Genomic DNA, 57,671 nt, shown 5'->3' with positions numbered 1-57,671 from the left:
TTTTTTAAGTCCATTCCCGCAAGTGCAAAGTACAGAACGACCTGATCGTGTTATGGGTGCTTTGATGGAAGGAAGGGTGGCGTTACTGTTGGACGGCTCACCTTTTGCCTTAATTGTTCCTGTTACCTTCCATATGCTGTTGCAGTCTCCTGAGGACTATTACGAAAGATGGATGGCTGCGACATTAATTCGTATATTACGTTATTTTTCAGCCTTTATTTCTTTATTTGTTCCTTCTTTATATATTGCTTTTATTTCCTTTCATCCAGGATTAATTCCAACCAAGCTCATTTTTTCCATTGCAGCCACCAGAGAGGGAGTTCCTTTTCCCCCCCTAATTGAGGCACTCATAATGGAAGTATCTATTGAAGTATTAAGAGAAGCCGGGCTTCGTTTACCAAAACCAATTGGACAATCGATAGGGATCGTGGGCGGTTTAGTCATTGGAGAAGCAGCAGTGCAAGCAGGAATAGTTAGTCCAATCATGGTCATCGTAGTTGCTGTCACGGCCATATCTTCATTCACGCTCCCGCAATATAATGTAGGGGTTGCATTAAGAATTCTTCGCTTTGCCTCAATGCTATTTGCTAGTGTGTTTGGATTATATGGAGTCGTTCTGTTCTTTCTATTGCTATGCAGCCATTTGGTCAGGCTTAAAAGTTTTGGCATTCCATATGTGAGCCCTGCTGTATCATTTCGATTGAGTGATTGGAAGGACTTCATGATACGGGTCCCCTTATTTCTGATGAAACGCCGTCCAAAACTGTTGCATCCAAAAGATTCAGTAAGAAAAAGGTAACGGTTCGAAAGGAGTTGACTAATTATGACTTCCAGTTCTTTAGATCGAATAACTTCTTATCAAGCAGTAATGTTTATCACAAATTTTATTTTCGGTGCAGGGATTTTAACGCTGCCCAGAACCACGACAGAGAAAATCAAAACTCCCGATTCTTGGATCGCAATCATTGTTAGTGGATTAATTATTACTCTTGTAGCAGTAATCATATTAAAACTATGCCAAAGATACCCGGACGAAACTTTTTATCAATTTAATCAAAAACTTCTTGGGAAATGGATAGGATCGCTGCTAAGTTTGACAGTTATCTGCTATTATATTGCTTTGTCCGCATATGAGGTTCGAACTATGGCTGAAACTACACGATTATTCTTACTTCAGGGAACTCCAACATGGGCTATTATGATGCCATTTTTGTGGATTGGTCTATACTTAGTTCAGGGCGGGGTAAATGCCATTGCTCGGTTATTAGAAATTATTTTTCCAATTTCGGTTCTTTTTTTCCTTTTAGTTATGTTTTTAGGCATCGAATTATTTGAGGTTGATAATTTACGCCCAGTGTTAGGATCAGGGGTTAAGCCCGTCTTAAAGGGGGTAACATCCTCCTCTCTTTCCTTTGCAGGCTTCGAAATTCTCCTCTTTATTTATATGTTTATGAAAGAAAAAAACAAGGTAACAAAAGTTCCATTACTTGGAGTTGGAATACCCTTTATCTTTTATACCATGACAGTGGTAATCGTAATAGGCTCCATTTCAGTAGACGTAGTGCTGTCACAAACATGGCCTGTACTTACATTTATTCGAAGCTTTGAAATCACAGGCCTTTTATTTGAACGGTTCGATTCTCTCATTCTTGTCATTTGGATTATGCAAATATTTGCAACGTATGTCATTGCTTTATTTATTGCTACTCTAGGATTAAATCAGATTTTTTCGAAAAGTACTCACGCATTTATTTATAGTTTAATACCTCTCATTTATTTAGTTTCTATGATTCCTAAAAATATAAATGAGGTATTTAAAATGGCGGATATGATTAGTAATTTCTCCCTTTATTTATTTTTTATTATGCCGCTGGTCCTTTTCATTATCTCAAAGGTGAAGGAAAGAAAATATGAAAAAATGTAAACCTTTACTAAGAAATTCTTTTGTCTCAATGCTTTTACTTTTTCTGCTGTCAGGTTGTTGGAGCAGCAAATCCATTGAAGATCTAAATATCACCGTTGGCTCAGCTATAGATAAATCCAAAGATGGAAAAATTCGGTCAACTCTTCAATATGTAATACCACAAGCAATCGGTAATTCAAGTAGTAAATCACCACAACAAAAATCTTATACTAATGTCTCTGCGACAGGAATTTCACTAGAGCCAATCGGTTGGGAAACGACCTTACGAAGAGAGGGTCCTATTTCAGGGGCACATCAAAAAGCAGTGATTATTGGGCAAGATCTTGCTCGTGATGAGCCAATTAGAGAATTAACAGATTTGTATTTTCGGGTTATTGATCTTAGAGGAAGTACCTTAATCTTTATTTCTAAAGGAGAAGCTGCACGAACTCTCGAATCAAAGGAAGCTGGTGTCATTCCTGCAAGACGCTTGGTAGAAATTGCAGAACAGGAACTTACAACAAGAGCTTTGAAGCCCCTTCCTTTAATAAAGATTTGGGGAAAATCGAACTCTCAGACCAGCTTCCTTTTACAGCTGATTGATTTAAAAAAGGGAGAAATTGAATTTAATGGAGCAGCCGTAATAAAAGGAAGAACAAACAAGATGATTGGGATTCTTAATAAGGAAGAGATTGAAGGCATAAATTGGATAACAGGAGAAGGTAAAAGCGGAGCGGTAAAAGCCTTCCAGAAAGCGTCGGATAAACCCACATATTATCAGATTGAGTCGATGAAAAGCAAAATAAAGCCGCATGTTACCGGTGATAGAATTTCGTTTAATGTAAAAATTGAGTCAGAGGGAAAAATCACTGAATATTGGAATCCTCACTTTAAACCTGCTTTTAAGAATAAAACTATTAAACACATAGAAAATGCGGCTGAGAAAGAAGTTATGCGCTTAGTAGTGAATACCACAAAAAAAATGCAAAAGGAATTCGGAGTTGATGTTGGAGGATTTGGCAACCAATTGCGAATTCAATATCCTAATGTTTGGAAAAATGTGAAGGACAATTGGGATGAAAAATTTAGTGAGATTCCCATTACATATGATGTATCGATTACGATAAAGGATTACGGAATGATTGGATCAAAGAAAAATAAATAACTTTTGCTAGTGCAAAAGACATTACTTGTTTTTCATCTGGCAGACCAATTTTTTTAAAACTCTTAAGCAAGACGTTTGTTGGCGATTAATGACGGAAAAATTAGATATACCACAATGTGAATTTAGAGGAGTAACATTACGAGGGTCTGAACATTAGGTTCTGGCAGTTGATGGGCATGTGGCGGTATCCCTAATAAGAAAATAGGGAGTCCCTAATAACTGGACTCCCTACTTTATTGTGAAACATTTATGTTCCTACATAGGACATACAGAATCATAAAATGTAATAGCTACTTACCTCTTATTTTTATTTAATATACACCGTTACTTGTTCCAATACGAGTAGCTCCTGCTTCTACCATTGCTTTCATAATTTCTGGAGTTCTTACACCACCAGAAGCTTTAACACCAATGTTTTCACCCACGTATTTTCTCATTAGAGCTACATCTTCCACTTTTGCACCACCCGTCGAGAAGCCTGTTGATGTTTTGATGAAATCAGCTCCCGAATCACGTACAATGATGCTTACTTTTTCAATTTCTTCTTTTGTTAATAAACATGTCTCAATAATAACTTTTACAAGTGCTTTTCCTTTTGCAGCCTTCACAACTGCTTCAATATCTCGTTGAACAACTTCGTAATGACCTGCTTTCAATTCTCCGATATTGATTACCATATCAATTTCATTTGCACCGTTATCAATTGCATCCTTTGCTTCGAATACTTTTGTATTCGTTGTATTTGCTCCTAACGGAAATCCAATTACAGTACATACTTTTACGTCAGAACCCTTCAGTACTTCAGCTGCTAGGGAAACCCAATAAGGATTTATGCATACAGATGCAAAGTCATGTTCTAACGCTTCGTGTAAAGTTTTTTCAACTGCTTCTTTTGTTGTATCTGCTTTTAAAATAGTGTGATCAATCAGTTTATTATAATTCAATGAATATCTCTCCTTAATTTATCGCCATCATTTTAATTTTGACTATATATATGCTTTTTCCGAATTCAGGCATTTTTACACTAAAATTATCTGCAATTATTGCTCCAATATCTGCAAATGTTTTACATATCGGAAGATCATTTGTATTTATTTACATCGTCTGTTTCTATATTTTACAAACAAGCCTCTAATGCAATTTTCATCATTTTATCGAATGATGTTTGCCTTGCTTCAGCACTAATTTGCTCATGGGTTACTAAAGAATCTGAGATAGTTAGGATACACGCTGCTTGTTTTCCTAATATTCTTGCATTATGGAATAATGCATAGCTTTCCATTTCTGTACAAATACAATTATGTTGATTATAAAAATCAACATGATTTGGAACATTAGATTCATGATAAAATACATCACTTGAATGTATTCTACCTCTAACAATAGGAATATGAATGCGATTTGCAGTATCTTCAATTTTCTTTGTTAATAACTCACTAGGAAGCTGAATATCACCATTTACTCCTGCTTGAACCTTTGCAAATGTTGATTCACTCCATGCACTATCTACAAGCACGATATCATGTATGTTCAGTTCTTCTGTATAAGCTCCTGCACTACCAATACGGATAATATTTTCTACATCATAAAATTTATATAATTCGTATGAATATATTCCGATACTTGGCATTCCCATACCAGATCCCATTACAGATATTTGTTTTCCTTTATAACTTCCTGTAAAGCCCAACATATTACGTACACCATTAAATTGCACTGGATTTTTTAAGTAGGTATCCGCAATATATTTCGCACGTAGTGGGTCTCCTGGCATTAAAACTGTGTTTGCAATTTCTCCGACTTTTGCAGTATTATGTGCTGTTGTCATATTATATCACTCCATTTTTCATTCTATTGTATTGACAAAAACAAATGCCACGTATATTGAAGTAGCCGTTTCATAAGTTTTGAATCCCAGCATGAAGCGTACTCTTTTCTTAATGAAACGATGATCTTGTTCAATGATATTATTGAGATATCCACTTGTCTTATTTGGATGCCTTCAGACATCTTTTGCTTGTCTTTTAGCTATTTGTATATATTTAGTTTTATTTTCGAGAACTGTTGAGGTATATAAAATTTATTATGCATTAATGGAAAATCTGAATTACTGTATAGACTTTCTAATAGTAAAAAGCACTCATCTTGGCCAATTAGTTTTTCTTTAGGATCAGCCAAATAAACGGTATTTGTATATTTTATTTCCAACTCTGCATGCTTGGCATTCATATACGCTTGGTTCTCTAGAAAATCGAGCAATTGTTTCTTATTATTTAAGTCCAAGGATAAACTTTCTACTGTTTGCATAGACATATAAGTAAAAGCATATGCTAGTAAATCGTTTTCCTTCCTATACAAACGTTCGACAGCGATTACTGCAGATGAATCTCTTTTTAAAATTTGTTTCGTGAAATCTGTTTCCACGTCCAGTCGATAATGTAAATCGATTCGGTCAAATGTACCTACATGGCACTTATGCATAGGGTTACTTAATATTTCTAATTGACGATCCTCTTGTTTATAAAACGAATCGATTACGAAATTTCCCTTTCCACGAATATTCCCCACTATACCATCTTCTTGCAAAAGTGCTAAAGCTTGTCTTAAAGTTGCGCGACTAATCCCTAGGCTCTTTGCTAAAACTGGCTCTGAAGGAAGCTGACTTCCTACAGCGTATTCTCCCTTCGTAATTTGAAGAAGGAGCTCGTCATATATATTTATAAAGAGTGGTCTTTTAAATTTATTTGTATTCATTTAGTATCCTTTTCCTAATAATTGTTTTTTTGTATAGTAACATATTATTTTAGGAATTTTAAGAAGGAGGTACCGTATTCAGGCATAGTCACATCAAAATTATCTGCTATGGTTGCACCAATATCAGCAAATGTATCATTTTCAGGTAATTTACCAGAGTCCTTTAATTGTTTCGAATAGACCAACACGGGAATAAATTCACGAGTATGGTCTATACCAGGAAATGTCGGATCAAGAATCCATGACTATCAAGTATATACATTCATATTTCTTCATGCTACTTCTTTCCTTATATTTATAGTAGTATCCAATTTGCGACCAACCAAAAGCCAAAATAAAAAGAGAGCTAATAGAGCAATTGCTGCAAAAATATTTAGGATACTACTATAATTCAATGCTGTCGGATCATCTGTCACAAAACTCAAAAAGCCGAATTGTAAATCTTTCTTATCAATTAAAATAGACGAATATGAGAAACCAGTTGTAAAACCAATACAAACGGCGACTAGATTATAGAATCCTATTGCTGTCCCTTTCTTTTCATCCGGTATATTTTTAATACTTGTTTCGATCATCGGTGCATATATCAATCCAAAGCTAGAAGATAATAAAATAAGAGATACGACAAACACTGCGATGGATTTATCTATAAAGAATACACCAAGTAGTAAACTGACAAGAATAAAAGAAACTCCCAGGTAAATACATTGTTTGCTGCTTAAAAATTTCCCTATTTTACCGGATAGTGCCCCAATGAGTGCTGCTGACAAAGATGCTGGTATGAACATCAATGAAATAGTATCCAATTTGATATGATATATATTTTTCATCAGAAACGACAATGTATTTAGCGCATAGGCAGATTGAAGAGAGTAAATCATAAATCCTATAAGTAACATAAATAAAAATTGTTTGTTTTTAAAGAATTCAATTGAAATGAACGCGTTTTTATTTTTACTTATATAGAATAAAAATGTAAGAATAGATACAATAAAGAGCGTAAAAAATCCCCAACTAAAATTTGACATATACAACATGATCGAAGCAGCAATTACCGCGACTAAAATTATTCCTAAAACATCTAGTTTACGTTGCTTTCTTTCTTCTTTTGGTAAATGTTTTAGAATGAATGGTACGAATGCTAAGCTTAGTAATGGAACTAAAAACAAGTTTTGCCATTGCAAATAAGTAGCAATGAATCCCCCTGTTAATGTACCGATAACTGTAGCCAATTGGAAACCACTTGTAGAATATCCTATATATTTCTTTTGCGATTCTGCACTTGCGTATTTAGCGATAAAAATTAGATATAGTGTTTCAGTTGCCGCGTAACCGGTAGCTTGGATCATTCTCGATAAAACGATTAACCAGTAATTATTGTGTGTGATATAACCAAGTAAAGATCCTACACACATTAAAATAATTCCTGTTACTAGTAGATTTCGAATACTAATCGAATCAGATAGAGCAGAATAAACAGTTGCAGCTATTCCCACTGCTAATCCTGCAAGCGTTACTTGCCAACTTATAGTACTTGCTGATACACCAAAATATTCTACTAAATCTGGAGAAATGATTTTAAAAGAGTTATCGACAACGAGTGAAAAAATCATTAAACTCAACATAATCGGAACTATTTTACTTAAGTTTACGTTCGATTTTTTATCAATTGAACTACTCATGGGTGATTACACCTCCACTATTATTAAAGGATTGATTTCCATTCATCATGCATTGACGACCACTTTTCAAGGTATCTCTTAATTCACTTCAGTAAATCCGTTGGACTTATTGACGAAAGGACAAGTCCCTTTTTTTCATATTCCTGTCTCTATCCTTTCACGCGGGTAAGTTACAGCTTTTCAGCAAACCAGTCCGTTGTTATCTTTAGCAGTTTCTCTGCAATGGATTGATCCGACGTTTTCTTTTTGCTCCTTTAGTTGAAAATTTTGCTGTTTTTTAAACCTGTCTATTTTTTAGACAAGTTTAAAATATCATATTTTTTTATTTTATGCAATCGCTTTAAATAATCAAAAGAGGGGTACCGCCATATGCCCACCAAGCTAAAGCGAAATTGTATCTATAAAACGAAAAAAACATTATTCTTTTTGTAGAATTAATTCTCAATACTTACAGAATAAAACTATTAAACACATAGAAAATGCGGCTGAGAAAGAAGTTATGCGCTTAGTAGTGAATACCACAAAAAAAATGCAAAAGGAATTCGGAGTTGATGTTGGAGGATTTGGCAACCAATTGCGAATTCAATATCCTAATGTTTGGAAAAATGTGAAGGACAATTGGGATGAAAAATTTAGTGAGATTCCCATTACATATGATGTATCGATTACGATAAAGGATTACGGAATGATTGGATCAAAGAAAAATAAATAACTTTTGCTAGTGCAAAAGACATTACTTGTTTTTCATCTATTGAATGAACTTAAAAATAAGGACCTGAACCTAATGTTCAGACCCTCGTAATGTTACTCCTCTAAATCCACATTGTGGTATATCTAATTTTTCCGTCATTGAACGACAACAAACGTCTTGCTTTAGAGTTTTTAAAATTGGTCTGCCCTATGGGGTTCCTTTTATGTAATGTGCTTGACTTCCTGCCATTTTATTAGTATTAGAACACATTAAATGTAAACTTGGAAAACAGTGATAAAAGGGGACTTTTTTAAAGGTATTTCTCCTTAATATATGTCCAAATGAATGGGCGGCATGATGTAATTTGCCCCTCCAACCCTTGATATATTAGGGTTTGAATGTAAGTGAAAGATTTATTAATTGAGGCTTCTCATAAGTTGAACGAACTTTTGAGAAGCCTCTTTTTTCATGTCTTTTAAAGGAGAAAGTGATCAATAATGTAAGCGTTATTGTTCGAATGTACTCGACTCTCTTAAGTAACCACCATTTTACAATGAGTACCCTCACATTACAGGTTTTATGGTACCTGCATCAGTAGAAAATGACCAAACTGATTCTGTCATCCTGACGTTTAGATAGGTTCAGATGAGTAGGTTGTTAATCAATGAAAGTCCCGTAATGATTATTCTTAGTTTGGCATCTAAGTCATAAATTTGTTCCACTATCGTTTCATCGATAGTAGAAATACAAGAGTTTTCCTCAACAAAAAATTTTTCCGGAAAACGGGGAAAAGCCTGGTTTAAAGGGGTTTCCTTTACTTTCAATCAAACGATTAGTTAGTATAAAATTTGTTTGTCCTTGTTAGAATATGTATTTCGTTAGTTTCTATTGTCAGTTTTTAAGTTGATTCCTAACAACACAACTTTTATACGACAATTAATTCTCTTGAAAACAGCACAAAGTTCGATTATTTAAAGGGTTTACCCTCATTTCAATCAAACGTTTGATTAGTTGAATTTGTTTTAACCAAACGATTGATTAGAAAAGCCTTAAATCCTGCCAAACTAGTGTTTATTCCTCCTTAGTAGAAAGAATATTGTCTAGAAGAAGATCTAGTAAAAATGGTGGAGAGCACATTTATCAAAATGCAACGTAAAACCCTAGTTTTAGCTGTGGGGATACTGCTGCAAATGCTTCTGGAATTAATAGATTTATAGTAATATTAAAAATAGATTAGTAAAATATTGACAAAGGTGGGGTACTAATGACTGAAAAAGTTACTGTATTAGGTGCAGGTACAATGGGGCATGGAATTGCTCAACTTTATGCACAGGCAGGATATGATGTTTTCTTATATGATATAAAAGCTGAATTTTTAACCAATGCGGTCACTAGAATTTCAACGAATTTAAATATGCTAATTCAAGAAGGAGTTATTGGTGAAAAGGATAAAGAAAGCGCGCTGTCCCATATTTTTACAACGACTAATTTAGAAGAGGCTGTTAAGGATACATCCTTTGTTACCGAAGCTGCTTCAGAGAATTTAGATATTAAATTTAGCTTGTTCAAACAATTGGAAGAATTAATCGAGGATGATACCGTTATTGCCTCTAATACTTCAACATTTTCACTAAGACAATTATCAGAAGGGATTCAAAAGAAAGACCGATTAATTATCACTCACTTCTTTAATCCAGCTCAGATTGTTCCGTTAGTGGAAGTGGTGAAGGGTCCTGATACTGCACATGAAATTATTGACCGAACCGTAGAAGTACTGGAGAGTATTGGGAAAAAACCAGTAGTTCTGAAAAAAGATATTCCTGGTTTTATTGCCAATCGCTTGCAAGCAGCACTAGTCCGTGAAGCTTTTTACTTACTAGATGAAGGGATTGCTACCCCAGAAGATATTGATTTGGCCATTACAGATGGTCCCGGTTTCAGATGGGCATTCATTGGTCCATTAGAAACCGCTGATTTTGGAGGACTTGATATTTGGAAGAGTGTAGTTGAGAATCTTGCCCCTGTATTATCAAAAGAGTTAAAGATTCCAGCATTTGTTGAGGAAAAAGTTCAAAGTGGAAATCTAGGAACCAAAACAGGTAGTGGTTTATTTACATATGCAGGTCATGAAGAAGTTCAGCAGAAAATTAAACAAAGAGATGAAAACTTTGTTAGATTAGCTAAAATAAAGAACACATAAATTTTTTGGCTGTGTTAAAGGGAAATGTTGATTTTATAGCCTGTTGATTGGAGCGGAAGGTGCGAAGACTCCTGCGGGAGTACGGGGCTGGGGAGACCCCACAGGCGCTTTAGCGCCGAGGAGGCTCCCCGGCACGCCCGCGGAAAGCGAAGCACCTGGAGCGGAAATCAACAGTCTTGTTTAACACAGCCAAATTTAAAAGAAGGCAAAGAATCAATGTGTACTGCACCCCAATAATTAGATTTCACTTTAACTTTTGGGGTGCAGTATAAAATGGGCGTTGCCTTTTATGTGTCTTGTTAGTTATAGCTTTCTATGAATTGCTATAAAGTCATTATTCCTTCTTTCGTCAATTGACTTGAATGTTGTTTTTTTATAATAATGACAAAGAAGCTTGCTAATAAACAGAAAACTCCAGCCAAAAAGAATGCCCAAGTGTAAGTGTTGAAAAATCTATAGATTAAACCTCCACCAAATGCAGCTACTGCAGCACCTGCCTGATGAGATGCAAAAATCCAACCATAAACGATCCCACTTTTTTTCGTGCCGAAGATTTGTCTTGAGATACTAATCGTTGGTGGAACCGTTGCAATCCAATCTAATCCATAAAACACAGTAAAGATCATTAGCATCGTAATGGAACCTTCATTTAATGCAAAAGGAAGGAATACAAGAGAAGCCCCTCTTAAACCGTAATACAAGAATAATAGCCATCGATTATCGAAACGATCGGACAGCCACCCGGATAGAGTGGTTCCTACTAGATTAAAGATTCCCATAAACGAAAGAAACGAAGCTGCTGTAACTAAAGGGATTCCAAAACTAATACAGTAAGAAACAAAATGTGTACCAATTAAACCGTTCGTTGAAAGCCCACAAATAAAGAAACTACCAGCTAATAACCAAAATTCCTTCACTTTTACAGCTTGGAATAAACCTTTGAAGGCTATAACAATAGGATTTTCCTTCTGACTTTCCTTGCTCTCTTGTATTTCTTGTTCAAGTCCATAGGGAAGAATACCAGCATCCTTTGGTGTGTTTTTCATAAATAAATAGATTATTATAAGCATAATGAAACTAAGGATCATAATTAAACCAATCGCTATGCGCCATGAATAATTTTCGATAATAGCCGCTAAAACAGGAAGTAGAATTAACTGACCTGTTGCCGTACTTGCCGTTAGTATTCCTACTGCAAGTCCTCTTCTTTTCACAAACCAATGATTCGCTACATATGGACTTACTACCGTTAAAAAAAGACTCGCTCCCAGTCCAATAATAACGCCCCAAATAATGATCAACTGCAATGACTGGTTCATAATTAAGGTTAGTATGATACCAGTCAGCAAAGTTGTCATTGAAACGATCATCATTTTTTTTAACCCAATCACTTCTAATAATGCTGCCATGAACGGGCCTGATATACCATATAAAAAAAGACTAATGGCAAAAGCGAGTGCAATAACAGATCGATCCCAGCCAAATTCTTTTTCGAAAGAATCTATGAAAACCCCCGATGATGACATGGCAATTCCAGCTACAATAATGGAGAAAAATGTGATGGCAAGAATGAACCAGCTATAGTGTATACGTTTCAAAACTAAACTCCCTCCGTTGGAACCAGGGGGACGGTTCTAATGGCTTTGGTTTTGACACTAACCTTTAATTGAACCATGAGAACCGTCCCTCCGGCATTCTTTTTCTTAATATTAACCGGCAACTAATTATTAGTAAAATTGAAGTTTATGAAGTTATCCATTGATTTTTTTGATACTATAGACATGAAAAAAGATAAAAGTGGGTGAAAGGATGGAAATACGCCATTTTGTAACGTTTAATAAGGTCATTGAAATGGGCAGCTTTACACAAGCAGCAGAACATTTAGGTTACACTCAATCCACGGTGTCTTCTCATATTCAAGCACTTGAAGAACATTTAGGCGGCCCTCTGTTTGATCGGCTGGGTCGAAAGGTAAGATTGACTGAAATTGGTAAGAAGCTGTTACCCTATACACAGGAAATTTTAGATACTTATGGAAAAATCGAAAGCATCACCAGTGAGGAAGAGGATATTAGAGGGACGTTAAAGATTGCGGCTCCTGAGTCTCTAACAGTATACCGCTTAGAACCAATATTAAGAGAATATCGAAAGAAATTTCCTCAAGTAAACATCCGTTTAAGTAATGCCTCTTGCGGAGATAACAAGAAAGCAATCGTTGATGGTAGTGCAGATGTTGCGTTTGTCATGTTACCACAGTTTGAGGATTCAGATTTAGTCATACATCCGTTAATGAACGAACCGATTGTTCTCGTTGGAAGTCCTGATTGTTCACTGAATAGTTTACCTAAAAATTACAAAAATCAGAAGCTTAGCGAGTGTTTAATTACCAATGAGAAAGAAGGCAGTTATCGAAGAATATTTGAAGAGTTCCTACGTGATAGAGGGATTGTCCCTTCCAACATCATGGAACTTTGGAGTATTGAGGCGATAAAGCGTTCTGTAATGAGTGGGCTTGGTATTGCTTATTTACCTTTAATGACTGTACAGGATGAGATCAAGGAAGGGAAGTTGAAAATTATTCCTTGCGAGGCTGATTTCAAACAGATATACTCCCAAGTCGTTTATCACAAAAACAAATGGGTTTTCCCTGCATTATCAAGTTTTATAGAAATTACTTTGAAACATGCAAAAGACTGGTCCATATGTAAAAACTTTACAAAAACCTAACATGAGTTAGGTTGTGAACTTATGCGAATTTGTGTTATTTATAGAATAAGTAAAAAAATTAAGAAATACCAAATTTGACTAATAACTAAAGCAGGTGAAAAAATTGTTAGCTCATGAGCGTCATGAAAATATAATGGAATGCTTGCGAAAAAATAAGTCTGTCAAGGTGTCATCGATCACAAAAACGTTGGGTGTGTCTACCGAAACAGTCCGCAGGGATTTTGAATATCTCGAGAAAGAAGGGTTTTTAAGAAGGGTCCGCGGTGGAGCGGTTTTAGATAATGCGAACAGTCAAGAAATCAATTTCTCATTGCGGGAAACCAAAAATATTGAGGAAAAGAAGGAAATAGCGAAGATTGCTGCACATTATGTTACAGAAGGACAATCCATTGCATTAGATGTCAGCACAACAAATACCGAATTGGCGAAAGAATTAAAAAGCAGGTTTCAAAGACTTACCGTTATAACAAATTCCTTAATCATTGCCCAAGAACTTTCAGAAATGCCTAATTATACGATTTTGATGCCCGGGGGTGTCCTTCGAAATGAAGAATTATGCCTGGTAGGTTCTTTGGCGGAAGAATTTTTTAAAGGATTTCACATTGATACTTTTTTTATGAGCATCAGTGGTATTTCCTTGACGGAAGGGCTGACGGATTACGGGTTAGGTGAATACCAAGTGAAAAAGAAAATGCTTGAGAATTCTCAAAGTTGCATTGTGCTAGCGGATAGCAGTAAATTTGATGTTGCATCATTATTGAAAGTCTGCCATTTTGAAAGGGTTGACCGTATTATTTCTGATTCAAATCTATCCGAAAAGGTACTGCAGAAATATAAAAAAGAAGGTATTGAAATTGTGAATAAAATTAATTTGGAGGAAAAGTAGCCGTCTACTTTCCTTTTTTTTATGTGTTTTTTAAACTCAGTTTATCTCATTTCAGCTTCTCTCCTCAAATTTCAAGTAGCAAAGTAAATCTTTTATTTTTTGCAGCAAGGAAAATAAAATCCACCATCAGTTATTTATGTGTAATTGTGTGTTCTTGTGTAATTTTGCATAAAAATAACAATAATTTACACTATATTTACAGAAAATTAATAATGATTGTGTATTATTTATTTATACAAGAGGCGATTTATGTGATTGTGTTATATTTTGTGTTATTTTGAGGTGATGTTTCAAAATATCGGCGTACTAGGATTAAAGCACCATTTCAGTTTAATGAGAGCAGTAGAAGGAGAAAATCAAGGTTCTAATATTGGAACCGAAAGGGGGATTTCCGTGACGAAAAATCTCCTCTCATCCCGATCGATGGGAGGATGCCTGCCATCCTTGTAAAGCGGGGCTACCTTCTCCAGCACAATGGAGTCGTGGACAGGATCGATATAATCAATGAGTTCCGCATCGAAGTTTCGCTACGGTTTTGTTTTTTACTCAATTTTACAAGCTTTTTGAACAGTCTCTTAAAATACTAAAAATATGGAGGTTTTCTGTAATGAAAAGAATTTTATCCATTACCCTCGTAATAATGATGTTATTCGGTATGGTATCGGTCACAACATACGCAAAAAAAGATAATGCCAGCAAAGATGCCAAAATTGCATCGATTAAATTTGATAATAATTTGAAGGACGATGCAAATCAACAAGATTTGATAGCAAAAGGGAATTATAGTTTTGTAGACGGTGTATTACCCGGAACCAAAGCTCTGCACTTAGAAAGCGGAAATGGCAATAATGTCAGTACGCCGCAGAGCTTGAAATTTGGAGAAGAGAGTTTTACCGTATCCTTCTGGTATAAGGGCGACACTAAAAATAATAATGTCATATTATCGAACAAGGATTTTAGTAACGGCTCTAACGCAGGCTGGGCAATTTACACATCAGCCAATTCGATCAACATGAATTTTGGATTCCCGACTGCAAAAGTAAAGAACATTTCCTTTGGGCGCAACACGTTTGATGCTTCCGATTGGCGTTACGTGACATTTGTTGTAGACAGAGATAAAATGCTCGCGTCGCTTTATATTGATGCTTACAAAATGGCTGAAACTTCGCTGAGGCACGGATCTTTAGATACGTCGAATCCTTTAAATATAGGTAGCGACGCATTGGGCAACCTCGGCGGCAATTCATTCGATATCGCTGATCTGATGATTTGGAAAGGCGTCATTAGCAGTAAAGTCGTTCAAGCGAATTATAATAGCTACGCTGGACATACAGTAGATATGAACGCACTTAACGGCGCTATATCAGAAGCAAATACAATTATAGAAGGCGGTCTCGACAACGGCTTCAGCAAAACCGATTTTGATTATTTGAAAAAGGTTTATAAATATGCAAAAAAGGTTGAAAAAACGCAAAAAGTAAAATTTTATACACAGGAAACCATCAATTATTACGAACGTGAACTAAACAACGCCATATTCATCTATCAAAAAAGCAATAAAACATTAACGCCCCCTGGCTTAAATGTAACTATAAACAGTGACACGGAAATCAGCAGTAATCCCGCTGCAATCGCGCGGGTGGAAGACGATATGAGAAAAGCCATGAGCGTATTCCCGCAGGCCGATGTCATGTTGATTCCTGGCGACGTTACCGGCGGTAACAAAGCCAGTGAATATGTGTGGATGGGTGAGCTTACAAACGTATACAATAAACTTCAAAGTGAGGGATTATTTGACAAGACGGAGTTATTAATGGTAAGAGGCAACCATGATATGGGCGGCGCCGAAAACCTAATACCTATCGGTTCGGCGGGCGCGTGGAACGAAGCAACGCAATCGTACGATAACAATTTCTTTAACAGTGCTTATCGGGTCAAGGTAAAAGGATACAATATTGTCGGTTTTGACGCAAATTACAATAACCAAAATACGGTGGGTAAAACCCAAAATTACCTCAAAACAATCACAGAAGAAGAGGATTATGATCCAACAAAACCCATATTTGTAATGTCTCACTTCCCTGTAAGCGGAACCGTGTGGGGATCGAGATGGAGCAGCTCGGGAAGTAATGCTGTTGGTAAATATATTGCCGACAATAATTTGTCGCAGGTGTTTTATATGTCAGGCCATACGCAATACGACCCGACCGACGAACGTTCTCTCCATCAAGGTTCGGCTACGTTCCTCGATTCCGGTGCGTCGTCATATTCCAGTTATATTGATGACGGTCCGTACGGCGGATATATAGAAGGCGCGTATATCAAGTATAAAACCACACCTCGCATCGTGAATTTCTTAGAGGTTTACGGACCGAAAATTATCATCAAACAGTATAATTTAAGTACGAATGAATTTGTAGGCATACCTCGTGTAGTAAATGCTGGCGAAGGCAAAAATGCCTTTACGTACAGCAGGAACGATATAAGAGAACTTATACCTCCGCAGTTTGATGAGGGTATTACGGTTGATTCTATCACCAGCAACGAAGTTAATTTTACGATGAAGCAAGCAGATGATAATGTACGCGTTTTGGAATACAATGTTGAGCTTATCAACAAGCTCACCGGGGATGTGGACAAATCGTTTAACAGCCTTTCGCTGCCGCTAGACGAACCATTCGATGAATACAGGCAATATAAGATTACAGGTTTATTGCCGAAAACGCCATATTTACTCAGGGTATTCGCCGCGGATTCCATGTATAACCGTTCGTCGCAGGATATTGACATTATAACGGAGGGTGTTAACTTAAACAGCATCACTGCGCCTGCAGCAGTTATAGGAGTGGACAACGGAACAGCGAAGACAGCAGCAGCTCTTAGATTGCCGCAAACGGTAAAATTGGAGACCGATGATGGAAGTATAGATGCCAATGTGACTTGGAATGTTGGCGCTTCAAGCTATGATCCAGCTATAAAGACTGCACAAACTTTTACAATAGCTGGAACAGTAACCTTGCCATCAGGGATTGAAAATCCAAACAACGTGCCATTGGAAACGAGCATCAGTGTAACTGTAGATGCACTACCGGCAGTTTTTGTTAAAGCAGCAAACTATACTTCCTCGAACAATGTACAGAAAGAAAACTCCAGTGACATTGGCGGTGGACAGTCTGTCGGATATATTGGTGTAGGCTCATGGATGGAATACAGCGACATCGATATTCCGTCAACAGGAACATATACCCTGCAATACAGGGTGGGTGTCAATAAGTCGACAGGATCAAGTATCCATTTTATCGTAGACGGAGTTACGCAAAAGACGACCACATTACCGTACTCGGGGGGCTGGTCAAGTTGGACAACAGTGTCCGATAAGGTTACACTGACGGCCGGGAAGCATACAATCAGGCTTTATGCAGCTACAGACGGATTCAACATAAACTGGTTCAAGTTGTTTGCACAGGATTAGACGCTCGTAAATATAACGGAATTTAGGATGGAACGGTAATAAAGAGGGGGAGATCTGATATTCTCCCCCTTATTATTTAGGTGGTTTATAGGTACCAAAAGGCGCACTGCATGTCGTTAGATTTGTTCGAGATCAGCAGTTTTGTTTACCGAGAAGAAACATGAAAAGAAATCCTTTTCTACTTGGTCCATTTTATGAAAAGAGGTCCAGCAGCTATGAACTTAAGAACTTTCCTCTCCTTGTTCATCATCGTATTAATTTTGGGGACTGCCACAACTTCATTTGCGCATTCCTCAAGCATGGGTTACTCGAAGTTAAACGTTAAAGGGAACCAGATTGACTATGAACTTTTTCTTGATCAACGAGACTTGCTTGTGCAATTTGATACCAACAAGAATGATAATCTGGAAAACGAGGAACTGCCCTCGCAAAAGGACGGAATCGAATCGTTTTTACAGAAAGAACTTCGAATAGATGTGGATTCGAAACCCTTAACGATGGAATTGCTTTCGATGGACGTGACAACAAAGGATTCCACAAGAGGCGTAGTGTTTCAATTAAGGTTAACCGCCGATGAAGCGATCGAACAATTAAATATTCATTACAATCTGGTGTTTGAAGATGCGCCTGCTCATACGAGTGTACTCTTGGTCCATTCAGGGAAATTTTTCTATGAGGATATTCTTGATATTAATAGAAAAGATATTCAGATCACCTTTCCCGCGGCGGAAACTCCCGGAAGCTGCAACGATTGCGGCCATAGAGTTCAGTCCGAGATTGGCTCCGTCCTGTGGAAATACTTTGTACTTGGAATCGAACACATTTTGATCGGGTACGATCATTTGCTGTTTTTGTTATCCTTAGTATTAATCGCATCTCGCTTCAAGGATGCGTTGAAAATTGTTACTGCTTTTACAATCGCCCACAGCATTACACTGTTCTTGGTGGCCACCGACCGTATTCAGGTCAGTTCGCATTGGGTCGAAGCCTTGATTCCCCTGACGATCTGTTATGTGGCAGTGGAAAATATGTTTGTTCAAAAGGCGAAATGGCGGTGGCTAATGACAGCCATATTTGGCCTGATTCACGGTATGGGTTTCGCCGGGGCTTTGGCTGAAACGGGACTTCCAAAGAGCAATCTGATTGGCTCACTCCTGACGTTTAATCTAGGTGTGGAAGCGGGCCAGCTCATGATCTTATGCCTATTACTTCCCTTCTTGCTATGGCTGCGAAGGTTCCCATGGTATCGTAAAATGATGATTTCAACGTCTTGCCTTATTTTTGTGCTGGCATTTTATTGGTTAATTCAAAGATTGTAATTAGGCCATTTATTGATCAATACGAGAGTTAGCGGTATTTTTGCTAGCTCTTTTTTATTATTGCGTGTCTAACCAAGTCAGGCACAACTAGCTGGTATCGTCCGGTCGAGGTAAGAGCCTAGTCGCCTCGTAGAGCGGCGCTAGCATTTGCGAAACGCGGTGCGACGATAGTGATTGGCGATGTAGATGAACGAAGTAACGAAACGGTAAAGCTGATCGAAGAAACAGGAGGAAACGCTGTTTATTATCAAACAGATGTATCGAATAAGGAGCAAGCCGCCGCATTGATTGAAAAAACGGTAAATCGATTCGGCCGCTTAGATCATGCATTTAATAATGCCGGTATTCTGCCCCCATCAAAACCGTTTATTAAGATGAATGGGAATGATTTCGATGGAACGATTGCAGTCGATTTGAAAGGCGTATTTTTGATGATGAAATATGAGATTGAAACGATGTTGAAGTTCGGCGGCGAAGTTGCCTTCGCCTTGTGTCATTTGCTTGGTTTCCAACTAATGCCGAGATTTATTATGATTCAAGAGGTACTTTTGGAACAAAACAAATCTCTTCTTCAAAAGTTAACTCCTGAGGATTTCATAGCCTTAACACCATTAATCTATGCCCATATAAACCTGTATGGGACATTTAAGCTAAACATGCAAGAACGTCTGCCAATTCAAAGATCTTCCTAAGAATTACGATATATCTTTTCTTTTATGTAAAGAGAACTCCCCGTCTGCGGGTAGTACCAGCGAAGCTGTCACCACCCGCAATAAGGAATAGCAAGATTCCAAATATTTTTTGCATAAAGAACTGATCAGAACATTACAGTTATTTTTTAAATATAAACGTGAAAAACTTGTTTGATATGAAGCCTTCGGAAAGTATTCCCATAGGCTTCTTTACATAACATCTGTTTATTGGAAACCATAAAGGAAAACTCCAGCTCAATACTGAAGTTATCTTTAATCTGCTTAATATCTTTAGTCACTTAATTCATATTTAGGATTGGACCAAAATACTTCCTTTAAATCTACTAAAATCGTTTATTATAGGATTTTCATTTATCAATTCTTGAATGGTTTTCATCTCTATTTTCCTCCATAGGAATTTGTACTAGTATACCTTATTTCCACTTAATACCGTGATTGTAGGAACTCTCCCGATATAATGTGATGTCAGGAAGTCATTTTTATTCCAACAACCCCTACAATAATACACATTATCAGTAGGATTCTTCCAATACTTCTAGATTCATTAAATAAAATCATTCCAGCTAAAACACTTCCAACAGATCCGATACCTGTCCATATTGCATAGGCAGTACCGACTGGAAGAGAAATTAATGACAAAGATAGGAAATAAAAACTTAAGCTTCCGAAAATAATACAAGCAATAGAGGGGAGTAATTTTTTAAACCCGTCTGCTTGTTTTAGACTCATAACACTACCAATCTCGGCAAAGCCAGCAATAAGAAGAAAAATCCATGACATTGATTCATCCCCTAACCTTTTGTAACTCATTCCGTTTCATTTCTTTTAATTTTTTCGGTTCTTCAGGAATAAATTTTAAACCAATTATTCCAAATATGATTAAAGTTACAAAAAATACCTTTAATGGACTAATAGTCTCTCCCCAAAATAGTGTACCAGTTATAACTGTTCCCACCGTTCCTAAACCTGTAAAAATAGCGTAACCAGTACCTAATGAAATGAAATGTAAAGCTTTAGAAAGTAAAAAGAAACTAAAAAGTATTATAACTACTGTTATGATACTAGGTATTGGTTGAGTAAATCCGTGTGAATATTTCAGACCTATCACCCAGACAATTTCCAAAAGACCTGCAATGATGATATATAACCATCCCATAAATCGTTCTCTCCCTCGACATTTTCACTATTACTCATCCATTAGTATTTTTAAAACTTTAATATTACTATTGGAGAATAGAAATGTCATTAAAAGTGCGAATGTTACTATAATGGATTACTATTATTTTTTAATCGCTAAGTTCTCCATATATTGATAAATCGCATGAGCTACGCCATTTTGATCATTACTTAATGTTGTTGTTGTACAAACAGCTTTTATGTCGTCATTTGCATTATCCATTGCAACACTGTGTCGAACTTTTTGGAACATCGATAAATCATTATTGCTATCCCCAATTGCCATAGCCTGATCTAATGATCCATTCATTAAGAACGCTAATTTTTCAAGGGCCAATCCTTTTGATGCACTTTTATTAGTAATTTCAATGTTATGATCCGCAGATGAAACAACCATTAATTCGTTATACTCTTTGAATTGGTTCCATGCTTCCTCTAATTTCTTTTTATCAAATGAACACGCTAAAATATTTAAAAATTCTTCCTCTTTGTTTAGGATATCATGATAATTATCCACTAAAACATAACCAAACTGATCAAATTGTCTTTCAGCAACTTGAACCAATTCCTTCATATATTCATCTAAATCTGTGCTTTTTAACCTATTAATCTCATTTTGAAATTGTTCTCTTCCATTTTTAAGGGTATAGATGGCTTTATCAGTAAACACTTCATAATAAAAATTCCGTTCATCTAACCATTTAACAATAGCTTCGACGCGATCTTTAGCTATTGTAATTGAAGAAATTTTCATTCCATCCTTTGAATGAATAGTTGATCCATTTGTCCCAATGACAAATGTTGATATCTCGGCTTTCTCACAAATATTTTGAACGTCAAAGTAAGCTCTACCTGTTGAAATGACTACTTCAATTCCACTTTCTTGCGCATATTTAATGGCCTTAATATTTTCTTCACTAATTTCATTCTGATGGTTTAATAATGTTCCATCTAAATCAATTGCAATGTATCCCATGGTGTATAGCTCCTTTGCCATTTAATCTATTAGATAATCTATTTTAATGCTCTTATTTCAATTTGAGTAATTTTCCAATTTATAAAAGTGAAAAAAGAGAGAGAACTCCCTCTTTTAATTCTATATCCATAATTGTATTGACTATGCTTCAATCCAATCGATATCCTCTAATTTTGAATGAGTCTTCCATTCCTCTGGAAATGGTCGATCGCAAACAATCACATCGACTTTTTCTAAAGGACAAACTTTACAAAATGTATCGACACCCATTTTAGAGTAATCCGTTAGCATGATTACTTGTTTTGATACCTCAACCATCTTTCGCGAAACCAATGTTTCATGTAAATGATAATTACTAATACCACTTTTAATAGAAACTCCACCTGCTGAAATGAAGGCTTTATCAAGATTAAATTGATTTAATAGTTGTTCGGTAAAACTACCGCTAATAGATTGCTGCTTCGAATCAATTAATCCACCTAATAATAATACTTGCCCTGAAAACTTATTTTGATTTAGCGATTCAGTCAGTACAGAAGAAACGGGAAGGGAGTTGGTAATAATGGTTATGTCCTGTTTATTTTCAATACATTTTGCAAATTCAAGCATAGTTGTCCCTACATCAATGGCAATCACATCACCGTTAGAAATAAGTTCAACTGCTTTTTTACCAATCTTAACCTTTGCATCCTGGTTCACAGTTGTACGTTGAGTGAACGGAGGTTCCTCAAATTGAAAAACTGATTTAATCGCACCTCCATAAACCCTTTTTAAAAGCCCTTTTTCCTCTAAGATCATTAAGTCACGTCGAATTGTTTCCTCTGAAACTTGAAATTGGCTCACTAATTCCATGACTTTTACTTTTCCCATTGTTTTAAGTTCTTTTAATATTTCATTCTTTCTTTCTTCAGGCAATACAGACATCAATCTTCCTCCATTTACATTATTTAATTATAAAATAATGCATTCATTCTTAGGTACAATTATTTGAACGTGAGCTCCTTGTTCAAACATTTTCCCGCGGTGGTGAAGGTAATCTACATGGAAAGCAGATTCAACTGTTTCTACTTCATATCTTAAAACATTCCCTGTCATAGAAACATCTTTAATAAACCCTTCAATTCTCCAGTTGTCTTGTAAATCTGATGTATCCTCATCAGTTGAAACTAATTGTAATACTTCTGGTCGAATAGCAACTTCTTTTCCTTTTAATTCTGAGTTACGAACAAGCTTATGAAACACTTCTATACTACAAACATTGTAATTTCCAATAAATTTTGCAACAAATGTATTGACAGGTGTAGTATAAATTTCAGATGGTGAACCGGATTGTACAACAATTCCTTTATTCATTACAAAAATTCGGTCAGACATCGTCATGGCTTCTTCCTGATCATGAGTAACAAAAATAGTCGTAATATCTAACTCTTTCTGGATTCTTTTTAATTCTTTTTGTAAATTTTTTCTGATTTTTGCATCTAATGCACTTAATGGTTCATCTAATAGAAGCACTTTTGGCTCCATAACAAGCGCACGAGCAAGAGCAACCCTTTGCTGTTGTCCCCCAGATAATTGATGTGGATATGATGCTTCTTTTCCAATTAAATCGACCATTTCAATCATCTTTTTTACTCTTGCGTTTATATCTTTTACCTTCTTCATTTTAAGGCCGTACGCAATATTATCATAAACGTTCATATTCGGAAAAAGCGCATATGACTGAAAAACCATACCGACTTCACGCTGACGTGGGGATAAATTAGTAATATCTATTCCATCAATTAAGATACTTCCTACATCTACATCCTCGAGACCTGCAATCGAGCGTAATAATGTACTCTTTCCGCATCCACTTTGCCCAAGAAGTGTAGCAAATTCTCCTTTTTTTAATGTTAATGAAATATTATTTAAAACTACTTGATTATCATAACCCTTAGTCACTTGATCAATCGTTACATAGCTCATTAGTTTTCACCTTCTAAAGCTGTATTTTTTTGACGGTATTGTTTTTTAAATATTGAAAGAATACGCTTTTTATTTGACATGATTGGACCTTTATCTTTTTTAAAAGTAAGCTTTAATACTGTACCTGTTAAAAGTAAAATCATTGAATAATAAGTAATGACAATAGCACTTGTTAAATGACCACTACTATTTAGTTTGTCAGCCATATAAATCTGAAGCGTTTCAAAACGACCTCCAACAAGTAAATTGGCCATTGCAAATTCACTAAATAATAGAGCGACTGATAATAAAGTGGACACTAAAATACCAGAGATAATATTTGGAAATACAACCGTACGAAACGCTTGGAATTTTGTGGCACCCAATAATTCAGCTGCATCAACTAGTTGCACCGCATTTAGTGTACGAAGACTATTACGAATACCTTGATACATAAATGGTAGAATGGTAATAAAATAGGCACCAACTAATATCCAAGGGGTACCGGCTATCTGAATGGGTCCATCTGAATATAATTTAATTAATCCAACAGCACCAACGATTGGAGGAATTCCATAAGGAAGCATAGCTGTTGCTTGAAGCAATCTTTCCCATTTACTGAAATATACTGAGATAATAAAGATCGTAGGAAGCATGATTACAACGCTTAATCCAACGGTCATCATAATTAAAAACAGCGTTCGTTTAAAAGCATCATAAAACCTTTCATCCTGAAATAATTCCATATACCATTTCATTGTATAATTCTCAGGTAAAATGGTATGATCCCATTTACCAGCAATTGAGAATAAGAGTGTTCCTATAAGAGGAATTATTAAATATATAACTAGTAGCCCAATTATCACTTTATGAAAAGTCATTGAAGATTTCATCGTAAATCCCTCCTAATGCGACGCATCATTCGTTCATTAAACCACATTGCCCCTATCATGGTGGATGCTAGAAGAACTCCCAATGCACTACCTAGCTGTGGCTTTAACGTCACATCACTAGCTACAAGTGAGGCAATTTGTAATGATAACAAATTATAGTTACTGCCGACCAATGCATAGGCTGTAGCGTATGCTCCCATCGCATTTGCAAACAAAATACTAAATGTCCCTACAATACTAGGTAAAAGTACTGGAATCCCTATGCGTAACCAAAATGAAAACTTTGAACCACCTAACAACGAGGAGGCTTCCTTCCATTGTTTCTTAACTCCTTGGTAAGAAGGATAAATAAGCATTACAGCGAGAGGAATTTGAAAATAAACATAAACTAAAATGAGTCCTGTCCAAGAGTATAAATTAAAGTCTGCGAACAAATCCCAACCGATCTTTCCAAAAAGCAACGTAAACAATCCATTGTTTCCTAGTAAAATAATATATGAAAATGAAAGCGGAATCCCTTCAAAGTTAGAGGTCATATTGGCAATCATCAATAGTCGATTTTGGATTTTTTGTGAAAATTTCGTAAAAGAATAAGCTACAATGACTGCTACAATCACTGAGACTACAGCAGAAAATATAGCTATGATAAAGCTGTTTTTTACGGCTTGTAAGTAAAATTTACTTTTGAATATTGTTAAATATTGGTCAATTGAAAATGTAATTCCATCGTCTGCATATAAACTATTTTTGATCATTGCCACTAATGGTCCTATTTCAAAACCTATAACAAACAAAATAAATGGCAATAAAAGAGCTAATAAATAAATTTTTTGTTTTTTTATTTTTCGCAAGACTTTTCGCTCCTTTATTTTCTCTAACAATTTTGGAATTGGTCTAACGGTACATTCGTTAAACCAATTCCAATAAAAACTCAATCTCTTCAGGGGGGGATCCTTTATTTAATAGAAATTCTTTCTTTCAAGCCAGGGAATTGATATGAAATCATTTTATTAGACGGCGCAATATTTAAAAGCTCACAAACAAGTGGTGCGAAAGCTAATTGTGGAATTTCTTCACTGTACACTCCCGGATTAACTTTTGGACTGACGATAAAGAGCGGTACATCACGCTCACCATCCGTTATTCCGCCATGGTTTCCAGTTTCACTCATTCCATGATCAGATGTGATTAAAACGTGGTAGCCTTCTTTGATCCAAATTGGCAGAAGTTGTGCCAATAAGCTTCCCATTTTTAAAATTTGTTCACGATATTCTTTTGATTCCGAACCATATATTTCTCCTTTTACATCTACACCAAGCGGGTGAATATATAAGAAGTGAGGATCGTATTTTCTACGTAATGCTTCTGCATCCACTAATACATGACTATCTGGATAGTCATCTTCCCAATAAAACTTTCCGTATTGAATTGGCTTTGATGGATCCTCTTGCTCACGATCTTCAATATGGTGGAATGGCGCACGATTATAAAGTTCGCTTACCCAGTAATACGATACCGATCCGTTTCTTAAGCCATTTTCTTGCGTAAGATGAAACAAACTTTTCTCAGTAGATAAGCGTACTGCATAGTTAGATGTAATTCCATTTACTGATGCAGGCGTTCCAGTTAGTAACACCTCATATAATGGGCGAGAAAGACTAGGAAGCTCCGACTTCACTTTGTAAAGTGATGCCTGATTCGTTTCAACTAAATGTTGAAGAAATCCTAATGCCTCACATGCTTTATCGTATCTCATACCATCAACAACGATGGCTATTACTTTATTTGACATGTACTAACACCTCTTCTTGCCATTTTTGTGGTAATGTTTTAACTGTTTCTTCCCAAGCTTTGTAATCATTGATTGGTTTTGCATTTTCGTACTGTTCTTCTGGAACCATTTTTTCAGCTACTTCTTTTGGAAGTTCTACATCGCGAATTGGACGGGCAAATCCTTTAGCTAAATAAATTTGTCCTTCATCGCTTAAGATATATTCTCTTGTCGCCATCGCAGCATGTGGATGCTTAGCATATTTATTGATAATTGTTGCGTAACCACTTACTACTGAACCCTCACTAGGAATGCTTACATCAAATTGATCACGATTAATTTGTTCAGCGTATCCAAGAGCATTGAAGTCCCATACTAGGGCAACTTCCACTTCACCTTTTTCGATATTAGCTGGTTTAGCATCTGTTAAACTTAGACGGCCTTGCTTCGCAAGCTTGTTGAAAAATTCAATTCCTGGTTTAAGATTTGTTTCATCTCCGCCGTAAGCGATCGCAGCAGCAAGAACGGCCATTTGGTTCTGGGCACCACGTTGTACATCTCCAACTGTTACTTTATAATCTCCATTTAAGATGTCATCCCAAGATTTTGGCGGATTTTTTACTAACTCTTTATTCGTTAAGAATGCAATTGTTCCTTGGTAACCAACAACCCAATCTCCGTTGTCATCTTTTGCCCATTCAGGTACCTCGTCCCAATAAGAAGTTTTATAAGGAATCGTCAATTCTTTTTGTTCAGCGATTGGCCCAAAGGCAATCCCTACATCACCGATATCAGCAGTTGCATTCTCTTTTTCAGATTCCATTTTAGCTATCTCTTCGGCACTGGATAAATCTGTATCACTGTGTTTCAATGTATATTTATCAGTAACTTCTGTCCACGTTTCACCCCAGTTTGCCCATGAATCTGGCATACCAACACTATTAATTTCTCCCTCTTCTTTTGCTTTTGTTTCGATTTCTTTCATGGTTATCGAATTGGGATCACTAACAACTGGAGCAGCCTGCTCATCAACAGCTCCACAAGCAGCTAATCCTAGTACACTCACTCCTAACATCACAGCTTGAATAGACTTGTAACAATTCTTCTTGAATGTGTAATTCATAAAAGTGCCTCCATTTAGTGTGGTATTTTTAATGTTTATTACTGTTTGTTACAGGTTAATCATAATTCGACAATGTTAATCCCACATTAATCCAACGTTAAGATTTTGTAAATCAGCTCTTAATTTCTCAAACCCATCAGCTTCGGGAAACTGTTGTTTACTATCTTTCCTAAACTTTCAAACTAAAAAAGGAATGGGCATGTTTTTCGTTCGTTTTTTCTTAATAGTAAGAATTGCGCAAAAAGTCAAAAATGATTGACTGAATAAAAGCGATTTTGATAAAATCAACTTGTACACATAAGTGAATAACTGTTTAACGGTAAGGGGGTCATTTGTTGCTGGATAAAAATAATAATGTTCCTCTCTATGTTCAATTGTATCGACAGCTACGAGAGCAGATATTAAACGGGGAATATAAGCAAGGGGAATTCATACCTTCTGAGACAGAAGTTATGAAAGCGTTTGAAACGACAAGAGGAACAGTAAGAAATGCCATTTCATTACTAGTTAATGATGGTTTGGTCCAACAATTGCGTGGGAAAGGAACTCTCGTTTTGTTGAGGCCATTACAGTACAGTATTACAAATTTCGGTGGATTTACGGATTATTTAAATATCCGGAAGGAAGTTGGTGTTTCAAAAGTATTAGATCTAAGAATCGTGTCATTGGAAGGGGAAAGGTTCTATAAATTGATTCGAGCACGAGGAGTCAAAAAAGGAGACACCACTACTTATCTAATGATAGATACTTCAATACTCCCCGTCAGCTTATTTCCTGGGCTGGATCAATATGACTTTGAAAAAGAGTCTCTCTATCAAGTACTTAGAGAAAAATATCTAATTTATCCGAACCGCACAGAAATTGCCCTCTCACCTGTATCCATTGATAAGCAGACGAGGGAAATATTTCAGGTTCATGAAAATGAACATGCTCTACTGAAGGCGGAAGGTAGTATTTTTGACCAAAATAACATAGAAATCGAGAAAGTAAAGATCATTTATGCGCCAAATATTGAATTTAATATTATGACCAAACTGAATTAATCATTATTTTCTATCATTATAAATCTTGAGAAAAAGTTACCTAGTAAACAGTTTTTTCCCGTGATGAAAAGATGGCATCATAGAAATAGTAATCAACGTTTGAAGAATGCAAGTAATTAAGGTTTTATGTGTTGGAAATGGAGGAGACGGAAGGAGAAATCTTGTTTTACTTTTTTCTATAACGGCAAAAGCTTATCCTTAAGCTTGAAATCCCTCATTTTTCAAAGGTGCACAAAAGATCACGGAGGTTTATTTATGAATAAAGACTATTCATTTTTCGTTGGAGATGTTGCGCTTGACGAATACTATAGAGCACCATACTGGCCAAATATTAGAGAAAAGGTACTTGTCGAGGCATTGCCACCTCAAATGGGTGGAAGCATAGCCAATGCAGCTAGTGTGTATACTGCCTATAACGAATCTGTCTATTTTCTATCACTGCTCAATAGTGGAAAAATTTCACAAATGCTATGTGAGGATTTACGAAAGCAAGGAATTGATACTAGCTATGTTTTATATGACGATACCCTTCCGGATGCAAAAAATTTTATTATTCTAGCTGAGGATGATCATACTTTATTTATATCTACTTTAGGTATTCAGCAAATAGAGATTACTTCAGAGATTCTCGACGCCATGTGCCGAGCTAAATATGTATACACAACGATAGTAGAAATTAGACCATTGCGCTGTGGTGAGATGAATGCAATTGAGATTATTAAAAAGATTAGAGAATCAGGTGCAAAGATCGTTTGTGATCTTGATGTGGTTAACATCGAGAAAAGAGACGAAATTTTCTTTGAAGAAATTGATATTGCATTTTTCAATAAGGTTGGATTTGATGTGTATCGAAACGGAACAACCTATGAGCAAGCGGTGTCACGCTTACTGAGCTATGGAACGGAAATAGTAGTTGTTACATTAGCCGAAGAAGGCTGTTTGGTTTACACGAAAAATCAGCATATCCAAGTACAAGGAATATCAGTTGATGTGGTCGATGTTACCGGCGCTGGTGATACCTTTTGCAGTTCCTTTATGTATGCCATGAATAAATGTGATGATTTAAGAATGGTAGCCAATTTTGCCAATGCTGCCGCAGCTAGAGCTGTTACCATTTTTGGAGCTCGAGGAGGCGTTACTTCAAGCCAAACCATCCTTGAATTTATGAAGGAAAAAGGGATAGAAACGGGAACTGAAATATAATTGTTTCTAGGCTGAGACCCCACTCAACTAAAGTTTAAAGCAGTAAAGAGCGAAAACGCTTGAAAAGAAAATAGCCTTGCAGAATTTTTTTGAAAGGCTTTTGCGCCAATGGGTTTGTAAAATCTAATTTCATATACCTGGGTTCAGGTGATACGGTGAACCATACGGATTGGGATATAGTGGTAGCGGGGCAACGTGTGCAAGTTATCAAAGATACTGAGGCCGGCGTTAAAGGAACACTTAAGATTAGGGGGAGTAGAGCATGGGGATACCTACACTATTATTAAATGCATTCATTATTATAATTTGTATTCTTTGCTATCAAGTCTTTTGGTTAGATAAAGATGGAAAAGAAACACGTAATGAACTATATATTTCCCTGCTTTCATCAATTGCTATTATTCTTTGCATGACGTTTCCCTTTAATTTTCAATCCGGATATATTTATGATTTAAGGCTTATTCCTATCCTTTTAGTCTTTCTCTATGGCGGTTTTAGAAGCTTTATTATTATCACCTTTGTATATATTTCTTACCGCTTTTACTTAGGAGGAAGTGGCTTTTTCCCATCAGTTGTTGTATATATCATGACCATTACCATTACTTTGATGTTTCATTATTTTATACCTACTTATTTAAAGAAAAGAAAAATATTGTTCAGCACACTGCTTATTTTCATTTGCACTAGTTCCTTTTCTGCCTTTGCTATAATGAACCAAATGAGGATAAATGATAAAGTCGAAGTTTCATTTATCCAATTTTTATCCAATTATATAGTAATCAATATCCTTACGGGATTGTTATCTATTTATTTAATTGAAGGTATGATTGAAAAGTTTAAAATGAAAGAAAAAATTCAACGGGCCGAAAAATTTTGTGCGATAAGTGAAATGGCCGCTTCTATTGCCCACGAGATTCGAAATCCACTGACTACGGTATATGGATTTATGCAGTTGTTTAATAAAAATGAAATCTTAGAAACAAATAAGGATGAATATTTGCAAGTCATGCTGATGGAGTTAGAAAAGACACAACTCATTATTGAGGATTATATGTCCTTAGCAAAACCACAAATTTGCTTGAAAGAATCTTTAGATATTAGCCAAATCGTCCAACAGGTAATAAATGCAATATCACCGATGGCCCTATTGCATAATGTTGAAGTTAAAACAAGTAATAAAGATCCTCTTTATATAAATGCCAACGCCAATAAAATAAAACGTTGTTTAATTAATATTGCTATAAATGGGATTGAAGCTATGGTTCATGGAGGAATATTGCAAATCAATGTAAAAAAGATGAAGAATAATGTTGTGATTAATATTATTGATTCAGGCATTGGAATGTCCCCTGAGGAGATAAAGCGAATCGCCATGCCGTTTTATTCTACAAAAGAGAAGGGAACTGGACTCGGCACTATGATTTCATACGGTATTATTAAAGAATTAAACGGGGATATAGAAATAAAAAGCAAAAAAGGGAAGGAAACATGTTTTTCTATTATTATACCTTCTATATAAAAGAGCCCAACATGGCGAGGGACCCTCAAAAAGAGAGACTAATAAAAACACTATTCTTTAGGATTTGTTGATAATGGTGACAGATTTGGTAAGGAAATATAAAAGAATGATCCAATATATAAAGAGCGTGAATTTTTTCAAAACACGCTCTTTCTTTTTGTTCGTTTCTCAAGTTTATTAATATCAATTTGATCAAACTTTATTCTAAAGCTATATGAATGATGGATTGGTTGATGAGTTCAGTTAAGGTTTCAATTCCTTTTGGCAACAAATGGACACCGTCTGCTGCAAAATATTCTGGGTGGTCAATAGCTTCGGAATGCCAATCAACCAACGTAACATTCTCATACTCTTGAGATTTTTTATATAATGCTTGATTCACTTTGTCTTCCCATGAGCGCGGTACACGTGTATTGACTAAATATATATGAGCCTGCGAGAAAGCGCTGAGTAATGTGTCCATTTGATGATTAGTAAAATAACCATTTGTTCCTAGTTGGATGATGACTGCTTTATCCGGATGATTAAAATCTGCATATCCAGGGGCTAATTTGATAGCTTGTGAAACTTGTCTTCCAATTTTTGCATCAATCGTTATGTCAGGAAATAATTTTTGCAAGCTTGGAGCAATATCTATCATAAGCGAATCTCCAATGGCCAGTATTCCCGTATACGGTTGATTTAGAGGTATATCATTAGTATCATTTTTCTCCTTTTGGGGTGTTTCTTTGTTCTGTTCGGTTCCTGGTTTAAATTCTTCGCCATGATCTTGATCGGAAGGATTTTTCTCGGATGCAGTGCTTTCCTGATTCGTATCGGTATCTTTACTGTCGGAAGACGCTTCACCATTTATTTTTACTTTAGCTGGATATGACGCCATTGCATCCTTTTGTTCTTCACCTTTTACCACACCCGTGATCCCGGTAATAAAAAACAGGAGGACTAAAGGGATGAGCGCCGTTGATATTTTTCTGCCAAAAGAAAAGCTTCTCCACTTTATTCTATTGATGACAAAGTACCTCAGAAAAAATGATCGGAATCCATGTTTTCGAATCGGCATTTCAATAATACGATAAGACAGTTCCGCAATGATGAATGTAATGGCTAGTTGCAAACCGACACGCCAGTATGCAGGATTTCCTATTTCATAAACGGGAGTGCTCAACACGATCACTGGGTAATGCCAAAGGTAGATTCCGTAAGATCTTGTACCTATCCAGCGTAGAGGTTTCCAGGCGAGTAATTTCCCTAAAAAGCTTGCCGGATGACAAACACAAGCGATCAGAATCGCAGCATTCATACAAATTAGTAACATGCCCCCTCTGTACAAAAACACCTGATATTCATCTACAAACAAAACGCAAAAAATGAAGATGACCAATGAAATGATACTTGTTATATTCAGTGTATTGTGAAGCTTGACAGAAAGCTTTTTGGACGAGAGTCTCTTCATTGGCCAAACAAGAGCCAACCAGCAGCCAATCAACAGTTCAAATGAACGGGTATCGGTCCCATAGTAAACACGACTGGGATCTGTCCCGGGTTCAAAGAGCAGACCCATTAACACGGCAGAGCAGATTGCACCGCTAAAGACATAAATCGCAAACTTGCTTTGCTTATTAAATATGTATAGACCAATTGCCAACACAATCGGCCAAATGATATAAAATTGCTCCTCTATTGCTAATGACCATAAATTCTTCAATGGTGAAGGGGAGCCAAAACTATCAAAATATGAAACTTCATGAAAGATAAACCACCAATTGCTTGTATAAAAAATAGAAGAGATTGCATCTCCTCTTACTGTATGAAGAAGTTCTCTGTTAAATAACGTCACCCAAACGATAGTAACCAAAATCATGACATAGGCTGCCGGAAGTAGACGCTGCATCCGTCCAATCCAAAAATCACGCAAATTAATTGTAAATCGCTGTCCTTGTGCCGGCAACATGATCGACGTGATTAAGTATCCGGATAAAACAAAAAAGATATTTACTCCGAGGAACCCCCCTCTAGCCCAACTGAAGTTAAAATGGTAAGCAATGACAAATAGTACTGCTAAAGCTCTAAGTCCATCCAATCCATGGATATAACGGTGATTTTGTGTCTTGCCTGACATAATCTATTCCTCCAATAATCTGTACTGCTCCTCATGTTTGTCATGATATTTAAAATTTAGGGAGAGGAGCAAAAATCAATCCCTGAATAGACGTGACCACCCAATCATTTAGTTTCATAAAAAAAGATAAAAAAATAATAACATACACTATTTTTTTGAAGGCAAACTTTATTATATTACTCAACATAGTTTGTTTAAAGAGATAAAATAGGGTGGCTTAATTTCAAACCAAGAATTTAATATTTTGGTGGACCGAATTCTGGAATATGAGAATGAAACTTTTTAATGACGTTTCTACGTCTAAACTGCGAACAGCTTATAAAAATAAAATGTATTTTGCAAAAAGGGGCTCTTTGAACTAATGAAGAAAGAAGATGTGAATGAACTATTCGTCACCTGTATGAATGATCACAAAGAGGATTTTTATCGTTTGGCGTTCAGTTATGTAAAAAATCAAGAGGATGCATTGGATATCGTCCAGGAGTCAATAAAAAAAGCACTTATCTCTATCGAAGCGATTCAAAAATCTGGATCGATCAAAAGTTGGTTTTATAAAATTGTCGTTCGTACGTCAATCGATTTTTTAAGAAAGCAAAAGAAAATCACCCTTGTGGATGATCAAACGTTCGAATTTTTAAGTCATGGAAAAGAAGATACATACAATGACATTGATCTTTACAATGCTTTGGATGAATTACCCATTCTGTACAAAACAGTTATTATTCTGCGCTTTTTTGAAGATTTAAAATTGGAGGAAATCGCGGAAATTATAGATGAAAATATTAATACAGTGAAAACACGGCTTTACAGGGGATTAAAATTATTACGCATCATCATCACTGAGGAGGAGTTAATATAATGGACAAGAAATTGGAAGCTTTAAGAATAGAATATAAAAATACACCTATCCCCGATGATTTGGATTTCATCGTGAAAAAAGCTCTCAAGCAAAAAACGAAAAAAAATGTGAACAAGATGAAGCGTCTTATTGGGATCGGAGCAGCGGCGCTGATATTCATCACAGGAATTAATGCGAGTCCAAACCTTGCAAATGCCTTATCAGAAGTGCCTATTGTTGGCTCGCTCATCAAGGTGTTGACTTTTACAGAATTTAAAGTAGATGAGGAAACGGCCAAAATGGAAATAAAAGTACCTGCCATTACGAACATGGAAAATAAAACATTAGAATCCACTTTGAACAAAAAATACTTGGCAGAAAGTAAAAAATTGTACAATGATTTCATGGCGGAAATAGAGGAAGTAAAGAAAAATGGCGGAGGTCATTTGGGTGTAGAAAGCGGTTATGATGTCAAAACCGACAATGATCAAATTCTTGCTGTGGGCAGATATGTTGTAAGCACGGTGAATTCTTACTCAGAATATACGTATGATACGGTCGACAAGAAAAATGAACTTTTGATAATCTTACCGAGTTTATTTAAAGATGATAGCTATATGAACCTGATAAACGAAAACATAAAGGAACAGATGAGGCTTCAAATGGATAGAGACCCCGACAAGTTTTATTGGTTGGATGATGAAATGGGCTTTAAAACCATTGCCAAAGACCAAAGTTTTTATATAAACGATGAAGGAAAACTTATTATCGTGTTTAATAAATACGAAGTCGCTCCAGGGTATATGGGCGTTTGTGAATTTACTATTCCGACCGATGTGATTTCCAATGCATTAGCCAGTAAAGAATATATTAAATAGCGGGATTATAACAAAACTGAGAACCGTCACGTAAATGACTTTCTTCTAAAGAATAGACTACTTCTTAAATAGGAGGTAGTCTTTTTTTAAAAATTACGATTATACAACAATAACATGTTGTGGGCAGGAGTCATTTTATTTAGGCTCCGATGATACAAAAAAACCTTTTGAGTTATTTTTTTACATAAATTGAATTATTCTGTTATTCTAATATTCGTAAATAATGCATTATCCGTATGTTGAATAGTATTTTTAATAGCATTTTTTGTCATTTGACGAACATTAAAATGAAAATATAAAATAATATTCGTATTTTGCATTGCCAAATAGATTATTCTTCATTATAATCTTAAGGTGTAAGGGAAAGATAAAACCGGATCCTAGTATGGTGTTAATCATCATTCAATAATACTTTTTTGAATTGGAAAGTGAGGCCAGAAATGACGCAGCGAAGAATCCCTTATCTCATCTTGGCTCCAGGATTGATTCTCTTAATTTTATTCTTGGTGTTACCGCTTGTTTCTACGATTTTCCCGACGTTCTTTAATGGGGGGTTCACCTTGTCGAATTATACTTCGTTCTTCTTGGATGAGTATAATTTTGGTATTTTTTGGCGGACGCTAAAGATATCACTAATAGCGACGCTAATTTGTGTAGTGCTAGGAGTCCCAACTGCCTACTACATTTCCCAAAGTCCAAAAAAATGGCGCGGATTGTTAATGTCAATCACATTGTTTCCGTTGTTAACGAACTCAGTTGTACGGAGTTTTGCTTGGATTACCATATTGGGACAAGATGGTATTCTTAACAATGCTTTAATGAATATTGGCATAATTTCTAAACCACTTACTTTACTTTATACAGAATTCGCCATTATTATTGGCTCTGTGTATCTCTTCTTACCATTAATGGTCATAACTTTAGTGGGAATATTAGAGAACATTGATACTGAAATTATGGAAGCAGCAGAAACGTTAGGCGCTAATCGCTTGATTGCTTTTGTGAAGGTAATATTGCCATTAAGTGTGCCGGGAATTATTGTTGGCAGTATTTTAGTTTTCACAGGGAGCATGACAGCCTATACGACCCCGCAATTACTAGGCGGGAACCGAAACATCATGTTAGCTACCTTCTTATATCAAAATGCAACTGCACTAGGAAACTGGCAAGGTGCAAGTGTCATTGCCTTAATAATGATAGTGGCGACTTTAATCGTGATGAAGCTATTCAGCTGGGTTGCGGGACGAATGGATAAAAGAGGTGAGGCGAGTGCGTAAGAATGTCAGTTTAAAAATCTTTGCAGGCCTGGTTTTTGCATTTCTATTAGTTCCTTTGCTCATTATAATTGTGACCTCTTTTGGAACAAATTCAACCATTCAATTTCCAATTAAAGGTTTTACCCTTGAATGGTACAGTAAGGTATTTAACAATGAATCCTTTATGGACAGCTTCTTTCTCAGCCTGCAAGTAGCATTTTTTGCGACTCTCTTGGCGTTAATTATTGGTGTGCCAGCTGCTTATTCTTTGGCACGTCACAGGGTGTTCGGACGGAATTGGATTAAGAGTTTTTTCCTTTCTCCAACGATTGTACCTGGTTTGGTAGTAGGATATTCCATGTATCAATTTATTGTAATCAAGTATCAATTTCCTATCATCCAAGGATTGTTATTAGGTCATTTCTTGATTTGCCTGCCATATGTAATTCGGGTAGTTGGTTCAACGATTGAGCAGTTGGATTTTTCAATTGAAGAAGTTTCGTGGACGTTAGGCTCCACAAAATTACAAGCGTTTATCAAAGTGGTGTTACCGAACATTACTTCAGGAATTTTTGCTTCCTTCATGTTGGCCTTCATAAATTCCTTCAACAATATACCTGTATCTCAGTTTTTATCAGGACCAGGTGTAACCATGCTGCCAACTAGCTTAATGAATTATATAGAATACAACTATGATCCATCAGTTTCTGCTTTATCAGTCATTTTAATGCTTGGTACGATTGTTCTAATGTATGTTATTGAAAAGACATTGGGGTTAGCAAGTATTTCATAGGAACATCCAAGATGTTAACATCAAAGGGGGTAAAACAGCGTTATGTCCTATGTTGAATTAAAAGATATTCGTGTGAGTTATGATAACAACACAGATATCTTAAAAGATTTAAATTTATCCATTGAAAAGGGTGAATTGGTTTCCTTATTAGGACCATCAGGCTGCGGGAAAACAACCACTTTACGTGTTATTGCCGGCTTAATTGCTCCAAATGATGGCGAGTTCCTTGTGGACAATCAGAACTTAACAAAGGTGCCTGTTCATAAACGTGAATTTGGAATGGTATTCCAAAGCTACGCATTGTTTCCCCATCTAACAATTAAGGAAAATGTCGCGTTTGGCTTAAAATTACGCAAGGAAAAAAGGAATATCATAGAAAAAAAAGTACAGGATATTTTAGCGATTACTGGCTTAGAAGAGCTGGGTGACCGTTATCCCAAACAGCTATCAGGCGGGCAAAGACAACGTGTAGCTTTAGCGCGTGCCTTAGTCATCGAACCGAAATTATTATTATTAGATGAACCTTTAAGTAACTTAGATGCTAAATTACGGTTGGCGATGCGTATCGAAATTAAACGAATCCAAAGCCAATTAGGCATTACATCGGTGTTTGTAACCCATGATCAAGAGGAATGTTTCTCGATTTCGGACAAGGTTGCTGTAATGAATAAAGGAGTAATCGAACAGTTCGACACCCCTGAGGAAATTTATAAAAATCCAAAAACGGAGTTTGTTGCCCGTTTTATCGGGTTTGAGAACTTTTTTGAGTTAACACCGACAGAAGACTGGAAATATAAAACGGTTGATGGAACAATCTTTCAAAGTACTCACAAATGGGAGCCGGGAAAGCGTACTGGGACCATTCGTCCAGAAGATATCGAGATTGCAGCTATTACTCAACAAAATACAAATAATACGGTGTCAGGGACTATAAAAGTCCGTACATTCCTAGGTAAGTCTTATCAATATGAAGTTGAAACTCCAATTGGTACATTACTCGCAAATAAAGCCGATGATGTGGTCTATCAAGTCGGAGACAATGTGACATTATCGATTCCTGCTCACAAACTAATCATTGTTTAATTGGTAATAAAAATTAATAAGACTGATCAAAATGGTAAATGATAGGAACATCGAAAGTTTAGCGCTGGCTTCTAATGTAGTTATTGATGTTCAGACATCTAAGAAAAGGGGAGAAAAAAATGAAAAAGAAATTAGGTTTAGTAAGTTTAACGTTAATAACTGCTAGTGTCCTGGCTGCGTGCGGCGGCGGCGGTGACGAAGGTGCAAGTAAGGAAAAACAAACATTGATTATCTCAACTTTTGGATTAGAAGAAGATAAAATGCAAGAGGATGTCTTCAAACCATTTGAAGAAAAATACAATGTAGACATTGTGTTAGAAACGGGTACAAGCTCTGAGCGTTTGACAAAATTAAAAAGCAACCCAAACTCAACGGTTGATGTTATTGAATTGTCCCAATCAAATGCAGCTGACGGTGTTGAAGCAGGTCTATTTGAAAAGATCGACAACTCAAAAGTTCCTAACATGGACAATCTAATTGATAGTGCAAAAGAATTAGCTGCCGATGGTTCGGGTCCAGCATACACGTTGAACAGTATCGGGATTGTCTATAATACAAAGACCTCAGGTAAAGAAATTAAGGAATGGGATGATCTATGGGACCCATCTTTAAAAGCGAAAATCTCCATTCCAGACATTACAACCACATTTGGTCCAGCTATGCTTTATGTAGCAAGCAGTCACAAGAATGTTGACCTTACAACGGATGATGGAAAAGCATCTCTTGAAGGAATCACTGAATTAGCTCCAAACGTTGTAAAAACGTACAGCAAATCATCAGATTTAGCCAACATGTTCCAATCAGGAGAAATTACAGCGGCTGTTGTCGGAGACTTTGCTGTTCCGATTATTACGGAATCCAATCCAGATGTAGCCTATGTTGTCCCAGAATCTGGAACATATGCAAACTTTAACACGATCAACATCAACAAAAACTCTAAAAATAAGGACTTGGCATATAAATATATTGATTGGCGATTAAGCCAGGAAGTTCAGGAAAAAACAGCAGTATCTCTAAATGAAGCTCCAACCAATAAAAATGTAGTACTAGACGTTGAAACAGCAAAAAATAAAACGTACGGAGAGGTTGCAGAACGGACAAAGAAAGTTGATTCTTTATTCGTAAATAAAAACCTTGAATCTTGGATTAATCAATGGAATCGGATTTTGAATAAATAAAAACTATGTATGGGGAAGGGCTAAGGATAATTCTTGGCCTTTTTCTCTTTTATTAAGTAATTGGAAGGTGGGCGAAATAAATGAAAGTCGATTTAGCCATTGTAAATGCACAGGTTTTTAACACTTTCACCAAAAAGTTTGAAAAGAAAAATGTGTGTATTATTAATGATAAATTTTACTACATCACTGCTGACGAAATGGAAAATTGTCAGGCGATTGAAGTCGTTGATGCAAAAAACCAGTATTTGATTCCCGGCTTAATGGATATTCACATGCATATTGAAAGCTCCATGACTTCCCCTTCCATTTTCTCAGAGGCGGTATTAACCCATGGAGTAACAACGGTGGTCGCTGATGCTCATGAGATTGCAAATGTGTTTGGTATGGAAGGACTGGAGGCGTTCTTTTCTCAGCCAAGTGTCATGGATATTTTCTATGCGATTCCATCATCTGTTCCTTCGACGACACCAGAACTAGAAACAACTGGCGGTTTTATTGGTGTTGAAGAAGTAAAACAGCTCTTGCAGCATCCGAAAGTAATTGCACTAGGGGAAGCGATGAACTTCAATGGCATTGTCAATGAACCAGATTCTTTGATTCGGCAGATTTTACATGCAGTTCAAACGGATAGACCATTTATGCCTTTAGAAGGACATGTTCCGCGTGTTTCGGGATTAGAATTATCAAAATTTTTATATGCAGGTATAACAGCGGATCATACCCATCAATCGCCTGAATCAATATATGAGAAAATCACGAATGGAATGTTTTTAGAATTTCAAAAGAAATCAATTACCCCTGAGAACATACGCGTTGTTGTTGAAAATCATTTCTATGAATATATGGCTATTATTACGGACGATGTGATGGCGGACGACTTGTTGAAAGGACATTTGGATGCCAACGTACGATTAGCCATTTCATGTGGGATGCCAGCAGAACAGGCTATTTATTGCACTACTTATACGCCTGCAAGAAGAATGGGATTCCAGGACAGAGGTGCGATTGTCCCAGGCTTTAAAGCTGACTTTCTATTGCTGAATGATGTTGAAGGCTTTGAAATTGGGTCGGTATATAAAGATGGAAAATTGGTATATAAACGGGGAAATGAAATCAGGTATCCAGATATGAAACCTGATTTTCCAGAACGTTTCTATAAATCCTTACATTGCCGGGCATTAACATCAGAGGATTTACGTTTCAAGGTGATGGCCTCTGAAAAGGCTGTAGTCAACGTGATTCAAATTTCGGAAGTGGGGACATTCACCGAACATGTACAGCGGGAAGTAAGGGTCGCAGATGGGTTGTTAGATTGGGAGAATAGCGGGTTAGCCTTAATTGTTGTGATGGAGCGATATGGGAAAACCGGTAACATTGCCTACGGATTTGTTGATAAAGCTTTATTTGAAAAAGGGGCTGTTGCCACTACTTGGGCACATGATCATCATAATTTGATGGTAATGGGAACGTGCTCGGAGGATATAATAGCCGCGCAAAAACAATTATTGGATATGCAAGGTGGTTATGTCGTGGTACAAGCTGGGAAGGTGCAAGCTGTTTGCCCATTGCCAGTTGGCGGAATTATCAGTGATGCAACGATACAAGAACTAGGTGCGCAATTGATGGAAGTTCGTCAAGCGATGATTCGATTAGGCTACCGTAACAGTAATGAAATTATGTCCTTCTCGACTTTATCGCTGCCTGTTTCACCTGTTATCAAAATTACAGACAAAGGGATGATGAATGTGCGTTCCCAAACGATGATCCCTCTGGTTGAGGGTGAACAAATTTGAAAATAGTGATTAAAAATGCTTGGGTATTAACCATGAATGAAAAGATGGAACAGTTTCCAAAGGGCTTTATAATAGCAGATGATGAGAAAATAGTAGATGTTGGTGCGATGGATTCACTTCCAAATGACATCGCTTATGACAAATCCATCGACGCTAAAGGGGCTATTTTGTTGCCGGGTATGGTCAATACTCATACTCATATTGGCATGATTCCGTTTCGTTCATTAGGGGATGACTATCCTGACCGTTTACACCGCTTCTTATTTCCGTTAGAAAATGAATGTATGAATGAACAGCTGGCGTACACGAGCGCAAAATATGCCATTGCTGAAATGCAGCTTGCCGGTGTGACGACATTCTTTGATATGTATTATTTTGAACAACAATTGGCCGAAGCGGCAGAAGAAATGCATAGCCGCGGTATTTTAGCAGAGACCGTAATAGATTCAGTAACGGTTGATGTACCAGCGCCAATGGGTGGTTTACAGTATGCTCAAAGTTTTTTGCCGAAATGGCAAGGTAATAGTAGAATTCAAGCATCAGTAGCACCGCATGCCCCTTACTCTAATACAATTGAAGTGCTCCAGCAAGCGGATGCTTTGTCTCAAACGTACAATTTACCATGGATGATGCATGTCAGTGAAATGGATTTTGAAATGGTGAAATTTCGTGAAGAACACAATCAAACTCCGATTGAATTTTTAGAGGAGATTGGTGTATTGAGTCCAAGACTTGTAGCTGCACACTGTATTCATTTGTCAGACCATGATATTGAAGTGTTAAAGAAGTTTGATGTGAAGGTTGCGCATTGTATAGGTGCTAATACTAAATCGGCTAAAGGTGTAGCCCGTGTTCGAGATTTATTAGCTGCTGGTGTAACAGTTGGGCTGGGTACAGATGGACCAAGCAGTGGGAATACCTTGGATTTATTTAGCCAAATGCGAATGTTTGCCAATTTTCATAAAACGTATTTACAGGACCGCAGTGCCTTTCCCGCTGAAGAAATTGTAAAGTTAGCAACCATCGGGGGAGCGAACGTTTTAGGCATGACGAAGCAAATTGGCTCGATTGAGGCAGGAAAACAAGCTGATTTCATCCTAGTTGAAACCGATTCAATAAATATGTTTCCTATTTTTGATCCGTATTCTGCTTTAGTGTACTCTGCTAATGCTGGCAATGTAAGAGACGTATTTATTGCTGGTAAGCAAGTGGTGGCTGGGAAAAAGTTAGTGAATTTTGATGAAGCGCAATTAAGAGCAAAGCTTGCTGAAGCAATGGAGCAATGCGGATTTATAACAAAAGCATTAAAAGCCATGGAGAAACAATAAAACGAAGTGCTTGATTCGACTATCCCGAGAACCGATCACGTATAATGGCTCTTTTCTAAGAAACAGACTACTTCATTTTAAGAAGGCGGTAGTGTTTCCAAAGTTGATGCTCCGACCGGTTCACCAGGAAATCCACTGGAAATGGAAGATCTATTAAACAAAGCCACCACTTTATTAGGCAACCAGGCCGATTACCTAATCGAACTTTTTTCAGCAGAAGTGGATGTATGGGGAAGCTTTTATAGGACCCATTGGTAGGAAATTATCATGATTTTATATATCTTTAGATTCTTTCCTTAATGAATGGGTAGCATGATGTAATATCGCCCATTATCCCTTGATTCTATAGGAGTCGTGTCTTTAGGTTTATATTAAATCCTGATAAGGTACAAAATAAGAGGTTTTCCATTCGTTCTATGAACTTTTGGGATGCCTCTTTTTTCATCTCTTTTGTCACATGCAGAACATGTTTATTAGGTACAATGGAAAACGTCTGGGTCTTCAGGTGTTATTTTTTATAAATTATGGTGGACAACTGGTACAAAATAAAAAATTTTTTCTTTTTTATAGAATAATAAAAAAATAGCTTTTATAATAAATAGGAAAATAGAGGGAACTGGAAATAAGTGAAAATCAAAGAAGATTTCGTGAAAAAGCAGGTGATGAAGTGAGTATTAATGTTAATTTAGCTGCTTCTCAGGCAAATAAAATCAACGATTATTCCTCAAAACTAATTGAAGTTAAAAGTAACTTAAATAGGGTAAAAGGGAATCTCAATAGTGGCTGGAATGCACAAGAAATGATCTATATAAACCAAACAATTGATAGTATAAATCGGGAAATCGCCGCTCTATCTTCTAAACTAAGTTCAATCGGATCGGATGTTCTCTCGGCTGCACAGCAAATTCAGCGTCAAGAAGAAGCCGAAGCAAAGGCAAAAGCAGAAGCGAAAGCAAAAGCGGAAGCTGAAAAAAAGGCGAACGCCGCTGGTAACTAAATTAATACTGTACATATTGGAGGTGCTAAAAATTGCCGCCCATAAAAATTCAAACAGATTATGTTAAACAGACTGGTGCCAGTATTGGTCCTATGTCACAAAAAGTATCAGAGGTTATTGATGGTTTAAGCGCTCTTAGGTATTCGATTGATCATGAGATCATGAATCGGGGGAATTTACGTTCAAGGTTCAATTCTGCAATCACATCATCTCATCAATTAGAGACGAAGTTGAGAGATTTGAATCGCTTTATTGCACAATCCATGGATAAGTATCGTCAGACAGAGACTGAACTGACGAAAAAATCGGAATCCGCCCTAACTCCAGAATCTAAGAAATCGGCAATTGCGAGTATTTTAAATGTCTTCGACTACATCAATGGAAAGCTTAGTCTTGGGGATGCCGCCTTAGTCGGAACACAACTGTTCACAATCGCGCTTACAGCTGGGCTTTCACGGAAGCTTAAAATTAATTACATAGGCGGGAAGCCATCGTTGTTACAGAAGATTAAGGGTGATTATAAATTTTCAGTAGGATCTCATCCATTCTGGAAGAGCAGAGGAAGAGGAAGATATGATTCAAAGCTGGCTCGTGCAATTTACAATTTTTCAAAATCGAGCCCTACCAACCCTATCGTAAAGCAACTTCATAAGGTGGCAGCTTCTTATCATAACCCTTCAGCTCTATTAAAGCATGCGGCTGGTTATCCAAAGAATTTGGATCGGATGTTAAAAGCGGATACCTTATCTGGTACATTCCAAAAACGAATAACAACCGGTACAAAGGAAATTGCCGAGCACTTAATCGATGCCAAGGGATGGACCAAAGTGGCAAAGAAAGTCCCGATGGTTGGCTGGGGAATATCACTCGCTGCAAACGCTGCAGAGCTTGTTGATCCTGACAATGTAGGTAAGACCGGTGGTGAAATAACCGGACGTGCAGCTGCTGGAATTACCGCGGATGTTATCGCGATCAGCGCAGGAGCTAAAGTAGGTGCGATGATTGGCAGTGTGGGCGGACCTGTAGGAATCGTAGTTGGCGGTGCTGTTGGTGCCTTTGTCGGCGGAGTCGGAAGTATAGTCTTTGAGGATCAGATTAAAGATGTTGGCGAAAAATTCGGAGGAGCAGTTGAAAAAGGAATTAAAGATATAGGTGCAGGGATTAATAACACCTTTAAATCCGTTGGAAGCTGGTTCAACTAAAAACGTTTTATTATGAAAGGGAACGACAAATCTTCACCAAATCTCTTAATAAAGGATAAGGATGAAACATGACTTTAGAAACAATGAAACTGATTGAAGGCTTATTATCCTATTATCTGAGTGTTCAAATAATGTTCAGTATCTTAGTGTTTTTACTCGGAAGAATCGTGCTTGATGTTTACGAAGCAGGTGTTTATGAAAATCCAAAAACGGTATTTCAACGAACGTTTACGTATGTAATTAATGCTTTTTTTGGTATAGGACCCTATCTGAACAAGAAATTTTTAAAGTACTCTTTCTTAAAAAGAAAGTTCTTTATGTTGATTTCTATTGTTGTCCAAATTTTTGCCTCTATTATTGTTTATTATGTGATTAAAAATCTGCTCCGGGCAATCTTTCTATAATCACTCTTTCGTGAAACTATAATATAAAAAGGCTTTATAACGAAAAGGATTGTGAAATAAATGGATTATATCATGACTTGTACATCAGCGGAGCTTGCGCTCTTAGTAACCCTTAGTGGATATCCTGGTGTAGCAAAAGGAATTGCGGAGGCTTCGATTGGAGAAAAAAGTCCAAAAGAGTGGGAAGCGATTATGGAAGTTACTACTCACCAATTAATACTAAAGCAGCTCTGGGATGACGAAAGAGAAATAAAGGGTGAGGTTCCATTAAAGGATGAGATTCAGCAATTTATTAATTACTATGTCGAATCGAAATGGATGATTCGCTGCTCAAATAAAGGGCAATCGAACATTCTAATGATTCACCATATTGAAAACGATACATGGATGTCTCATATCATTGATCGTGACATTATCCACGAATTCGCCTATATCAAAGGGGCTGATATTTCAAACATTATCCGAAACTATTACTCTTTTTCGGAAGAGACGATTGTAAGAGCGCAGCTGTTCCATCTTTCCGATCAGGCATTTGATTTACTGAGTGAACCGCATAACGCAGGGAAAGTAAGAAAAATAAGCAGTTTTTCACCTGAAGAAGAACAGAGCTTTCGCTTGTTTCTCGATGATTTAGAGTCGCAGACTTGGTCACTTTATAATATTTCAGTGTTCCATAATCCAAGCATAGAAGCAGATCCGATTCTCGAAAATATTGTCTTCTTTCTTCCTTCAGCTAGAGGGATATGGGTCGTAGAATATAAGGATCATCCGACTGCACCAGTCCAGGTTGCATTAAATACGTTTGAGCAGTGGTGTGACTTATTAAATAGTGTAGGGATTGAAGCAGCAGGCGTGAATGGTCGATAACATAGAATTATAAATCCACATGAGGATTTTTGTAATGCCAATTATCCAAAAAAGAAAAGACTACTTCCTAAAAACAGGAGGTAGTCTTTTTTGTTGTAGAAATTTAGTTATCATCCGTCTAATATTTATTGGAATTTTGGATATTGCGTGACTTTTTACAGGAATTTTACAGAAAAAATAGAATATATAGATATAATGTCTTTAATTGGTAAGACCCCCTGAGGAGGATGAAAAGTGGCCCGTGAACAAATGAATCCAACGATAGAAAAAATTCTTTTAAACATTGAAAAGGTTATGATTGGAAAAAGAAATGTAGCCGAACTTAGCCTAATTGCCTTATTAGCAGGAGGTCATGTGCTGCTAGAAGACGTACCAGGTGTTGGAAAGACCATGATGGTTCGTGCACTTGCAAAGTCTGTTAATGCTAACTTCCGTAGAATTCAGTTTACCCCTGACCTTTTACCATCAGATGTAACAGGAATTTCGATTTATAATCCAAAGGAAATGGAATTTCAATTTCGACCTGGACCGTTGATGGGAAATATTATTCTCGCAGATGAAATTAACAGAACCTCGCCAAAGACCCAGTCTGCTCTACTTGAAGGTATGGAGGAGGCTAGTGTAACCATTGATGGTGTCACCCATCGACTGCAAAAGCCTTTCTTTGTCATGGCCACACAAAATCCAATTGAATACGAAGGTACTTATCCGCTGCCAGAAGCACAGCTGGATCGCTTTATATTGAAAATGAAAATGGGATATCCAGAAGTTGATGAAGAGATAGAAGTTCTAAATAGGGCACAAAAGGTCCCGCCAATTGAAAACCTTTATCCAGTGATTGACCTAGAAGGATTAATAGCACTTCAAAAGGAAATCAAAGAAGTTTATGTGGACCAAACGATTAAGCGTTATATTGTTGATATCGTTAACATGACTAGAAACTTTGCTGGAGTATACCTTGGCGCCAGTCCAAGGGGATCGATTGCCTTGATGAAAACGGCACAAGCCTATGCCTTTATGTATGGTCGTGACTATATCCTTCCTGACGATATACAATATTTAGCGCCATTCGTTTTATCTCATCGGATTATTTTGAAATCAGAAGCAAAATTTGAAAGTATTTCAGCAGAAGAAATTGTCAACCGAGTCATTGCAAGAATTCCTGTTCCTATTCAAAGGCTTGTGAAGTAACCATGAAAAAATTATGGATTCCATTCAAAAAAGTATGGAGGTTTGTCATTTTACTTTTTTTGATTGTTCTTACCTTTTCTTATGCCATGTTTCAAGGAGGATTTGTAAGCTGGTTTTTATTTTATAGCTTTTTACCATTTGCCCTCTATTGTATCAGCCTAGCATTCTATTCATTAAACGAATTGGAAATTACTCGTGAGATCCCTAAAACGGATTACAACGCAGGTGAATCTTTAAAGGTATCCATAAATGTGAAGAGAAACTCTAACTTCCCAATATTTTATTTACTCATTGAGGACCAATTGGATGAAACCCTAAAGTTTTCCCAACAGAAAAAGAAAGCGAAGACTTTAGTATTGCCAGGTTTTAAGAAGGAATTTTCCTATGAATATATTATTGATGACCTCCCACGAGGGGAGCATCTATTCCACAGCTTTATCGTTCGAACCGGGGATCTTCTTGGCTTAGTTGAAAAAGAAAAAGTCCACCAAATTGAAAGTAAAATCATCGTCTATCCCGCTTATACGGAGTTGCTTTACCGACCGTTTGAGACCCATTTCGATCAAGGTATGACAGCATCAAGAGAGCGGGTCCAGCGTGATACCACGCTGGCAATCGGTGTGAGGGATTACCAGCCTGGGGATCGCTTTTCATGGATTAACTGGAAAGCAACTGCAAGACGTAATGAAATCATGACAAAAGAATTTGAACAGCGTCAATCCCATGATGTGTTTGTTGTGATGGATTGTGTGCCTGATAAGCATTTTGAAGCAATTGTTTCCTTTACGGCTTCTTTATTGCGTGCCGTTTTGAAAAAGGGAGCACAAATCGGACTTCTAACAATTAGTCGAGAAAGAGCATCATTCCCCATTAGGGGTGGAGAAAATCAATTACAACAGCTTTTTTACCATCTTGCAAAGATAGAAGCAAAGAGTCCGTCCTCGATTGAAAAGGTGTTAGAGACTGAAGGGATGTTTGTCCAACAAACAGTTTCCTTCTTACTAGTAACTGCTCAATTAACGAAGCCTTTAATAGAAAAGGCTGGATTTCTTGGACAAAGAAAAGGGAAGATCACCCTTTTTCTTATAAAAGGTGAAAAAGAAGCTCCTACGCAAAACGAAAGATCACTTATTGCACTGGCAAATGCACGAAATGTACGTGTGCTGATGGTTCATGAAGGAGAATTTGCATCAGCCTTTTCGGAGGTGAATTTGCGATGAAAAGAGATTTTCAGTCTTTTCTTTTATACTTATTAGGTTTTCTGCTTTTATGGGAATGGTTACGTCCGGTTGAGCAATTAACTACAACTGAACATATTGAGATGTTTGTTATATTTATCCTGATTTCATTTGCCGCATCGTTCTTAAGGCTAAAGTGGATATGGCAAACGATTTTGAAAATCTGGTTCATCCTCTTTTCCCTTAATATGTTTCATTATGAGGAAGGATTCTTTCAATTTAGCTGGTTGTCTTCTTTTTTTAGTAATTTGACCACAGATTTTAGTATGCTGGTGGCTCGTAATTGGACAGGAATATCAAATGAATTTCGGACATTTTTGTTTTTTATTCTTCTTTGGTTAATGGTCTATTTAGTCAACTATTGGCTGCTGAATCGAAAAAGAATTTTCATTTTCTTCTTTATGACGCTCATTTACATAACGGTTTTGGATACTTTTACACTCTATAGTGCAAGAACAGCTATTGTCCGAACAGTTGTAGTGGGTTTTGCTGTCATGGGGATGTTAACCTATTATCGGATCCTGGCTAAAGAAAAAGTGAATACGGATTCTCTCAACACACGAAAATGGATGAGACCATTAGTTTTAATGATTGCTTTTAGCGTTATAGTTGGGATTGTTGCTCCAAAATTCGAACCAATATGGCCGGACCCTGTTCCTTATCTTAAGGCTGCTGGCAATAAAGGCGGGGAAGAAGGAATTGGCACCGGTGTTGCTAAAGTCGGTTACGGCACCGATGATTCCCGTTTAGGCGGTCCTTTTATTGGGGATGACAGTATTGTGTTCCGGAGCGAAGCAATGGAAAAGAATTACTGGAAGGTAGAAACAAAGGACCATTATACAGGAAAAGGTTGGATTCCTTCAGATTCCACTCTTTATCGAATAGGTGGAGAGGATTTAATACCTGTTTTTTCTATCCCTTCAAATGTTGAAACCCGGGATGAAAGTGCATCCTTATTTATGTTTATGGATTATGAACACCTAATATATCCTGCTGGTATCCAAAGGGTACAATTTCAACGTAATTATATCTTGGAGATCGATTCAACAAAGGAAAAAATCTCAATATTAAACGGTGTTGACTCTACTCCAATCGCTCCGGATGCCTATTCAATAGAGCATAAAATTCCGAAATATAAAGCAGCTGATCTAAGGGAAACAACTGCAGCAAATCCTGAACAAATAAATGCAGAATTTCTCGAAAGATATACGCAATTGCCTGATAACCTCCCTGATAGAGTTAAGGAGCTAGCTGAGAGTATTACGGAAGAAGAAACAAACTGGTTTGATAAAGCAAAAGCTGTGGAGCGCCATTTTGGCAGCGCAGGGTTTATCTATAGTCAGACGGATGTGGCGGTTCCTGGTGAAAATGATGATTATGTAGATCAATTTCTATTTGAAACAAAAATAGGGTATTGTGATAATTTTTCCACCTCAATGGCGGTTATGCTTCGATCATTAGGAATTCCTACACGGTGGGTAAAAGGTTATACTGGCGGGGAGTTTCTAGAATACAGTGAAGATGATTCTTCGAAACAAATCTATGAAGTCACCAATAATAATGCCCATTCCTGGGTTGAAGTTTATTTTCCTAACCAAGGATGGGTTCCGTTTGAACCAACAAAAGGTTTCACGAATACGGTTTCTATTGATTTTACAAATGATGATGGAACACCGGCGGCTACGGAAACAACGGCTACACCTACGTCAAAGCCGCAGCAAGAACTAGAGGAAGATACGGACAGTTCAAAGGGGACGGATAAATCTTTGTCGTTTAGTAGTTTCTGGCTAAGCGTTAAAACATTCTTTAACAAGAATTGGAAGTTGATGTTATTAATATTTGGAGTCATTGTTTGTGCGGCTGGACTCTTATATCGATTACGAGGCAAATGGATTCCGCATTGGTATTTACTTCAGTTCCGATTAAGAAAAAAGGATGAAAATATTGGTAAAGCTTACCTCATTCTTTTGGAACAATTAGAGCGCTACGGCTTAAAGCGTAATGAGGACCAAACATTGAGAAATTATGCTCGATTCATTGATACCTTTTTTGCATCGAGAGAGATGTCTAAGTTAACGGATAGATATGAGCAATATCTATACCATCAGAAACTACCAGATGGAAGCTGGAAGGATTCAAGGGAATTGTGGGAAAATTTAATTAAAAAGACTATTGCTTGACCAGAAAAACAACCTATTGATACAATGAATTTTGAATTTTAATTATATAGGTATGTTTTCCTTCATATATCCTCGAAAATAGGTTCGAGAGTCTCTACCGGGTCACCGTAAATGACCTGACTATGAAGGCAGAAATTTCTGTTATAGCAAATGTGAGAAAGCTAGATTTCTGCCTTCCTGGTTTATTTGGAGGGAGAATTCTAGTTTTTTTTTGTTATTTAAGTAAATACTAACCTTATTATTATTGGAAGAGGTGGCCGTGTTGACAAATACAGATTTAATTGTTGTTTTAGACTTTGGAAGCCAGTATAACCAGTTGATTACACGCAGAATTCGTGAGTTCGGTGTTTACAGTGAACTTCATCCTCATACCATTACGGCTGAGGAAATTAGAAAGATGAATCCTAAGGGAATCATTTTTTCAGGTGGACCAAACAGTGTATATGATGAAAACTCTTTCCGCTGCGATGAAGAAATTTTTGAAATGGGTCTTCCTATCTTAGGAATTTGCTATGGTATGCAATTAATGACTGTTCACTTTGATGGGAAGGTTGAAAAAGCAAAAAACCGTGAGTACGGAAAGGCTGTCATGAATATCCAAAATCAAAGTAAGCTATTCCACGATATGCCGGAAGAGCAGGTTGTTTGGATGAGTCATGGAGATTTAGTGGTGGAAGCACCTGCTGGTTTTACTGTTGATGGAACAAACCCATCTTGCCCAATTTCAGCGATGAGTAATGAGGACCGAAAATTATACGCTGTTCAATTTCACCCAGAAGTTCGTCATTCCGTGTATGGAAATGAGCTGCTTAAGAATTTTGTTTTTAATGTGTGTGAGTGTAAAGGCGATTGGTCAATGGAAAACTTCATTGAAGTGGAAATGGCGAAGATTCGTGAGCAGGTTGGCGATAAGAAAGTACTTTGTGCCCTTAGTGGCGGAGTAGACTCTTCTGTTGTTGCTGTACTTATTCATAAAGCAATCGGGAATCAACTAACATGTATTTTTGTTGACCATGGTTTGCTTCGTAAAAATGAAGCGGAAAGTGTTATGAAGACTTTCACAGAAGGCTTCCATATGAATGTCATTAAAGTAGACGCAAAAGATCGTTTCTTATCTAAATTAGAAGGCGTTTCTGATCCAGAGAAGAAACGGAAAATCATTGGCAACGAGTTCATTTATGTATTCGATGATGAAGCGACTAAGCTTGAAGGAATTGAGTTTTTAGCTCAAGGAACACTGTATACCGATATCATTGAAAGTGGAACTGCCACTGCACAAACGATTAAATCCCACCATAATGTCGGTGGTTTGCCAGAAGATATGCAATTTAAATTAATCGAACCATTGAATACCCTGTTTAAAGATGAGGTTCGTGCGCTTGGTACAGAGCTTGGAATACCGGATGATATTGTTTGGAGACAGCCATTCCCTGGACCAGGTCTTGGAATTCGTGTCTTAGGAGCGATTTCTGAGGATAAACTTGAAATTGTTCGCGAATCTGACTGGATCCTGCGTGAAGAAATTAAGAAGGCTGGACTTGATCGTGAAATATGGCAATACTTTACGGTACTGCCGGACATTCGCAGTGTTGGTGTAATGGGCGACGCCCGGACATATGATTATACAATCGGTATCCGCGCTGTTACGTCCATTGATGGGATGACCTCTGACTGGGCACGTATCCCATGGGATGTGCTAGAAGTTATATCAACTCGGATTGTAAATGAAGTTGCACATGTTAACCGAGTGGTATATGACATTACGAGTAAGCCGCCTGCAACGATTGAATGGGAGTAAATTTTATATAATGGTTCTAAAAACGAACGTTTTTTAATATATATTAAAAAACGTTCGTTTTTTGTGTTTACAAAGAGAAAAATCCTTGGTAGAATAATGAGGAAGTAAATAATTTGTCGATTTAACTCGTATAATATTGGGAATATGGCCCAAAAGTTTCTACCGAGCCACCGTAAATGGCTTGACTACGAGGCAGTGTTTAAAACTGAGGGACCTCCTCATTTTATTTACACTAGCCCCAAGTCAAGCGTTCCGGTAGATATCGGAGCGTTTTTTTGGTTTTTATCAAAGAAAGATTCCTAGGGGGAAGAAGAAATGCAAAAATATTTTATGTTTAAGGAATTAGGGACGAATTATCGCCGTGAGATTATTGGCGGCATAACAACATTCTTGGCTATGGCCTATATACTTGTCGTGAATCCGCTGACTTTGACTCTTGCTAGTGTAGAAGATTTACCTGATGCGCTTAGAATGGATTATGGAGCTGTATTTGTAGCAACAGCATTGGCAGCAGCGATCGGTTCGATTGTTATGGGTCTTTTAGGAAAGTACCCGCTTGCTTTAGCGCCTGGTATGGGATTGAATGCCTTCTTTGCCTATACAGTTGTATTAGGAAGTGGTATTCCATGGCAGCATGCATTAGGAGCAGTATTGATTTCGGGAGTATTTTTCTTCCTATTAACATTAACAGGTTTACGTGAGAAGATAATTAACGCTATTCCGATAGAGCTTAAGCATGCTGTTGGAGCAGGAATTGGTTTGTTTATTACCTTTGTTGGATTGCAAAGTGCAGGAATTATTGTTAACAATGATGCAACTTTAGTTGGATTAGGAGATTTAACAGCAGGACCTACTTTACTTGCTATCTTCGGGATTATCGTAACAGTTATTATGATGACAAGAGGTATTAATGGTGCAGTATTTTATGGGATGATTATTACGGTCATTGTCGGGATGATTTTTAACCTAATTCAGACACCAGAGAAAATCGTTGATACCGTTCCAAGTTTAGAACCAACATTTGGAGCAGCTTTCTCTTCATTAACGGATAGTTCATTTTATACAATGGGTATGCTTGGGATTATCTTAACATTCTTGTTTGTTGATTTCTTTGACAATGCTGGAACTCTTGTGGCAGTCGCAAATCAAGCTGGAATGATCAAAGATAACAAACTTCCTCGTGCAGGTCGTGCATTACTTGCTGACTCAGTAGCAACAACAGTTGGTGCGGTCCTTGGAACGTCAACAACTACATCTTATATCGAGTCATCTGCAGGGGTAGCAGCAGGTGCAAGAACTGGTTTCGCAGCACTCGTTACAGCAGCATTGTTTATTCTATCACTGTTTTTCTTTCCAGTATTATCTGTTGTCACTGCACCAGTTACGGCGCCAGCATTAATTATTGTTGGGGTATTGATGGTATCTTCTTTAGGAAAAATTGATTGGTCAAAATTTGAAATAGCCGTTCCAGCATTCCTTACCATGATAGCTATGCCTTTGACATACAGTATTGCTACAGGAATTGCCGTTGGATTTATCTTTTATCCAATCACCATGATGGTTAAAGGCAGAACGAAAGAAATTCATCCAATCATGTACTTCTTCTTCGTTATATTCTTGCTATATTTCATTTTCTTACAATAGGATCTAGAGTGCCTGTGAAATTCACAGGCTCTTTTTTCATTTGACTGTGTAAATCTTGTCTGTTGATTTCTTCTCCAAGCACATCGCTTTCCGCGGGCATCAATAAACTTCTGATAGATACACTGGCATTGCTTGGATTTACGTTGCGTTCTTTTTGATCGCTATAAACGGAGTAACATAAAAATAACTGTCGAATATTGTCGTTGACTTCTTGTTTTGTCTCTTATAACATGAGAATACAAAGGTGATAGGGACGAAATGGGGGGAAGGTTATGGTAAAGCTGTTAATTGATAAGGTGTTAAATAACAATGTTTTAATAGCTGAGCACCCTTCCTATGAAGAAGTAGTCTTGATCGGAAAAGGAATTGGTTTCAATCGGAAACATGGGGATTTTATTGAAACAGATTCAGTAGAAAAGCTCTTTGTGCTTAAAAATGAAAGGGAACAACAAAATTATATTAAATTGCTTCCTTTTATTGATACCGAATTACAAGAAGTGATTATTTCTGCCATAAGTCTGATTAAGCAAAGAACAAATACGCTGCTGGATGAACATATTCATGTTGCCTTAACTGATCACTTAATGTTCGCTATTACAAGGACATCTAAAGGAATGGAAATGAGTAATCCTTTTCTTGTCGAAACGAAAACACTGTATCGCCATGAATATGAAATCGCTTCAGAGGTTGTTGAATTGATTAGTGAGAAGACAGGGATTTCACTTCCTGTTGGTGAAATTGGTTTTATCGCTCTACATATTCATAGTGCGATGACGAAAAAGAACTTATCTGAGGTTAACCAGCATTCGCAGTTAGTGAGCAGACTGGTGAATATGGTTGAAGAGCAATTTGATATTGTCATCGATAAAGAGAGTATTGATTATATGAGGCTTGTGCGCCATCTTCGATTTACTATTGAGAGAGTCATTAAAGGGGAAAAAGTAGAGGAACCAGAAAAAATAAATTCCCTATTGAAACAAGAATATCCTGTATGCTATAATCTTTCATGGAAGCTCATTAAAGTGATGCAACAAACATTAAAAATGAAAGTATTTGATGCAGAAGCCGTGTATTTAACGATGCACTTGCAGAGAATACAGAAAAAATTCAAATAGCTATTATTTTTTACGTGTTACTGATTCGATCAGGCATGAGTGAAAAGTATTAATTGAAACAAAGGCTTATGGGTAATCTATACCCATAACCTCAATTCAATTAAACTTTTACTCATGCCTTTTTTGTGTTTTTACAATTTTACGATAAATGAAAACGCTTAATGAGCTATATAAAAATTGGAGGTATAATTTATGTTTAAAAAAGCTTTTGGCGTCTTGCAAAAAGTCGGTAAAGCCTTAATGCTCCCGGTCGCACTTTTGCCGGCTGCTGGTATTTTGCTTGCTTTAGGAGCTGCGCTTAGAAACCCAGCACTTTTAGAATTAGCTCCATTTCTAGATAACAGTACGGTTGATATGATTGCAGCTGTTATGCAGAAGGCTGGAGATATCATCTTTGGAAACCTCCCGCTCTTGTTTGCGGTGGGTGTTGCTGTTGGATTAGCTGGGGGAGAAGGAACAGCTGGTCTTGCTGCAATTATTGGTTACCTAATCATGAATGTAACGATGGGAACGGTCCTTGGGATTACACCAGAAGATGTAAATGGTCTAAACTATGCAAACGTTTTAGGAATTCCAACACTGCAAACTGGGGTGTTTGGAGGGATCATCGTCGGTATATTAGCTGCGACAATGTACAATAAGTTTTATGAAATTGAATTACCATCTTATTTAGGTTTCTTTGCAGGAAAACGATTTGTACCAATCATCACAGCAGCATCTGCACTAGTTTTAGGTTTATTAATGATCTTCATTTGGCCACCAATCCAAAACGGACTAAATGCTTTTTCACAGAACATGGTTCACGCAAACTTAACTATTTCTGCCTTTATTTTCGGAGTAATTGAACGAGCATTAATTCCATTCGGTTTACACCATATTTTCTACTCGCCATTCTGGTATGAATTTGGAGAGTACGTCACAAAGGCAGGAGAAGTGGTTCGTGGAGATCAACGTATCTTCATGGCTCAAATCTCAGATAACGTTCAAAATTTAACAGCTGGAACATTTATGACAGGTAAATTCCCGTTCATGATGTTTGGACTTCCGGCAGCGGCTTTAGCGATTTACCATGAAGCTAAGCCTGAAAAGAAAGTATTAGTAGGAGGATTAATGGCATCAGCTGCCCTCACGTCTTTCTTAACAGGTATTACAGAACCAATTGAATTCTCATTTTTATTCGTAGCACCAATATTATTCGGTATTCACGCAATTTTTGCCGGATTCTCGTTTATGATTATGCACCTTTTAGATGTAAAAATCGGGATGACGTTCTCAGGTGGATTAATTGACTATATCCTATTTGGATTAATCAACCCGCAAACAAATGCTTGGCTTGTAATTCCGGTAGGTCTCGGTTTTGCGGTTATCTATTACTTTGGTTTCCGGTTTGCGATTCGTACCTTTAATTTAAAAACACCTGGACGTGAGCTAGAAGAAGAAGAAGAAAATCAAGCACCAACAGGTAAAGCAGGATCGGCTGATTTGGCTACTAACATTTTGGATGCGATGGGTGGTAAAGGAAATATTGCTCATTTAGATGCATGTATTACCCGTCTACGTGTATCGGTTAATGATATTAAAGATGTTGATAAAGACCAACTGAAAAAACTTGGTGCAGCCGGCGTTTTAGAAGTAGGAAACAATATTCAAGCGATCTTTGGACCACGCTCAGAAACGATAAAGGGACAAATGAAAGATATAATAGAAGGAAAAAAACCTCGTACTACAGTGAAGACGCCTGAAAAAGGTGTGGAGCAACAAATCGAGGAAATAAATCCAGAAGCACTTCAAACCACTCGCAGTACTGAAGACGAAGGATTTATGGCACCTCTAAAAGGTGAACTAAAACCAATCACAGAAGTTCCAGACCAAGTTTTTGCTGGAAAAATGATGGGTGATGGTTTTGCGATTGTCCCAGTAGAGGGTACAATTGTATCACCTGTAAATGGGAAAATAGTTAACCTATTCCCAACCAAACACGCAATTGGAATCCTTTCTGATACAGGACGCGAAATTCTTATCCATGTTGGAATTGATACCGTGAACTTAAAAGGTCAAGGATTTGAAACCTTGGTAGCTGAGAATGACATTGTAGAACAGGGTCAGCCATTACTAAAAGTTGATCTGGATTATATTAAAGAACATGCTACTTCAACAATCACGCCGATTGTTTTCACGAACTTAGCAGAAGGTGAAAAGGTAGTAATTGAAAAGCCTGGTCAAGTTGATCTGAAACAAGCAGGAATTATTAAAATTACGAAATAAAACAAAAGCCGGCTCTCTGTGTGGGAGGCGGCTTTCTTCTATATATTAATGTAGATAAATAAGTGAGGAAAAATTAATTCTAATATTTTGTTGACGTTAGTTAGTAAGGGTGTTATTATATTTAAGCAGTCGTTAATGACGAGTTAACAACACGCAAGCGTAAAAAACTTTTTTTAAAAAAGTATTGACGCTAAGTTAACGAAATGATATAGTAATAGAGTTGCTTCTAAACGAAGTGTTTACGAAGTTAATGATGAAATTTGTTCTTTGAAAACTAAACAAACAAGAACGTCAACAAACAATTTTTTAGCTTTTTATAAAAGCTAAGCCAACGTAACAAAATG

Annotated in this window: 46 protein-coding genes, 3 pseudogenes and 2 riboswitches (1 of these 51 running past the window's edge); of the genes and pseudogenes, 32 read left to right on the top strand and 17 right to left on the bottom strand. The window is 36.9% G+C overall.

Features of this window, described 5'->3' with window-relative positions; all coding sequences use genetic code 11:
- The 3 genes in view from TR08_RS05160 to TR08_RS05150 are tightly spaced (at most 24 nt apart) and all read left to right on the top strand, a layout consistent with a single transcriptional unit that may run on beyond the window.
- Positions 1–799, top strand: partial view of a spore germination protein gene (locus tag TR08_RS05160; protein ID WP_370576276.1) — the 3' portion only. Its footprint begins 767 nt before the window's first position; only the last 799 of its 1,566 coding nucleotides appear in the window; its start codon lies off the left edge, out of view; the stop codon is at positions 797–799.
- A gap of 24 nt (positions 800–823) precedes the next feature.
- Positions 824–1,924, top strand: coding sequence for a GerAB/ArcD/ProY family transporter (locus TR08_RS05155; RefSeq protein ID WP_045516310.1), 1,101 nt, complete (start codon positions 824–826; stop codon positions 1,922–1,924).
- Positions 1,911–3,068 (top strand): Ger(x)C family spore germination protein, encoded by a 1,158-nt coding sequence (locus TR08_RS05150; RefSeq protein ID WP_045516308.1) that lies wholly within the window; start codon positions 1,911–1,913, stop codon positions 3,066–3,068. Before TR08_RS05155 ends, TR08_RS05150 begins: the two co-directional genes overlap by 14 nt.
- A gap of 311 nt (positions 3,069–3,379) precedes the next feature.
- Here the strand turns inward: TR08_RS05150 and deoC are convergent, their stop codons facing one another.
- From deoC to TR08_RS05130, 6 genes and pseudogenes are all read right to left on the bottom strand, one after another.
- Positions 3,380–4,012: a deoxyribose-phosphate aldolase gene (deoC, locus tag TR08_RS05145; RefSeq protein WP_045516306.1), complete on the bottom strand. Its 633-nt coding sequence runs from the start codon at positions 4,010–4,012 to the stop codon at positions 3,380–3,382.
- A 173-nt stretch (positions 4,013–4,185) separates the two neighbouring features.
- The gene (gene deoD, locus TR08_RS05140) at positions 4,186–4,896 is read right to left on the bottom strand and encodes a purine-nucleoside phosphorylase (RefSeq protein WP_045516305.1); all 711 of its coding nucleotides are present in this window, start codon (positions 4,894–4,896) and stop codon (positions 4,186–4,188) included.
- Between the two features lie 54 nt (positions 4,897–4,950).
- Positions 4,951–5,078 (bottom strand): annotated as a pseudogene (locus TR08_RS30770) (DDE-type integrase/transposase/recombinase); the annotation flags it as partial.
- Between the two features lie 18 nt (positions 5,079–5,096).
- Complete coding sequence (locus TR08_RS05135) at positions 5,097–5,822, bottom strand: GntR family transcriptional regulator (protein ID WP_045516303.1); 726 nt, start codon at positions 5,820–5,822, stop codon at positions 5,097–5,099.
- Between the two features lie 44 nt (positions 5,823–5,866).
- Positions 5,867–6,055 (bottom strand): annotated as a pseudogene (locus TR08_RS33070) (phosphopentomutase); the annotation flags it as partial.
- A 39-nt stretch (positions 6,056–6,094) separates the two neighbouring features.
- On the bottom strand, positions 6,095–7,504 hold the full coding sequence (locus TR08_RS05130; RefSeq protein ID WP_045516301.1) for an MFS transporter: 1,410 nt from the start codon (positions 7,502–7,504) through the stop codon (positions 6,095–6,097).
- 391 nt (positions 7,505–7,895) lie between these two features.
- Here TR08_RS05130 and TR08_RS05125 point away from each other — a divergent pair, with 391 nt between their 5' ends.
- Together TR08_RS05125 and TR08_RS05120 are read left to right on the top strand one after the other, a co-directional pair.
- On the top strand, positions 7,896–8,216 hold the full coding sequence (locus TR08_RS05125; RefSeq protein ID WP_081954353.1) for a Ger(x)C family spore germination C-terminal domain-containing protein: 321 nt from the start codon (positions 7,896–7,898) through the stop codon (positions 8,214–8,216).
- 1,243 nt (positions 8,217–9,459) lie between these two features.
- Positions 9,460–10,395: a 3-hydroxyacyl-CoA dehydrogenase family protein gene (locus tag TR08_RS05120; RefSeq protein WP_045516298.1), complete on the top strand. Its 936-nt coding sequence runs from the start codon at positions 9,460–9,462 to the stop codon at positions 10,393–10,395.
- A gap of 323 nt (positions 10,396–10,718) precedes the next feature.
- Here the strand turns inward: TR08_RS05120 and TR08_RS05115 are convergent, their stop codons facing one another.
- The gene (locus tag TR08_RS05115; protein WP_045516297.1) at positions 10,719–11,993 is read right to left on the bottom strand and encodes an MFS transporter; all 1,275 of its coding nucleotides are present in this window, start codon (positions 11,991–11,993) and stop codon (positions 10,719–10,721) included.
- A gap of 211 nt (positions 11,994–12,204) precedes the next feature.
- Here TR08_RS05115 and TR08_RS05110 point away from each other — a divergent pair, with 211 nt between their 5' ends.
- The 5 genes and pseudogenes from TR08_RS05110 to TR08_RS31780 form a co-directional block, all read left to right on the top strand.
- Positions 12,205–13,122 (top strand): LysR family transcriptional regulator, encoded by a 918-nt coding sequence (locus tag TR08_RS05110; protein ID WP_045516295.1) that lies wholly within the window; start codon positions 12,205–12,207, stop codon positions 13,120–13,122.
- A gap of 103 nt (positions 13,123–13,225) precedes the next feature.
- Positions 13,226–14,008, top strand: coding sequence for a DeoR/GlpR family DNA-binding transcription regulator (locus TR08_RS05105; protein WP_045516294.1), 783 nt, complete (start codon positions 13,226–13,228; stop codon positions 14,006–14,008).
- Between the two features lie 607 nt (positions 14,009–14,615).
- Positions 14,616–17,480, top strand: a complete 2,865-nt coding sequence (locus TR08_RS05100) for a carbohydrate-binding protein (RefSeq protein WP_045516293.1) — start codon at positions 14,616–14,618, stop codon at positions 17,478–17,480.
- 215 nt (positions 17,481–17,695) lie between these two features.
- Positions 17,696–18,799, top strand: a complete 1,104-nt coding sequence (locus TR08_RS05095; RefSeq protein WP_045516292.1) for a HupE/UreJ family protein — start codon at positions 17,696–17,698, stop codon at positions 18,797–18,799.
- A 143-nt stretch (positions 18,800–18,942) separates the two neighbouring features.
- Positions 18,943–19,491: pseudogene (locus TR08_RS31780) on the top strand (SDR family oxidoreductase); the annotation flags it as partial.
- A gap of 486 nt (positions 19,492–19,977) precedes the next feature.
- Here TR08_RS31780 and TR08_RS05085 read toward each other — a convergent pair.
- From TR08_RS05085 to TR08_RS05045, 9 genes are all read right to left on the bottom strand, one after another.
- Positions 19,978–20,292: a DMT family transporter gene (locus TR08_RS05085; RefSeq protein WP_045516290.1), complete on the bottom strand. Its 315-nt coding sequence runs from the start codon at positions 20,290–20,292 to the stop codon at positions 19,978–19,980.
- 4 nt (positions 20,293–20,296) lie between these two features.
- On the bottom strand, positions 20,297–20,668 hold the full coding sequence (locus tag TR08_RS05080; RefSeq protein WP_045516288.1) for a DMT family transporter: 372 nt from the start codon (positions 20,666–20,668) through the stop codon (positions 20,297–20,299).
- 123 nt (positions 20,669–20,791) lie between these two features.
- Positions 20,792–21,664 (bottom strand): Cof-type HAD-IIB family hydrolase, encoded by an 873-nt coding sequence (locus tag TR08_RS05075; protein WP_045516286.1) that lies wholly within the window; start codon positions 21,662–21,664, stop codon positions 20,792–20,794.
- A gap of 141 nt (positions 21,665–21,805) precedes the next feature.
- The gene (locus tag TR08_RS05070) at positions 21,806–22,588 is read right to left on the bottom strand and encodes a DeoR/GlpR family DNA-binding transcription regulator (RefSeq protein ID WP_045516284.1); all 783 of its coding nucleotides are present in this window, start codon (positions 22,586–22,588) and stop codon (positions 21,806–21,808) included.
- 27 nt (positions 22,589–22,615) lie between these two features.
- A complete protein-coding gene (locus tag TR08_RS05065; protein WP_045516283.1) occupies positions 22,616–23,629 on the bottom strand; it encodes an ABC transporter ATP-binding protein in 1,014 nt (337 codons plus the stop codon).
- Complete coding sequence (locus tag TR08_RS05060; protein WP_045516281.1) at positions 23,629–24,501, bottom strand: ABC transporter permease; 873 nt, start codon at positions 24,499–24,501, stop codon at positions 23,629–23,631. Before TR08_RS05060 ends, TR08_RS05065 begins: the two co-directional genes overlap by 1 nt.
- A complete protein-coding gene (locus TR08_RS05055) occupies positions 24,498–25,352 on the bottom strand; it encodes an ABC transporter permease (protein ID WP_045516279.1) in 855 nt (284 codons plus the stop codon). Before TR08_RS05055 ends, TR08_RS05060 begins: the two co-directional genes overlap by 4 nt.
- 104 nt (positions 25,353–25,456) lie before the next feature.
- Positions 25,457–26,293 carry an alkaline phosphatase family protein gene (locus TR08_RS05050; RefSeq protein ID WP_045516278.1) on the bottom strand — a complete coding sequence of 279 codons (837 nt, stop codon included), beginning with the start codon at positions 26,291–26,293 and terminating at the stop codon, positions 25,457–25,459.
- Complete coding sequence (locus TR08_RS05045; RefSeq protein ID WP_045516277.1) at positions 26,283–27,395, bottom strand: ABC transporter substrate-binding protein; 1,113 nt, start codon at positions 27,393–27,395, stop codon at positions 26,283–26,285. Before TR08_RS05045 ends, TR08_RS05050 begins: the two co-directional genes overlap by 11 nt.
- A gap of 335 nt (positions 27,396–27,730) precedes the next feature.
- On the opposite strand from TR08_RS05045, the gene TR08_RS05040 reads away from it, so the two are divergent.
- From TR08_RS05040 to TR08_RS05030, 3 genes are all read left to right on the top strand, one after another.
- A complete protein-coding gene (locus TR08_RS05040) occupies positions 27,731–28,438 on the top strand; it encodes a GntR family transcriptional regulator (protein ID WP_045516276.1) in 708 nt (235 codons plus the stop codon).
- 255 nt (positions 28,439–28,693) lie between these two features.
- Entirely contained in the window at positions 28,694–29,641 is a 948-nt protein-coding gene (locus TR08_RS05035; protein ID WP_045516274.1) for a carbohydrate kinase family protein, read from the top strand.
- Between the two features lie 262 nt (positions 29,642–29,903).
- Positions 29,904–31,160 carry an ATP-binding protein gene (locus tag TR08_RS05030; protein WP_045516273.1) on the top strand — a complete coding sequence of 419 codons (1,257 nt, stop codon included), beginning with the start codon at positions 29,904–29,906 and terminating at the stop codon, positions 31,158–31,160.
- 199 nt (positions 31,161–31,359) lie between these two features.
- Here TR08_RS05030 and TR08_RS05025 read toward each other — a convergent pair whose 3' ends face one another.
- Positions 31,360–33,279 (bottom strand): acyltransferase family protein, encoded by a 1,920-nt coding sequence (locus TR08_RS05025; RefSeq protein ID WP_045516272.1) that lies wholly within the window; start codon positions 33,277–33,279, stop codon positions 31,360–31,362.
- 361 nt (positions 33,280–33,640) lie between these two features.
- Here TR08_RS05025 and TR08_RS05020 point away from each other — a divergent pair, with 361 nt between their 5' ends.
- The 19 genes from TR08_RS05020 (at position 33,641) to ptsG (ending at position 57,327) form a co-directional block, all read left to right on the top strand.
- Positions 33,641–34,138, top strand: a complete 498-nt coding sequence (locus tag TR08_RS05020; protein WP_045516271.1) for a sigma-70 family RNA polymerase sigma factor — start codon at positions 33,641–33,643, stop codon at positions 34,136–34,138.
- On the top strand, positions 34,138–34,995 hold the full coding sequence (locus TR08_RS05015) for an RsiV family protein (protein ID WP_045516269.1): 858 nt from the start codon (positions 34,138–34,140) through the stop codon (positions 34,993–34,995). The genes TR08_RS05020 and TR08_RS05015 overlap by 1 nt, the downstream gene beginning before the upstream one ends.
- Before the next feature lie 440 nt (positions 34,996–35,435).
- Positions 35,436–36,272, top strand: a complete 837-nt coding sequence (locus tag TR08_RS05010; protein ID WP_045516267.1) for an ABC transporter permease — start codon at positions 35,436–35,438, stop codon at positions 36,270–36,272.
- Entirely contained in the window at positions 36,265–37,044 is a 780-nt protein-coding gene (locus TR08_RS05005) for an ABC transporter permease (RefSeq protein ID WP_045516265.1), read from the top strand. The genes TR08_RS05010 and TR08_RS05005 overlap by 8 nt, the downstream gene beginning before the upstream one ends.
- A gap of 42 nt (positions 37,045–37,086) precedes the next feature.
- A complete protein-coding gene (locus TR08_RS05000) occupies positions 37,087–38,127 on the top strand; it encodes an ABC transporter ATP-binding protein (RefSeq protein ID WP_045516264.1) in 1,041 nt (346 codons plus the stop codon).
- A 119-nt stretch (positions 38,128–38,246) separates the two neighbouring features.
- A complete protein-coding gene (locus TR08_RS04995; RefSeq protein ID WP_045516263.1) occupies positions 38,247–39,305 on the top strand; it encodes an ABC transporter substrate-binding protein in 1,059 nt (352 codons plus the stop codon).
- 80 nt (positions 39,306–39,385) lie between these two features.
- Positions 39,386–41,098: an adenine deaminase C-terminal domain-containing protein gene (locus tag TR08_RS04990; protein ID WP_045516261.1), complete on the top strand. Its 1,713-nt coding sequence runs from the start codon at positions 39,386–39,388 to the stop codon at positions 41,096–41,098.
- Positions 41,099–41,103: 5 nt separating this feature from the next.
- On the top strand, positions 41,104–42,426 hold the full coding sequence (locus tag TR08_RS04985; protein WP_238579086.1) for an amidohydrolase: 1,323 nt from the start codon (positions 41,104–41,106) through the stop codon (positions 42,424–42,426).
- Positions 42,427–43,093: 667 nt separating this feature from the next.
- A complete protein-coding gene (locus TR08_RS04980; protein ID WP_045516259.1) occupies positions 43,094–43,423 on the top strand; it encodes a hypothetical protein in 330 nt (109 codons plus the stop codon).
- A gap of 32 nt (positions 43,424–43,455) precedes the next feature.
- The gene (locus TR08_RS04975; protein WP_052427344.1) at positions 43,456–44,625 is read left to right on the top strand and encodes a hypothetical protein; all 1,170 of its coding nucleotides are present in this window, start codon (positions 43,456–43,458) and stop codon (positions 44,623–44,625) included.
- Between the two features lie 68 nt (positions 44,626–44,693).
- Complete coding sequence (locus TR08_RS04970) at positions 44,694–45,029, top strand: hypothetical protein (protein WP_045516257.1); 336 nt, start codon at positions 44,694–44,696, stop codon at positions 45,027–45,029.
- A 60-nt stretch (positions 45,030–45,089) separates the two neighbouring features.
- Positions 45,090–45,896: a hypothetical protein gene (locus TR08_RS04965; protein WP_045516256.1), complete on the top strand. Its 807-nt coding sequence runs from the start codon at positions 45,090–45,092 to the stop codon at positions 45,894–45,896.
- A 249-nt stretch (positions 45,897–46,145) separates the two neighbouring features.
- The gene (locus tag TR08_RS04960) at positions 46,146–47,087 is read left to right on the top strand and encodes an AAA family ATPase (protein ID WP_193747679.1); all 942 of its coding nucleotides are present in this window, start codon (positions 46,146–46,148) and stop codon (positions 47,085–47,087) included.
- Between the two features lie 2 nt (positions 47,088–47,089).
- The gene (locus TR08_RS04955) at positions 47,090–48,307 is read left to right on the top strand and encodes a DUF58 domain-containing protein (protein ID WP_045516253.1); all 1,218 of its coding nucleotides are present in this window, start codon (positions 47,090–47,092) and stop codon (positions 48,305–48,307) included.
- Entirely contained in the window at positions 48,304–50,505 is a 2,202-nt protein-coding gene (locus TR08_RS04950) for a transglutaminase TgpA family protein (RefSeq protein ID WP_045516252.1), read from the top strand. Before TR08_RS04955 ends, TR08_RS04950 begins: the two co-directional genes overlap by 4 nt.
- A gap of 42 nt (positions 50,506–50,547) precedes the next feature.
- A riboswitch (purine riboswitch) is annotated at positions 50,548–50,648 on the top strand.
- Positions 50,649–50,767: 119 nt separating this feature from the next.
- The gene (gene guaA, locus TR08_RS04945) at positions 50,768–52,303 is read left to right on the top strand and encodes a glutamine-hydrolyzing GMP synthase (protein ID WP_238579085.1); all 1,536 of its coding nucleotides are present in this window, start codon (positions 50,768–50,770) and stop codon (positions 52,301–52,303) included.
- Positions 52,304–52,409: 106 nt separating this feature from the next.
- Positions 52,410–52,511, top strand: a riboswitch (purine riboswitch).
- Between the two features lie 107 nt (positions 52,512–52,618).
- Entirely contained in the window at positions 52,619–53,947 is a 1,329-nt protein-coding gene (locus TR08_RS04940; protein WP_045516249.1) for an NCS2 family permease, read from the top strand.
- 272 nt (positions 53,948–54,219) lie between these two features.
- Entirely contained in the window at positions 54,220–55,062 is an 843-nt protein-coding gene (glcT, locus tag TR08_RS04935) for a glucose PTS transporter transcription antiterminator GlcT (protein ID WP_045516247.1), read from the top strand.
- Between the two features lie 192 nt (positions 55,063–55,254).
- Positions 55,255–57,327 (top strand): glucose-specific PTS transporter subunit IIBC, encoded by a 2,073-nt coding sequence (gene ptsG / locus TR08_RS04930; RefSeq protein ID WP_045516245.1) that lies wholly within the window; start codon positions 55,255–55,257, stop codon positions 57,325–57,327.
- Positions 57,328–57,671: the final 344 nt, after the last annotated feature.

It is taken from the genome of Neobacillus niacini (genome assembly GCF_000759675.1).
Classification (GTDB): Bacteria; Bacillota; Bacilli; order Bacillales; family Cytobacillaceae; genus Neobacillus; species Neobacillus niacini_A.
The sequence above is the reverse complement of the archived record's forward strand: the minus strand, read 5'-3'. Positions and strand labels throughout refer to the sequence as shown.

Excerpts from the sequence above, each read along its gene's own strand:
- TR08_RS05155 (WP_045516310.1), top strand. The coding sequence starts at position 824 with ATGACTTCCAGTTCTTTAGATCGAATAACTTCTTATCAAGCAGTAATG.
- TR08_RS05150 (WP_045516308.1), top strand. The coding sequence starts at position 1,911 with ATGAAAAAATGTAAACCTTTACTAAGAAATTCTTTTGTCTCAATGCTT.
- deoD (WP_045516305.1), bottom strand. The coding sequence starts at position 4,896 with ATGACAACAGCACATAATACTGCAAAAGTCGGAGAAATTGCAAACACA.
- TR08_RS05135 (WP_045516303.1), bottom strand. The coding sequence starts at position 5,822 with ATGAATACAAATAAATTTAAAAGACCACTCTTTATAAATATATATGAC.
- TR08_RS05130 (WP_045516301.1), bottom strand. The coding sequence starts at position 7,504 with ATGAGTAGTTCAATTGATAAAAAATCGAACGTAAACTTAAGTAAAATA.
- TR08_RS05120 (WP_045516298.1), top strand. The coding sequence starts at position 9,460 with ATGACTGAAAAAGTTACTGTATTAGGTGCAGGTACAATGGGGCATGGA.
- TR08_RS05110 (WP_045516295.1), top strand. The coding sequence starts at position 12,205 with ATGGAAATACGCCATTTTGTAACGTTTAATAAGGTCATTGAAATGGGC.
- TR08_RS05100 (WP_045516293.1), top strand. The coding sequence starts at position 14,616 with ATGAAAAGAATTTTATCCATTACCCTCGTAATAATGATGTTATTCGGT.
- TR08_RS05095 (WP_045516292.1), top strand. The coding sequence starts at position 17,696 with ATGAACTTAAGAACTTTCCTCTCCTTGTTCATCATCGTATTAATTTTG.
- TR08_RS05085 (WP_045516290.1), bottom strand. The coding sequence starts at position 20,292 with ATGTCATGGATTTTTCTTCTTATTGCTGGCTTTGCCGAGATTGGTAGT.
- TR08_RS05080 (WP_045516288.1), bottom strand. The coding sequence starts at position 20,668 with ATGGGATGGTTATATATCATCATTGCAGGTCTTTTGGAAATTGTCTGG.
- TR08_RS05075 (WP_045516286.1), bottom strand. The coding sequence starts at position 21,664 with ATGGGATACATTGCAATTGATTTAGATGGAACATTATTAAACCATCAG.
- TR08_RS05070 (WP_045516284.1), bottom strand. The coding sequence starts at position 22,588 with ATGTCTGTATTGCCTGAAGAAAGAAAGAATGAAATATTAAAAGAACTT.
- TR08_RS05065 (WP_045516283.1), bottom strand. The coding sequence starts at position 23,629 with ATGAGCTATGTAACGATTGATCAAGTGACTAAGGGTTATGATAATCAA.
- TR08_RS05060 (WP_045516281.1), bottom strand. The coding sequence starts at position 24,501 with ATGAAATCTTCAATGACTTTTCATAAAGTGATAATTGGGCTACTAGTT.
- TR08_RS05050 (WP_045516278.1), bottom strand. The coding sequence starts at position 26,293 with ATGTCAAATAAAGTAATAGCCATCGTTGTTGATGGTATGAGATACGAT.
- TR08_RS05045 (WP_045516277.1), bottom strand. The coding sequence starts at position 27,395 with ATGAATTACACATTCAAGAAGAATTGTTACAAGTCTATTCAAGCTGTG.
- TR08_RS05035 (WP_045516274.1), top strand. The coding sequence starts at position 28,694 with ATGAATAAAGACTATTCATTTTTCGTTGGAGATGTTGCGCTTGACGAA.
- TR08_RS05030 (WP_045516273.1), top strand. The coding sequence starts at position 29,904 with ATGGGGATACCTACACTATTATTAAATGCATTCATTATTATAATTTGT.
- TR08_RS05025 (WP_045516272.1), bottom strand. The coding sequence starts at position 33,279 with ATGTCAGGCAAGACACAAAATCACCGTTATATCCATGGATTGGATGGA.
- TR08_RS05020 (WP_045516271.1), top strand. The coding sequence starts at position 33,641 with ATGAAGAAAGAAGATGTGAATGAACTATTCGTCACCTGTATGAATGAT.
- TR08_RS05015 (WP_045516269.1), top strand. The coding sequence starts at position 34,138 with ATGGACAAGAAATTGGAAGCTTTAAGAATAGAATATAAAAATACACCT.
- TR08_RS05010 (WP_045516267.1), top strand. The coding sequence starts at position 35,436 with ATGACGCAGCGAAGAATCCCTTATCTCATCTTGGCTCCAGGATTGATT.
- TR08_RS05000 (WP_045516264.1), top strand. The coding sequence starts at position 37,087 with ATGTCCTATGTTGAATTAAAAGATATTCGTGTGAGTTATGATAACAAC.
- TR08_RS04995 (WP_045516263.1), top strand. The coding sequence starts at position 38,247 with ATGAAAAAGAAATTAGGTTTAGTAAGTTTAACGTTAATAACTGCTAGT.
- TR08_RS04990 (WP_045516261.1), top strand. The coding sequence starts at position 39,386 with ATGAAAGTCGATTTAGCCATTGTAAATGCACAGGTTTTTAACACTTTC.
- TR08_RS04970 (WP_045516257.1), top strand. The coding sequence starts at position 44,694 with ATGACTTTAGAAACAATGAAACTGATTGAAGGCTTATTATCCTATTAT.
- TR08_RS04965 (WP_045516256.1), top strand. The coding sequence starts at position 45,090 with ATGGATTATATCATGACTTGTACATCAGCGGAGCTTGCGCTCTTAGTA.
- TR08_RS04960 (WP_193747679.1), top strand. The coding sequence starts at position 46,146 with ATGAATCCAACGATAGAAAAAATTCTTTTAAACATTGAAAAGGTTATG.
- TR08_RS04955 (WP_045516253.1), top strand. The coding sequence starts at position 47,090 with ATGAAAAAATTATGGATTCCATTCAAAAAAGTATGGAGGTTTGTCATT.
- TR08_RS04950 (WP_045516252.1), top strand. The coding sequence starts at position 48,304 with ATGAAAAGAGATTTTCAGTCTTTTCTTTTATACTTATTAGGTTTTCTG.
- TR08_RS04940 (WP_045516249.1), top strand. The coding sequence starts at position 52,619 with ATGCAAAAATATTTTATGTTTAAGGAATTAGGGACGAATTATCGCCGT.
- glcT (WP_045516247.1), top strand. The coding sequence starts at position 54,220 with ATGGTAAAGCTGTTAATTGATAAGGTGTTAAATAACAATGTTTTAATA.
- ptsG (WP_045516245.1), top strand. The coding sequence starts at position 55,255 with ATGTTTAAAAAAGCTTTTGGCGTCTTGCAAAAAGTCGGTAAAGCCTTA.